General features: G+C 40.4%; 38 protein-coding genes, 2 pseudogenes and 2 CRISPR repeat arrays. Of the genes and pseudogenes, 36 read left to right on the top strand and 4 right to left on the bottom strand.

What is annotated here, in order from left to right; all coding sequences use genetic code 11:
- Window positions 1–454 precede the first annotated feature (454 nt).
- The 24 genes from yfmF to FB379_RS15230 all read left to right on the top strand — a co-directional run bounded on the left by yfmF (window position 455) and on the right by FB379_RS15230 (window position 28,858).
- Window positions 455–1,732 (top strand): EF-P 5-aminopentanol modification-associated protein YfmF, encoded by a 1,278-nt coding sequence (yfmF, locus tag FB379_RS15345; RefSeq protein WP_063386723.1) that lies wholly within the window; start codon window positions 455–457, stop codon window positions 1,730–1,732.
- Window positions 1,729–3,018: an EF-P 5-aminopentanol modification-associated protein YfmH gene (yfmH, locus tag FB379_RS15340; RefSeq protein ID WP_144598321.1), complete on the top strand. Its 1,290-nt coding sequence runs from the start codon at window positions 1,729–1,731 to the stop codon at window positions 3,016–3,018. The genes yfmF and yfmH overlap by 4 nt, the downstream gene beginning before the upstream one ends.
- A 15-nt stretch (window positions 3,019–3,033) precedes the next feature.
- Window positions 3,034–3,747, top strand: coding sequence for an elongation factor P 5-aminopentanone reductase (ymfI, locus tag FB379_RS15335; protein WP_232515766.1), 714 nt, complete (start codon window positions 3,034–3,036; stop codon window positions 3,745–3,747).
- Between the two features lie 73 nt (window positions 3,748–3,820).
- Window positions 3,821–4,078: a DUF3243 domain-containing protein gene (locus tag FB379_RS15330; protein ID WP_063386726.1), complete on the top strand. Its 258-nt coding sequence runs from the start codon at window positions 3,821–3,823 to the stop codon at window positions 4,076–4,078.
- A gap of 146 nt (window positions 4,079–4,224) precedes the next feature.
- Complete coding sequence (locus FB379_RS15325; protein ID WP_066246441.1) at window positions 4,225–5,019, top strand: YmfK family protein; 795 nt, start codon at window positions 4,225–4,227, stop codon at window positions 5,017–5,019.
- A 15-nt stretch (window positions 5,020–5,034) separates the two neighbouring features.
- Window positions 5,035–5,922 carry a helix-turn-helix domain-containing protein gene (locus tag FB379_RS15320; protein WP_094246010.1) on the top strand — a complete coding sequence of 296 codons (888 nt, stop codon included), beginning with the start codon at window positions 5,035–5,037 and terminating at the stop codon, window positions 5,920–5,922.
- A 54-nt stretch (window positions 5,923–5,976) separates the two neighbouring features.
- Entirely contained in the window at window positions 5,977–6,555 is a 579-nt protein-coding gene (gene pgsA / locus FB379_RS15315) for a CDP-diacylglycerol--glycerol-3-phosphate 3-phosphatidyltransferase (RefSeq protein ID WP_094246009.1), read from the top strand.
- A gap of 24 nt (window positions 6,556–6,579) precedes the next feature.
- Window positions 6,580–7,833, top strand: coding sequence for a competence/damage-inducible protein A (locus tag FB379_RS15310; RefSeq protein WP_063386750.1), 1,254 nt, complete (start codon window positions 6,580–6,582; stop codon window positions 7,831–7,833).
- 136 nt (window positions 7,834–7,969) lie between these two features.
- The gene (gene recA / locus FB379_RS15305) at window positions 7,970–9,010 is read left to right on the top strand and encodes a recombinase RecA (protein ID WP_082829319.1); all 1,041 of its coding nucleotides are present in this window, start codon (window positions 7,970–7,972) and stop codon (window positions 9,008–9,010) included.
- 248 nt (window positions 9,011–9,258) lie between these two features.
- The gene (rny, locus tag FB379_RS15300; protein WP_063386730.1) at window positions 9,259–10,818 is read left to right on the top strand and encodes a ribonuclease Y; all 1,560 of its coding nucleotides are present in this window, start codon (window positions 9,259–9,261) and stop codon (window positions 10,816–10,818) included.
- 82 nt (window positions 10,819–10,900) lie between these two features.
- Window positions 10,901–11,695 (top strand): TIGR00282 family metallophosphoesterase, encoded by a 795-nt coding sequence (locus FB379_RS15295; protein WP_063386731.1) that lies wholly within the window; start codon window positions 10,901–10,903, stop codon window positions 11,693–11,695.
- Window positions 11,696–11,873: 178 nt separating this feature from the next.
- A complete protein-coding gene (gene spoVS / locus FB379_RS15290) occupies window positions 11,874–12,134 on the top strand; it encodes a stage V sporulation protein SpoVS (RefSeq protein ID WP_003181955.1) in 261 nt (86 codons plus the stop codon).
- 369 nt (window positions 12,135–12,503) lie between these two features.
- On the top strand, window positions 12,504–14,261 hold the full coding sequence (locus tag FB379_RS15285; RefSeq protein WP_063386732.1) for a 2-oxoacid:acceptor oxidoreductase subunit alpha: 1,758 nt from the start codon (window positions 12,504–12,506) through the stop codon (window positions 14,259–14,261).
- Window positions 14,262–15,128 carry a 2-oxoacid:ferredoxin oxidoreductase subunit beta gene (locus tag FB379_RS15280; RefSeq protein ID WP_063386733.1) on the top strand — a complete coding sequence of 289 codons (867 nt, stop codon included), beginning with the start codon at window positions 14,262–14,264 and terminating at the stop codon, window positions 15,126–15,128.
- A gap of 204 nt (window positions 15,129–15,332) precedes the next feature.
- The gene (miaB, locus tag FB379_RS15275) at window positions 15,333–16,865 is read left to right on the top strand and encodes a tRNA (N6-isopentenyl adenosine(37)-C2)-methylthiotransferase MiaB (protein ID WP_144598320.1); all 1,533 of its coding nucleotides are present in this window, start codon (window positions 15,333–15,335) and stop codon (window positions 16,863–16,865) included.
- Window positions 16,865–17,290, top strand: coding sequence for a YlbF/YmcA family competence regulator (locus tag FB379_RS15270; RefSeq protein ID WP_063386735.1), 426 nt, complete (start codon window positions 16,865–16,867; stop codon window positions 17,288–17,290). The genes miaB and FB379_RS15270 overlap by 1 nt, the downstream gene beginning before the upstream one ends.
- 242 nt (window positions 17,291–17,532) lie before the next feature.
- Window positions 17,533–18,087: an outer spore coat protein CotE gene (cotE, locus tag FB379_RS15265; protein ID WP_063386736.1), complete on the top strand. Its 555-nt coding sequence runs from the start codon at window positions 17,533–17,535 to the stop codon at window positions 18,085–18,087.
- Window positions 18,088–18,462: 375 nt separating this feature from the next.
- Window positions 18,463–21,081 carry a DNA mismatch repair protein MutS gene (gene mutS / locus FB379_RS15260; protein ID WP_144598319.1) on the top strand — a complete coding sequence of 873 codons (2,619 nt, stop codon included), beginning with the start codon at window positions 18,463–18,465 and terminating at the stop codon, window positions 21,079–21,081.
- A gap of 9 nt (window positions 21,082–21,090) precedes the next feature.
- Window positions 21,091–22,989 (top strand): DNA mismatch repair endonuclease MutL, encoded by a 1,899-nt coding sequence (mutL, locus tag FB379_RS15255; RefSeq protein ID WP_144598318.1) that lies wholly within the window; start codon window positions 21,091–21,093, stop codon window positions 22,987–22,989.
- 226 nt (window positions 22,990–23,215) lie between these two features.
- Window positions 23,216–24,172 carry a tRNA (adenosine(37)-N6)-dimethylallyltransferase MiaA gene (miaA, locus tag FB379_RS15250; protein ID WP_066246429.1) on the top strand — a complete coding sequence of 319 codons (957 nt, stop codon included), beginning with the start codon at window positions 23,216–23,218 and terminating at the stop codon, window positions 24,170–24,172.
- Between the two features lie 30 nt (window positions 24,173–24,202).
- Window positions 24,203–24,430, top strand: coding sequence for an RNA chaperone Hfq (hfq, locus tag FB379_RS15245; RefSeq protein ID WP_066246428.1), 228 nt, complete (start codon window positions 24,203–24,205; stop codon window positions 24,428–24,430).
- A gap of 417 nt (window positions 24,431–24,847) precedes the next feature.
- Window positions 24,848–25,762: a stage V sporulation protein K gene (gene spoVK / locus FB379_RS15240; RefSeq protein WP_232515765.1), complete on the top strand. Its 915-nt coding sequence runs from the start codon at window positions 24,848–24,850 to the stop codon at window positions 25,760–25,762.
- 565 nt (window positions 25,763–26,327) lie between these two features.
- Entirely contained in the window at window positions 26,328–27,575 is a 1,248-nt protein-coding gene (hflX, locus tag FB379_RS15235) for a GTPase HflX (protein WP_144598317.1), read from the top strand.
- Between the two features lie 14 nt (window positions 27,576–27,589).
- Window positions 27,590–28,858 (top strand): methionine gamma-lyase family protein, encoded by a 1,269-nt coding sequence (locus tag FB379_RS15230; protein WP_063386742.1) that lies wholly within the window; start codon window positions 27,590–27,592, stop codon window positions 28,856–28,858.
- 7 nt (window positions 28,859–28,865) lie between these two features.
- Here the strand turns inward: FB379_RS15230 and FB379_RS15225 are convergent.
- Window positions 28,866–28,973 (bottom strand): annotated as a pseudogene (locus tag FB379_RS15225) (helix-turn-helix domain-containing protein); the annotation flags it as partial.
- Window positions 28,974–29,068: 95 nt separating this feature from the next.
- Between FB379_RS15225 and FB379_RS15220 the strand changes: the two are divergent.
- From FB379_RS15220 to FB379_RS15185, 8 genes and pseudogenes are all read left to right on the top strand, one after another.
- A complete protein-coding gene (locus tag FB379_RS15220; RefSeq protein ID WP_063386743.1) occupies window positions 29,069–29,476 on the top strand; it encodes a MerR family transcriptional regulator in 408 nt (135 codons plus the stop codon).
- Window positions 29,477–29,524: 48 nt separating this feature from the next.
- A complete protein-coding gene (gene glnA, locus FB379_RS15215) occupies window positions 29,525–30,859 on the top strand; it encodes a type I glutamate--ammonia ligase (RefSeq protein WP_063386744.1) in 1,335 nt (444 codons plus the stop codon).
- 174 nt (window positions 30,860–31,033) lie between these two features.
- Window positions 31,034–31,353, top strand: a pseudogene (locus FB379_RS18820) (IS3 family transposase); the annotation flags it as partial.
- A 415-nt stretch (window positions 31,354–31,768) separates the two neighbouring features.
- A CRISPR array of direct repeats spans window positions 31,769–32,455; the repeat unit is 30 nt; unit sequence GTTTTTATCTTAACTATGAGGAATTGAAAC.
- 944 nt (window positions 32,456–33,399) lie between these two features.
- Window positions 33,400–34,368 carry a tripartite tricarboxylate transporter substrate binding protein gene (locus FB379_RS15205; RefSeq protein WP_412674464.1) on the top strand — a complete coding sequence of 323 codons (969 nt, stop codon included), beginning with the start codon at window positions 33,400–33,402 and terminating at the stop codon, window positions 34,366–34,368.
- 55 nt (window positions 34,369–34,423) lie between these two features.
- Window positions 34,424–34,879, top strand: coding sequence for a tripartite tricarboxylate transporter TctB family protein (locus FB379_RS15200; RefSeq protein WP_144598315.1), 456 nt, complete (start codon window positions 34,424–34,426; stop codon window positions 34,877–34,879).
- 15 nt (window positions 34,880–34,894) lie between these two features.
- On the top strand, window positions 34,895–36,421 hold the full coding sequence (locus FB379_RS15195; protein WP_063388192.1) for a tripartite tricarboxylate transporter permease: 1,527 nt from the start codon (window positions 34,895–34,897) through the stop codon (window positions 36,419–36,421).
- A 65-nt stretch (window positions 36,422–36,486) separates the two neighbouring features.
- The gene (locus tag FB379_RS15190; protein ID WP_144598314.1) at window positions 36,487–38,076 is read left to right on the top strand and encodes an ATP-binding protein; all 1,590 of its coding nucleotides are present in this window, start codon (window positions 36,487–36,489) and stop codon (window positions 38,074–38,076) included.
- Window positions 38,076–38,774: a response regulator gene (locus tag FB379_RS15185; protein ID WP_144598313.1), complete on the top strand. Its 699-nt coding sequence runs from the start codon at window positions 38,076–38,078 to the stop codon at window positions 38,772–38,774. Before FB379_RS15190 ends, FB379_RS15185 begins: the two co-directional genes overlap by 1 nt.
- Before the next feature lie 1,276 nt (window positions 38,775–40,050).
- On the opposite strand, the gene FB379_RS15180 is transcribed toward FB379_RS15185, so the two are convergent.
- The 3 genes from FB379_RS15180 to FB379_RS15170 all read right to left on the bottom strand — a co-directional run bounded on the left by FB379_RS15180 (window position 40,051) and on the right by FB379_RS15170 (window position 42,801).
- On the bottom strand, window positions 40,051–40,881 hold the full coding sequence (locus tag FB379_RS15180; protein ID WP_242009346.1) for an energy-coupling factor ABC transporter ATP-binding protein: 831 nt from the start codon (window positions 40,879–40,881) through the stop codon (window positions 40,051–40,053).
- A 4-nt stretch (window positions 40,882–40,885) separates the two neighbouring features.
- The gene (cbiQ, locus tag FB379_RS15175) at window positions 40,886–41,692 is read right to left on the bottom strand and encodes a cobalt ECF transporter T component CbiQ (protein ID WP_144598312.1); all 807 of its coding nucleotides are present in this window, start codon (window positions 41,690–41,692) and stop codon (window positions 40,886–40,888) included.
- Between the two features lie 62 nt (window positions 41,693–41,754).
- Window positions 41,755–42,801 (bottom strand): energy-coupling factor ABC transporter permease, encoded by a 1,047-nt coding sequence (locus FB379_RS15170; RefSeq protein ID WP_144598311.1) that lies wholly within the window; start codon window positions 42,799–42,801, stop codon window positions 41,755–41,757.
- A gap of 641 nt (window positions 42,802–43,442) precedes the next feature.
- Here FB379_RS15170 and FB379_RS15165 point away from each other — a divergent pair.
- The 4 genes from FB379_RS15165 to FB379_RS15145 all read left to right on the top strand — a co-directional run bounded on the left by FB379_RS15165 (window position 43,443) and on the right by FB379_RS15145 (window position 49,240).
- Complete coding sequence (locus FB379_RS15165) at window positions 43,443–44,459, top strand: LacI family DNA-binding transcriptional regulator (protein WP_063388183.1); 1,017 nt, start codon at window positions 43,443–43,445, stop codon at window positions 44,457–44,459.
- Window positions 44,460–44,474: 15 nt separating this feature from the next.
- Window positions 44,475–46,019 carry a gluconokinase gene (gene gntK / locus FB379_RS15160; protein ID WP_144598310.1) on the top strand — a complete coding sequence of 515 codons (1,545 nt, stop codon included), beginning with the start codon at window positions 44,475–44,477 and terminating at the stop codon, window positions 46,017–46,019.
- A 49-nt stretch (window positions 46,020–46,068) separates the two neighbouring features.
- The gene (locus tag FB379_RS15155) at window positions 46,069–47,418 is read left to right on the top strand and encodes a GntP family permease (RefSeq protein ID WP_130157838.1); all 1,350 of its coding nucleotides are present in this window, start codon (window positions 46,069–46,071) and stop codon (window positions 47,416–47,418) included.
- Between the two features lie 1,567 nt (window positions 47,419–48,985).
- The gene (locus tag FB379_RS15145) at window positions 48,986–49,240 is read left to right on the top strand and encodes a hypothetical protein (protein WP_063388730.1); all 255 of its coding nucleotides are present in this window, start codon (window positions 48,986–48,988) and stop codon (window positions 49,238–49,240) included.
- Between the two features lie 799 nt (window positions 49,241–50,039).
- Window positions 50,040–50,597: a CRISPR direct-repeat array (repeat unit 30 nt; unit sequence GTTTTTATCTTAACTATGAGGAATTGAAAC).
- Window positions 50,598–50,702 lie beyond the last annotated feature (105 nt).

The raw sequence follows: 50,702 nt of genomic DNA, 5'->3' as shown, positions 1-50,702 counted from the left end.
CAGATAAAAATCGAAAAAATATAAAAGCAAGTGGAGAGAAACGAATTGTTTTTCTCCACTTGCTTCATTTTAGGGACTTATCGGACAGCCCCTTTTTAAGTATATGGTATTTTTTTACTTAAAATTGAACAATAAACTGAAACACACAAAAAAGTATTGGGCAACGATCAATAGTGTGTTTTCTCCGAGAATCTGCTAAAGACTTTTTAATTCCTGCATCTTATCGTATAGTATACCCCTATTTTTAGATGTCATAAGTTAGCTGATCTGGCTAGAGACATCCTTGCTTTTTGTTAAATAATTAACAGTAATTTAATTATGTAAACTTTAAATAATAATTCATTTCGTTATGATTTCCTTCAATATCCTATGATTGATATAATTACTAATAACGTGTTTTTTCATGATTGGAAACAATAACATATAGAAAGCTTTCAGGCTTAGGAGGGATAGAATGGGTTTTTTACAAGAGCAAGTAAGCGAAATAAACGGGATTCAGCTGCATACCGTTTCATCAAATGCTTTTAAAACAAATTCACTCATTTTAAGGTTAAAGGCGCCGCTATCGGAAAAGGATGTAACCATTCGAGCTTTGCTTCCCCATGTTTTGCAAAGAGGTACAGCATCCTACCCATCCACAACTGAATTAAGGAAATATTTGGATGATTTGTACGGTGCAACACTGCAAGTCGATTTAGCCAAAAAGGGAGAAAACCATATCATTACGTTCCGGATGGAAATCCCGAATGAAAAATTTTTAAAAGATAAGACACCTTTATTGGAAAAAGGGATCGAATTGTTGTCCGAAGTACTTCTTTCGCCTCCTCTGCAAGAAGGGGTGTTCAATCAAAGCATTATCGAACAAGAAAAGCGGACATTAAAACAGCGCATTCAAGCGGTTTATGACGATAAAATGCGTTATGCGAATTTACGTTTAATTCAAGAAATGTGCAAAACTGAGCCGTACCGTCTGCATGTCAACGGAGAGAAAGAGCATATCGATCAAATTTCTCCTCAACAGCTGACGGATTATTATACAAATATGCTGCAGCATGATGAAGTCGATTTATTTGTGATCGGGGATATTGAAAACGAACAAGTGGCTGATATTGTCAGGAAATATTTCCGTTTAACAAAATCCAATCAACAAGCTAGGGCTGAAAGTGTTGAAAAAAAAATTGAGAAGGTTAACGAAGTTATCGAAGAACAAGACATTACCCAAGGGAAATTGAACATCGGGTACCGCACGCACACAACATATAGTGATCATGATTATTACGCATTGCAAGTGTTTAACGGCATTTTTGGGGGATTTCCGCATTCGAAGCTGTTTCTAAACGTTCGCGAAAAGAACAGTCTTGCTTATTATGCTTCCTCGAGAGTGGAAAGCCATAAAGGCTTGTTAATGGTGATGTCAGGAATTGAAATGAAGAACTACGAACGCGCTCTCACGATTATTCATGAACAAATGGAAGCGATGAAAAAAGGAGATTTTACAGATAAAGAATTGGAACAAACGAAAGCGGTGATCAAAAATCAGTTGCTGGAAACAATCGATACCCCTTACGGAATGACGGAAGTGCTGTACCACAATGTTGTTGCGAAAACAAACCGAACTATTGAAGAATGGATCGAAGGGGTAGAAAAGGTCCAAAAAGACGAAATCGTACAGCTTGCTGAAAAAATTCAACTGGATACGGTTTATTTTTTGAAAGGGGGCGGATCTTTATGATAAAAGAAATTACATTCGATCAACTGAAAGAAACGTATTATTATAAGAAAATGGAAAATGGATTAGATGTTTATGTCCTTCCAAAACAAGGGATTCATAAAACGTATGCGACATTCACCACTAAATACGGTTCTATTGACAATAAATTCGTTCCAATTGGCAAAGAGGAAATCGTTCACGTCCCGGATGGCATTGCTCACTTTTTGGAACATAAGCTTTTTGAAAAAAAGGATGGGGACGTATTTCAACAGTTTAGTGAACAAGGGGCATCGGCCAATGCATTTACATCCTTCACGAGAACGGCATATCTTTTTTCCAGCACGGCAAATGTTGAAAAAAATTTAGAAACGTTAGTAGATTTTGTCCAAAGTCCTTATTTTACTGACCAATCCGTTGAAAAAGAAAAAGGCATTATAGGTCAAGAAATCAACATGTACCAAGACAATCCTGATTGGCGGCTTTATTTTGGACTCATCCAAAACATGTATGAAAGCCATCCAGTACGGATTGACATTGCCGGCACAATTGATTCGATAAATCAAATTACAAAAGAGCAGCTTTATGAATGCTACGAAACGTTTTACCATCCCAGCAACATGCTCCTGTTTGTGATCGGGCCTGTTCAACCGGAAAAAATTATCAAGCAAGTGGAAGAGAATCAGGCAAAAAAAGATTTTAAAAAGCCAACGAATATTGTTCGTGAACAAGTACATGAAAGAGATGAAGTGTTTAAAACGAGTGAAAAAATTTATATGAATGTCAAGTCGTCGAAATGCTTAGTTGGCTTAAAGGCAAAACATCCTTTCCGAAAAGGGGAAGAGCTGCTTACGCATGAACTTTCCATGAATTTAATTTTAGAAATGCTTTTTGGCAAAAGCTCAAAGCTTTATTTGGAATTGTATGAAAAAGGGCTCATTGATGATACGTTCAGCTTCGATTATACAGAGGAGTACAGCTTCGGTTTTGCTATGGTCGGCGGCGATACCGACCGGCCGGATGAGCTGAGTGAATATATAAAAGAAGCTCTTATGAAAAGCAAGCAATCGTTATTTACCGATGAGCAGCTGAAAGCCGCCAAAAAGAAAAAAATCGGCTCTTTTTTAAGGGCTTTTAATTCTCCTGAATTTATCGCCAATCAATTTACCCGGTATCAATTTAACGAAATGAATCTGTTCGATGTTGTGCAAGCTTTAGAAAATGTAAACATGGACACGATTAAAGCAGTTTTAAAAGAAGCGATTGATGAAGATTATTTAACAGTTTTCCAAGTTTTGCCGAAATCATAATATTGCGGAGGGGAAATCTTGAAAACAGCGTTAGTAACTGGAGCCAGCGGAGGAATCGGAAAAGCGGTTGTAGAAAAATTGGCTCAGGAAGGATATCAAATTTATGCTCAATACTTTCGAAACATTGAACCGTTAAAAGAAGCAATGAAGTTATATGATCAGATCATTCCAGTTTATGCGGATTTGTCATCGGAAAGCGGGACGGAACAATTACTTGAAAACATTCCAACTTCTATAGATGCTCTTATTTTTGCTAACGGTATTTCCCACTACGGACTGATTCAAGATGTTTTGATGGAAGATTATCAAAAAATTATACAGCTTCATCTTACGTCGCCCTTTTTTATTACTCAAAAAGTAGTCAGTGGAATGATAAGAAAACAAAAAGGAAGCATTCTTTTCATCTCCTCTATATGGGGGCAGACAGGAGCCAGCTGTGAAGCTTTATATTCCATGGCAAAAGGGGGGCAAATTTCCTTTGTGAAAGCACTAGCGAAGGAATTAGCGCCTTCCAATATTCGCGTCAACGCCGTTGCGCCAGGCATGATCGATACAAGTATGAATGATCGATTCTCTCCTGAAGAATTGGAAGATATTAAAAACAGCATCCCCCTTGAAAGAAATGGAAAGCCTGAAGAAGTCGCGAATGTTGTTTTATTCCTTATTAGCGAGCAAGCTTCCTACATTACAGGTCAGGTGATTGCTGTCAATGGAGGATGGTACTGCTGATTCCCTCTCCCGTATAAAAACTGCATGATCAAGGGAAAATAAAAATTGATTAAACGATAAAGGAGGGGAACATATGTCAGTATTGGAAAATTGGAATCAATGGAAAGATTTTTTGGCGGATCGCCTCCAGCAAGCAGAAAGCGGCGGATTGTCCCAAGAGGTTATTTCCAATTTAGCGTATGAAATCGGTGATTATTTAGCAAAGCAAGTGGAGCCGAAAAACCCTGAAGAAAAAATTCTTCACGATCTGTGGAGTGTCGCTTCAAAAGAGGAGCAACATGCAATCGCCAACATGATGGTGAAACTTGTTCAAAATGACAGCGTCCATTAGGATGTTTTTCATTTATTACTGTCAAGTTAGGGCACTTGGTGAAATGACCAAGATGCCCTTTATTTTTTCCTTGCAATTATCCTTTCTTCTTTATCTAAAATGATTTATTATAAATTTATAGGTGTGTTATTTGGGGGTCTTTGAAGGTGGAAAAAACTGAATGGTATTTAGAATATAAAATTCAAAAAAACCGGCCGGGGCTGCTGGGAGATGTTTCGTCTTTGCTCGGTATGCTGAACATTAATATCGTTACGATTAACGGCGTTGATGATATGCGCCGCGGGATGCTTCTGCGCTGCGAAACGATTGAACAAATTAAAAGGCTTGAATCTATTCTGAATACGATGGACAACATAACAGTGACAAAATTGCGGCAGCCTAAGCTGAGAGATCGTCTTGCTGTCCGTCATGGCTTTTATATTCAACGGGATGCAGATGATAAAAAGACGTTCCGTTTTGTTCGCGATGAGCTTGGTATTCTTGTTGATTTTATGGCCGAGCTCTTTAAACAAGACGGTCATAAATTAATCGGCATACGCGGAATGCCGCGTGTCGGAAAAACAGAATCGATCGTAGCGGCGAGCGTCTGTGCGAATAAAAGATGGCTTTTTCTCTCTTCAACCATGCTGAAGCAAACTGTCCGGGAAAGGCTGATTGCTGATGAATACCGGACAGATAACGTGTTTATTTTAGATGGAATCGTCACGATGAAAAGAGGCTCTGAACAGCATTTGCAATTAGTTCGGGAAGTGATGCAGCTTCCGGCAACGAAAGTCGTGGAGCATCCAGATATTTTCGTTCAGAGCTCCGAATATACTTTGGATGATTTCGACTACATTATTGAACTTAGACATCACCCTGATGAAGAAATTACGTATGACGTTGTAGAAAATAATCATCAGCCGTTTGGCCACTCAATTTATAATGGATTTGATTTTTAGAAAGGTGGGTACGTTTTGAGCGAGTTAGGTAACCATCTGAGACAAGCTAGGCTGGAAAAAAACATTTCACTCGATGACTTGCAGGAAATAACTAAAATTCAAAAGCGCTATTTAATCGGCATTGAGGAAGGAAACTACTCGATCATGCCGGGGAATTTTTATGTGCGTGCGTTTATTAAACAATACGCGGAAGCGGTTGACCTTGATCCGGATGTTTTATTTGAACAGTATAAAAATGAAATACCAAGTACATATGATGAGATACCTGAGAAATTGTCCCGCGTTCAAACTCATAAAGAGCTTCCAAAGCCGGCTTCCAAATTTTTAGAGCTGTTGCCGAAGCTTGCCGTCATCGCTGTTATTATTTTGGTGGCGATTATCGTTTGGGTGCTTTCCCAGCGTGGAAGCACAGATGAAGGCGTTCAGACGGAGGACGATACAAAATCCGTCAAAATAGAAACCTCTGGCGTGGAGCCTGAGAAAAAAGAGCAAAATAATATTGTCGATGAAAAAGACCGTTCGGTTGAAGAAACAGAACAAGAGGAGAAAAAAGATGAGAACGCCGAAAATGAAACGAAGCAAACATTGACGGTAAAAGAAGTAAGAGGGAAAGAAACCGTATATGAATTGTCCAATGCGGACAAATTGGTGATCGATATTTCAACCAATGGGAATTCGTGGATAGAAGTGAAGAACGGAAAAGGAAAATCGTTTTTTGCAGGAATGATGCGACAAAATGAGCAGAAAACGGTTGATGTAACAGCGGAAGAAGAAGCAAAAATCGTTGTAGGCGATGCTCGATTTACGACCATTCAAGTGAATGGAGAAGCCGTTTCTTATGAAACGGACCCGAATAAAATGGTTCGGCAGGATATTATCATTTTAAATAACAAGAATGAATAAGTCATCGTATGAGATGGCTTATTCTTTCTTACTTTATGCTAGTGGAGGTACAAAATGAATTTGCCAAATCGAATTACTGTATCAAGAATTATGCTAATTCCAATATTTATGATTGTGATGCTTGGCGATTTTAACTGGGGAAATTGGTCGGTCGGTGAAGAAGTTATTCCTGTCAAACATGTCGTTGGCGCCCTCATTTTTATTTTAGCTTCGACGACCGATTGGATTGATGGATATTATGCACGCAAGCTTGGACTTGTGACAAATTTAGGAAAGTTTTTAGATCCTCTTGCCGATAAATTGCTCGTTTCTTCAGCTCTCATCATATTGGTGGAAATAGGTGCTGCTCCGTCTTGGATTGTCATTCTGATCATCAGCCGTGAATTTGCCGTAACTGGATTGCGTTTAGTTCTGGCTGGTGAAGGAGAAGTCGTAGCAGCTAACATGCTCGGCAAAATAAAAACATGGACGCAGATCGTGGCTATTTCCGCTTTGCTTTTACATAATATACCTTTTGAATGGATTTCGTTTCCATTTGCAGACATTGCTTTGTGGGTTGCGCTCTTTTTTACCATTTTATCTGGATGGGACTATTTCATGAAAAATAAACACGCGTTTGTCAATTCGAAATAACCATGTGGAGGATATTGTATGAATGTGAATGCTGAAATTATTGCTGTCGGTTCAGAACTGTTGCTTGGACAGATCGCCAACACAAACGCCCAATTTATATCAAAAAAGCTTGCCGAAATAGGTGTTAATGTTTTTTATCATACGGTCGTTGGAGACAATGCTGAAAGGCTCAAGCATACGATCGAAACGGCAAAAAAACGGTCGAATTGCATCATTTTTACCGGCGGGCTCGGCCCGACAAAAGATGATTTGACGAAAGAAACGATTGCACGTATTTTGAATAAACGTCTCGTGATCGACGAGGCGGCGATGAAAAACATTGAGGATTTTTTTAAACGGACGAAACGGACAATGTCGGAAAACAATCGGAAACAAGCATTAGTTTTGGAAGGTTCTACTGTTTTGCCAAATCATTACGGAATGGCGCCAGGAATGGCGTTAGAGGCGAACGGAATTACATATTTGCTAATGCCGGGCGTTCCGAAAGAAATGAAGCCGATGTTTATCAACTACGGTGTGCCGTTTTTGCAATATCATTACGGGTTAAAAGAAAAAATCATCTCGCGTGTGCTTCGTTTCTTTGGCATCGGCGAATCTCAGCTTGAAACAGATATAGAGGATCTGATTGATCAGCAAACAAATCCGACCATCGCGCCGCTGGCAAAAGACGGCGAAGTAACATTGCGCCTGACAGCAAAACATGAAGATGAGTCGACTGCGCTGAAGCTGATTGACGAAACAGAAAAAAAGATTTTAAGCCGTGTCGGCCGATATTTTTATGGACACGGTGAAACTTCGATCCAAGAGCAGCTTATGAAGCTTCTAAAAGAAAAGCAATATACTATTTCGGCTGCAGAAAGTTTGACGGGCGGTCTTTTTTCCGAACAGCTGACCCATTTTCCAGGCGCTTCGAATATTGTCCTTGGAGGAATTGTCTGCTATACAAACGAAGTGAAGCAGCATGTTCTTGGCGTGTCGGAAGAAACGTTGAAAACAAAAGGAGCCGTTAGCTCTGAATGTGCGAAAGAAATGGCGGAAAATATAAAAAAATTGACCGGCAGCAATATCGGCATCAGCTTTACGGGAGTGGCAGGACCTGATCCTTCTGAAGGAAAAGAAGTTGGAACTGTCTATATCGGCATTCAATTCGACGATCGGCCGACAGCAGTCTTTGAGCTTCATCTTTCCGGTACTCGGGAAGGGATCAGGCACAGAACGGCAAATTATGGCTGCTACTATGTAATGAATGTAATAAAGGAAATGGAAAACCGGTTATGAGCGTCTTCATCCGGTTTTTTAATTTTTATATAATGAAAATTAAAAAACGAATAAATGTTCCCTTTTTTCTTGGCAAACAGGAAAAAACACGGTATATTTATTTTGAAGCTATCAATTTTTTAAGGAGGAAATTGTATTGAATCATGATCGTCAAGCTGCCTTGGAAATGGCGTTAAAACAGATTGAAAAACAATTCGGAAAAGGTTCGATAATGAAGCTTGGAGAACAGGCTGAGCGAAAAGTTTCAACAGTTCCAAGCGGATCGCTGGCATTGGATGCAGCTCTTGGCGTCGGCGGATATCCTCGAGGTCGGATTATTGAAATATATGGACCGGAAAGCTCCGGTAAAACGACAGTGGCCCTTCATGCCATTGCTGAAGTTCAAGCTCTAGGCGGGCAAGCAGCGTTCATCGATGCGGAACATGCGCTCGACCCTGTCTATGCGCAAAATTTAGGTGTTAATATTGATGAACTGCTTTTGTCGCAGCCCGATACCGGCGAGCAGGCTCTTGAGATTGCAGAAGCTCTCGTTCGCAGCGGTGCAGTCGACATCATTGTCATTGACTCGGTCGCAGCACTCGTCCCAAAAGCGGAAATTGAAGGCGAAATGGGCGATGCGCATGTCGGATTGCAGGCGCGTCTTATGTCGCAAGCGCTTCGGAAGCTTTCAGGAGCCATCAGCAAGTCGAAAACCATTGCGATTTTTATTAATCAAATAAGGGAAAAAGTGGGCGTCATGTTCGGAAATCCCGAGACAACTCCAGGGGGACGCGCGCTGAAATTTTACTCATCTGTCCGCCTTGAAGTGCGCAGAGCTGAACAGCTGAAACAAGGAAATGATATGGTAGGAAACAAAACGAAAATTAAAGTTGTCAAAAACAAAGTAGCGCCTCCTTTTAGAACGGCAGAAGTTGATATCATGTACGGGGAAGGGATTTCAAAAGAAGGAGAAATCATCGACCTGGGAACGGAATTGGATATTATACAAAAAAGCGGTTCGTGGTATTCTTACCAAGAGGAGCGTTTAGGACAGGGAAGAGAAAATGCAAAGCAATTTTTGCGCGAAAATCCGGATATTCGCGATGCCATTCAGCAAGAAATTCGCAAGGCATATGGCCTTGAAACGAATGAACCTGTGCAAGAGGGGCAGGAAACGTTCGAGCTTTTGGATGAATAATGTACGCACATCTTAGCGTAAGGCTGGCGGAGTAGCCGGTCTTATTTTTTTGATCAAAAAAAGCCCCATCCTTTGTTCGACAAGATGAAAACTTGACAAGGGTTATTCCCACATTTAAAATGGATATGTATATTTTTTCATTTTTGCAATATATTTAACATATTTTTTTGGAAAATGTTATCGGGAGAGTAAATGTGTAATGCCGACACTTTCTTTGTGACAAGTTCATAGCAAGAGGAGGTGAAAGAATGGAACTCATTGAAATCATCTCCATTTTGCTTGGCCTAATCGTCGGTGCAGTTGTTGGTTATTTTGTTCGAAAATCCATTGCTGAAGCGAAAATAGCGGGTGCAAAAAACGCCGCGGAACAAATTCTTGAAGATGCTAAGCGTGAAGCTGAAGCAACGAAAAAAGAAGCGCTTCTGGAAGCAAAGGATGAAATTCATAAGCTTCGTTTGGAAGTAGAAAAAGAAATTCGCGAAAGAAGAAATGAACTTCAAAAACAAGAAAACCGTTTAATGCAAAAAGAGGAGAATCTCGATCGAAAAGATGAATCATTAGATAAGCGTGAGGCGATGCTAGATAAAAAAGAAGATTCTCTAAATGAAAGACAACAGCATATTGAAGAGATGGAAAGCAAAGTGGAAAAGATGGTGCAAGAAGGACAAATAGAGCTTGAACGCATTTCGGGTTTATCGCGTGAAGAGGCGAAACAAATCATCCTTGAACGAGTGGAAAAGGAACTTTCTCATGATATTGCTGTAATGGTGAAAGAAGCAGAAACAAAGGCGAAAGAAGAAGCAGATAAAAAAGCAAAGGCAATTCTTTCCCTTGCTATACAGCGCTGTGCAGCAGATCATGTGGCTGAAACGACCGTTTCTGTTGTGAATTTGCCAAATGACGAAATGAAAGGCAGAATTATCGGCAGAGAAGGAAGAAATATCCGCACTCTTGAAACGTTGACAGGGATCGACCTCATCATCGACGATACACCGGAAGCGGTTATTTTATCAGGATTTGATCCGATTCGCCGTGAAACAGCAAGAATTGCGCTTGACAAGCTTGTTCAAGACGGGCGCATTCATCCAGCGCGAATTGAAGAAATGGTGGAAAAATCGCGGCGGGAAGTGGACGAGCATATTAGGGAAATCGGAGAACAAACGACATTTGAAGTTGGCGTTCACGGTCTTCATCCGGATTTGATCAAAATTTTAGGCAGATTGAAATTTCGAACGAGCTATGGCCAGAACGTGCTGAAGCATTCAATAGAGGTTGCCTTTTTAACCGGATTGATGGCTGCCGAATTAGGTGAGGATCAAATCCTTGCAAGACGTGCAGGGCTTCTGCACGACATCGGAAAAGCCATTGACCACGAAGTAGAAGGAAGCCATGTTGAAATCGGCGTGGAGCTGGCAACGAAGTATAAAGAACACCCGGTTGTCATCAACAGCATTGCTTCCCATCATGGGGATGAAGAACCGACATCGGTAATTGCGGTTTTAGTTGCGGCGGCTGATGCTTTATCGGCAGCACGGCCGGGTGCCCGCAGTGAAACGCTTGAAAATTATATTCGCAGGCTTGAAAAATTGGAGGAAATTTCCGAGTCGTTTGAAGGTGTGGAAAAATCGTACGCCATTCAAGCAGGCCGCGAAGTTCGCATCATGGTAAAACCGGATGCAATAGATGATTTAGAAGCTCATCGATTAGCAAGAGATATTCGCAAGCGGATCGAAGAAGAGCTTGACTACCCTGGACATATTAAAGTGACCGTCATTAGGGAAACTCGTGCGGTTGAATATGCCAAATAAAGTGGTACATGAAAATGTGCCGCTTTATTTTTTTTTCAATTTATGCAAAACTATATAATAAACATTTAGAAAGGAATTCATCATGAAAGTTTTATTTGTAGGCGATGTGGTAGGAGCAAAAGGGAGAGAAATGGTTGAACAATATTTGCCGAAGCTGAAGAAAAAATATAATCCTGAAGTAACAATTGTCAATGGTGAAAATTCTGCACATGGCAAAGGAATAACTATGAAAATTTACCAGAAGCTTCTTTCATTGGGAGTTCAGGCAGTGACAATGGGCAACCATACTTGGGATAAAAAAGAAATTTTTGAATTTATCGATGAAGCAAAAGCGTTGGTTCGACCGGCTAACTTTCCTGAAGGCACACCAGGAAAAGGAATCGTGTACGTGGAAGCGGATGGAAAAGAGCTTGCGGTCATAAACCTCCAGGGAAGAACATTTTTGCCGGCAATCGATTGCCCTTTTCGGAAAGCGGATGAATTGATTCAAGAAGCGAAGAAAAGAACTCCATATATTTTTGTTGATTTTCATGCGGAAGCAACGAGCGAAAAACAAGCGATGGGCTGGTATTTGGATGGGAAAGTTTCCGCAGTGGTTGGCACTCATACACACGTTCAAACTGCCGATGAAAGAATTTTAGATAAAGGAACGGCATTTATTACCGATGTCGGGATGACAGGACCATATGACGGTATTTTAGGAGTTGACAGGGAAGCAGTATTAAAAAAATTTTTAACGAATCTCCCTGTTCGGTTTGAAATCAATGAAGGCAGAGGACAATTGAATGCCGTATTAGTGGAAATTGAGGAAGGAACCGGCAAAGCGAAATCGATCAAACGAATATTAATCAATGATGATCACGTTTATTTTGAATAAATTAAATAAAAAAAAATTAAAAATAAGCAGGAATACTGCCAAACTTTAGGGAATATAGTAACTATGGGATGGAACCAATTGTTCAAGAGGTGATGGGTCTTTTGAACAATGCATCTAACAGCATTTGTTCCAATAAATTTTCACGAACCATTGTAAAAAATGAAGGGGGAACTAGGAAATGGAAATATTAAAAGTTTCAGCAAAATCTAATCCGAATTCTGTCGCCGGAGCGCTAGCAGGGGTGCTGAGGGAGCGTGGAGCCGCCGAAATTCAAGCGATTGGAGCTGGAGCATTGAATCAAGCTGTAAAAGCGGTAGCGATAGCAAGAGGATTTGTAGCTCCGAGCGGTGTTGACTTAATTTGTATTCCGGCATTTACAGATATTCAAATAGACGGTGAAGAACGAACAGCCATTAAATTGATTGTTGAGCCGAGATAACATGTTTAAATAAATTAGCTAAACAGTCTGCACTCCTTTTCGGTTGCAGACTGTTTTTTGCTTAAAATGTTGATAATATTTATCGGTTTTATTATAATTTCATTATACAGAAATAAAGAATGGTGAATATTTAAAATTTTTTGTCATTACAAGCATTTAAACTTGTAATTTTGATTATTTAGGGATAAAATTGAAATCGTTTAGGATTATCCCAAAAATTTTAAGGTATGGTGGTTTTGCTGCCAGAACAAGGTTATTATGGCTAAAAATAGCATAATTCATCATCATAGACTTTTCGGCAGGGCAGTGGGCCTCTAAAATACCGGAAATGATAAAGATATTTTAGATCCAAAGGAGTGTAACATAGAAATGGTAAACCAACTCTCATGGAAAGTCGGTGGGCAGCAAGGAGAAGGAATCGAAAGTACAGGAGAAGTCTTTGCAATTACGCTCAACCGGCTTGGTTATTACCTATATGGATACCGCCACTTTTCTTCACGAATTAAAGGGGGACATACAAACAATAAAATTCGTGTCAGCACGAAGAAAGTTCGAACGATAAGCGATGATTTAGATATTCTTGTTGCTTTTGACCAAGAAACGATCGATTTTAATTTTCACGAATTGCGGGACGGCGGAGTTATACTTGCCGATGCAAAGTTTGGACCGAAAATCCCTGAAGGAAGCAATGTTTCCTTATATTCAGTACCTTTTACGGAAATCGCTTCAGAGCTGGGAACATCTTTAATGAAGAACATGGTTGCAATCGGTGCAACAAGCGCAATTTTGAATCTTGACCCGTCATTATTTCAGGAAGTTGTACAAGACACTTACGGAAGAAAAGGCGAACAAGTCGTCTTAAACAACATGGAGGCGATTAGAAAAGGCGCCCAATATTTAAAAGAAGAATTAGGGTTTGACCGTTCAGATCTTTATTTGGAAAAAGCGGATGGTCAAAAGCGGATGTTCATGATTGGAAACGACGCCATCGCTCTAGGTGCGATTGCCGCTGGTGCACGCTTTATGGCTGCCTATCCGATTACTCCCGCTTCGGAAATTATGGAATATTTGATTAAAAAGCTTCCAGATTTAGGAGGAGCTGTCATTCAGACGGAAGACGAAATCGCTGCAGCCACAATGGCGATTGGAGCCAACTATGCCGGCGCTAGGGCATTTACTTCCTCTGCTGGTCCAGGTTTATCATTAATGATGGAATCGATCGGTCTGTCAGGCATGACGGAAACTCCGCTAGTCATAGTTGATACACAGCGCGGTGGTCCGAGCACTGGACTTCCAACTAAGCAGGAGCAATCGGATTTAATGGCTATGATTTACGGAACACATGGAGAGATACCAAAAATTGTTATTGCACCGAGCACGGTGGAAGAAGCATTTTATGATACGGTTGAGGCGTTTAACTTAGCGGAAGAGTACCAATGCCCTGTGATTGTACTTTCTGATTTGCAGCTTTCTCTTGGTAAGCAAACGGTTGAACCTCTTTCCTATGAATCTATCCAAATTCGGCGCGGAAAACTATTAAATGAAGAATTAGTTCCGGAAGCAGGCAATCAAGGGTATTTCAAACGCTATGAAATAACAGAAGACGGTATATCGCCGCGAGTGATTCCTGGAATGAAAAACGGCATCCACCATGTGACAGGTGTTGAGCACGATGAAACCGGAAAACCTTCGGAAGCTGCCGCAAACAGAAAGGCGCAAATGGAAAAACGGCTTCGCAAATTAGAACAAATAGAGTTCAACAATAAAGTTCATAAAAATGACAAGCATGAAGAGCCGGATATTTTGTTCATTGGCTACATTTCGACAAGAGGGGCCATTGAGGAAGCGATGGAACGTCTAGAAGAAGACGGAGTGAAAGTGAACCATGCGCACATCCGTCTCATTCATCCATTCCCGAAAGAGGAAATTCGCCCGCTCATTGAAAAGGCTAAACAAGTCATCGTTGTGGAGCATAATGCAACAGGACAATTAGCAAATCTTATAAAAATGAATGTCGGATTTGCTGACAAAATTCAATCTCTATTAAAATATGACGGAAACCCGTTCCTGCCGAATGAAATTTATACGCAAAGCAAGGAGTTCACAAAACAAGGAGTGTTGTTCTAAATGGCCACTTTTAAAGATTTTCGCAACAATGTCAAACCGAATTGGTGTCCGGGTTGCGGCGATTTCTCGGTTCAAGCAGCTATACAGAGGGCAGCTGCTAATGTCGGTTTGGAACCGCATCAGCTTGCAGTCATTTCCGGAATTGGATGCTCAGGAAGGATTTCAGGTTATATATATTCTTACGGCTTCCATGGAATTCACGGTCGTGCGCTGCCGATCGCACAAGGCGTAAAAATGGCGAACCAAGATTTAACGGTCATAGCAGCTGGCGGTGACGGCGATGGGTTTGCTATTGGTACGGCGCATACCATTCATTCGATGAGAAGAAATATCGACATTACGTATATTGTGATGGACAACCAAATTTACGGGTTAACAAAAGGACAAACGTCCCCAAGAAGTGATGTCGGTTTTAAAACAAAAAGCACCCCGCAAGGTTCAATTGAATCTCCGCTGTCCGTAATGGAATTGGCGTTAACAGCAGGTGCTACGTTTGTTGCGCAAAGCTTTTCGACAGATTTAAAAGATTTAACTTCCTTGATCGAACAAGCAATTCAGCATAAAGGCTTTTCCTTTATCAACGTGTTCAGTCCTTGCGTTACTTATAACAAAGTGAACACATACGACTGGTTTAAAGAGAATTTAACAAAGCTGAAAGATATTGAAGGATATGATCCTTCTGACAAAAAACTTGCCATGCAAACGTTAATGGAATATAACGGTCTTGTAACAGGTCTTATTTATCAAAATAAAGAACAAAAACCATATGAAGAGCTTGTTCCAGGATTCGGCGAAGTGCCGCTTGCAAAAGCTGAACTGAAACTTAGCAAAGAAAAATTTGACGAATTAGTAGCAGAGTTTATGTAGGAGAGGGGTTCCCCTCTCTCTTTTTTTGATTTTAATTGTTAAAGGAAGAAATCTACTTTTAGCTTATTTCTAGAAATCTTGTATAGAAAATTTTTAAAAAAAAGTGTCTTTATTATAAAATAATGGTGCAATATTGTGTTCTGCTACTTAACACGATATACTATAAAACAGTGTACACTTTTAAACATGAAGGAGTAATGCGCCATGAATGAAAAACAACGATTAGCAACCACGATGGTTAATCCTTCGGACAAAAAATCCGAGAAGGATTACAGTAAGTATTTCGAGCGTGTTTACATTCCGCCTTCTTTAAAAGATGCGAAAAAGCGCGGAAAAGAAGAAGTGAAATACCATAAAGATTTTGTCATTCCTGAACATTTAAAAGGAATGGGAGAAGGCAGAAAGTTTTATATTCGCACATACGGATGTCAAATGAATGAACATGATACGGAAGTGATGGCCGGTATTTTTATGCAGCTCGGATATAAGCCGACTGACAGCACAGAAGATGCTGATGTTATTTTGTTAAACACATGTGCGATCAGGGAAAACGCTGAAAACAAAGTATTTGGGGAAATTGGGCATTTGAAGCCGCTCAAAATGGAAAAGCCGGATCTTATCTTAGGTGTTTGCGGCTGCATGTCCCAGGAAGAATCTGTTGTCAACAAAATTTTAAAGCAGTACCAATATGTTGATTTAATTTTTGGAACACACAACATTCACCGCCTTCCGCATTTGTTGAATGAAGCGTATATGTCGAAGGAAATGGTCGTGGAGGTTTGGTCAAAAGAAGGCGATGTGATTGAAAACCTTCCGAAAGTCCGGAAAGGAAATATTAAAGCTTGGGTCAATATTATGTACGGCTGCGACAAATTTTGCACGTATTGCATTGTTCCGTACACTCGAGGCAAAGAACGGAGCCGCAGACCGGAGGATATTATTCAAGAAGTTCGCCACCTGGCAGCGCAAGGGTATAAAGAAATCACGTTACTTGGTCAAAACGTAAATGCCTACGGGAAAGATTTTGACGATATCAAATACGGCCTAGGCGATTTAATGGACGAGCTTCGAAAAATCGATATCGCCAGAATTCGTTTTACCACAAGTCACCCGAAAGATTTTGACGACCGTTTAATTGAAGTTTTGGCCAAAGGCGGCAACCTTGTCGATCATATCCATCTTCCGGTGCAGTCAGGCAGCTCGGAAATATTGAAATTGATGGCACGCAAATATACGCGCGAACAGTATTTAGAATTAGTGCAAAAAATTAAAAAGGCGATTCCAAACGTTTCGTTAACGACTGATATCATTGTCGGCTTTCCAAATGAGACGGATGAGCAGTTTGAAGAAACACTCTCCCTCTATCGCGAAGTCGGCTTTGACAGTGCCTATACGTTCATTTATTCGCCTCGGGAAGGAACGCCTGCTGCTAAAATGAAAGATAATGTCCCGATGGAAGTGAAAAAAGAACGGCTGCAGCGATTAAATGCATTAGTCAACGAAATTTCCGCCCAAAAAATGAAAGAATATGAAGGCAAAGTCGTTGAGGTATTAGTTGAAGGCGAGAGCAAAAACAATCCTGACATTTTGGCAGGGTATACGAGAAAAAATAAACTAGTTAACTTTAAAGGTCCGAAATCGGCGATTGGTCAGCTTGTAAAAGTAAAAATTACAAAAGCCAAAACCTGGACTCTTGATGGAGAAATGGTGGAAGAGCAAATTGGGGTGACATTGTAATGGCGTATACGAAAGACGATATTTTAGAAAAGGCAAAAGAACTGGCGCAAATGATAGCCGAAACAGAGCAAGTTGACTTCTTTAAAAAAGCGGAAGAACAAATTAACGAAAATCAAAAAGTTCGGGAAATGATTGCCAGCATTAAAAGCCTGCAAAAACAAGCCGTCAATTTTCAGCATTTCGGAAAGCATGAAGCTCTCAAACAAGTGGAGGAGAAAATTGACAGCCTGTATGAAGAATTAGATCAAATTCCGATCGTCCAGCAATTTAAAGAATCGCAAATTGAAGTTAACGATCTTCTTCAATTAGTAGCGAATACAATTTCAAACCATGTGACAAATGAAATTATTCGCTCAACTGGAGGCAATCTGTTAACGGGTGAAACAGGCGCCCAAATTCGGAATAAACATGGATCTTGCCATTAATCGTATTAAGGTTTTCAGGCTATTTTTGAAAAAATAAAAACCGTTTGAGCTTATGAACAATCGGTATTTCTATGATTTCGGCCAACCCTCCCTCATTTTGTTTAAAGACGCGTCAGCGTCTTTTTTAATTTTTGGTACATATTTTCTGGCTCATGCATAGAATGAACTAGAAGGATTTATGAAAATATCGAGCTTGTCCTAGCGAAAATCTTTTTACGATCGTTTTGAGGAGGGTTTGGCAAATGGCAGAATATAGGGAAATCATAACGAAAGCGGTAGTAGCAAAAGGTCGAAAGTTTACTCAAGCAACACATACGATTAGTCCTGAGAAGAAACCAGCAAGTATTTTGGGTGGTTGGATTATTAACCATAAATATGATGCGCAAAAACGGGGGAAAACAGTTGAAATTGAGGGAACATATGATATTAACGTTTGGTATTCATTTGATGAAAATACGAAAACAGAAGTAGTTACAGAGCGTGTCAAGTATACAGATGTGTTAAAATTACGATATAAAGATGACAACTATTTAGATGACGAGAACGAAGTGGTTGCCCGTGTTTTGCAGCAGCCGAATTGTCTGGAAGTCACCATTTCTCCAAACGGCGAAAACATTGTGGTTCAAGTAGAAAGAGAATTTTTAGCAGAGGTCATCGGAGAAACGAAAGTGGTCGTCTCCGTCCATCCTAACAACTTGTCTGAATCCGATGAGGAATGGGATGATTGGGAAGAGGATTTAGAGGATGAAATAGAAGATTTGACGCCAGAGCTTTTAGAAGGTGAACCAGAAGAATAATGAAAAACTAGGAGGGCTGCTTCCTAGTTTTTTTATGTCAAAAGTTTGGCGGAATAAACAAATCTGTGAATAATCGTGTACTTGCTTCCTGTTTTTTATGTCAAAGGTTTGGCGGAATAAACTAATTTGCGATAATCACGCACCTGTTTCTTAATTTTTTATGTCAAAAGTTTAAAGGAATAAACAAATCCGCCATTAATCATGAACATTTATGTCAAAGGTTGACGCAATAAACAAATTTGCGAATAATCATGTACGTGCTTTTTAGTTTTATTGTTTTGTCATAGGTTATTTGAGCGAATAAGTTTTTTTCGGAATAAAGAGTTTGTGCTATAATAAAAGATGTTAACTTTTACATACAGTCGGGGGATGAACATGGCACAATACACGCCAATGATACAGCAATATTTAAACATCAAGGCAGACTATCAGGATGCCTTTTTATTTTTTCGTTTAGGCGATTTTTATGAAATGTTTTTTGAGGATGCCATCAAGGCTTCTCAAGAATTGGAAATTACGTTAACAAGCCGTGATGGCGGGGGCGAGGAAAGAATCCCGATGTGCGGGGTGCCGTATCACTCAGCCTCAAGCTACATCGAACAGCTCATTGAAAAGGGCTATAAGGTGGCGATTTGTGAACAAACAGAAGATCCGAAACAAGCAAAAGGTGTTGTGAAACGGGAAGTCGTTCAGCTCATTACACCAGGGACATTAATGGAAGGAAAAGGGCTAGGCGAGAAAGACAACCAATATATTGCTTCCGTTACGGTCTTTGAAGCGCTTTTCGGCTTAGCTTTGACGGATATTACGACAGGGGAATCATATGTCACCCTTCTCTCCACAATGGAGGACTGCTTGGGCGAGCTTTATTCCCGCCAAGTGAAAGAGATTGTAGTGGCAGATGATTTTCCTGAGAAACTGAAAAAAATGATATTAGAAAGACAGCCTGTGACATTTTCGATTGAAAAAGACGCAGCTTATCTTGAAAAATTAGACAGCATTGCAGGACATTTGCAAGATCAGCGGCTGAAAATAACGTTTGCAAGGCTATACAACTATTTAGAACGGACGCAAAAACGGACGCTTGAGCATTTGCAAAAGGTGGAGTTTTATCAATTAAATCAATATTTGAAAATTGATATGTACTCGAAAAGAAATTTGGAGCTGACCGAGACGATTCGATCGAAAGGAAAAAAAGGCTCCCTTCTTTGGCTGCTAGATGAGACGAAAACAGCTATGGGCGCGCGTCTGCTGAAGCAATGGATTGACCGTCCGCTTATTGACAAAAAAGAAATTGAAAAGCGGCAAAATATTGTTGGAATGTTGATCGACCGCTATATCGAAAGAGAAGAACTAAGGGAATTGCTGAAGGAAGTATACGACTTAGAAAGACTGTCGGGAAAAATTGCGTTCGGAAATGCAAACGCAAGAGATCTGATTCAATTGAAAAAGTCGCTTGAAAAAATTCCTGAGATCCGCTCAATCGTTGCTTCGTTAGGAATTGCTGATTCGGAGCAAATAAAAAAAGAAATTGATCCTTGTGAAAGCTTGAAGGAGTTGCTTCAAAAAGCGATCATCGAAAACCCGCCGATTTCAGTCAAAGAGGGGAACATCATTAAGGACGGATTTAACGAAGAATTGGATCGCTACAGAGATGCAGCGAGAAACGGAAAAACGTGGATAGCAGAGCTGGAAAAAAGAGAAAGAGAGCTGACAGGAATTAAATCGCTTAAAATCGGCTACAACAAAGTGTTTGGATATTATATTGAAGTAACGAAAGCGAATCTTCATCTTTTGGATGAAGGAAGATATGAACGGAAACAGACGCTGGCCAATGCCGAACGTTATGTGACACCAGAGCTGAAAGAGAAAGAAGCGTTGATTTTAGAAGCGGAAGAAAAAATCGTTGATCTTGAGTATGAATTGTTCGTGCAAATTCGCGACGAAGTAAAGCAATATATTCCTAGATTGCAGCTCTTGGCTAAAAAGATTGCCGAGCTTGACTGCCTGCAATGCTTTGCTGTAATCAGCGAAGAACGACATTATACGAAACCGTCCTTTTCCGACTCCGAGCTTTACATAAAAGACGGTCGTCATCCAGTCGTAGAAAAAGTGATGGAATCCGAAAACTATGTTCCGAATGATTGCTGGATGAAAGAAGGAAGGAACATTCTTTTAATCACCGGTCCAAACATGTCAGGAAAAAGTACGTACATGCGGCAAATTGCTTTAACGGCTGTTTTGGCGCAAATCGGCTGCTTTGTCCCTGCCAGCGAAGCGGTTCTGCCGATCTTTGACCAAATTTTTACTAGAATTGGAGCGGCTGACGATTTAGTATCAGGGCAAAGTACGTTTATGGTGGAAATGCTGGAAGCCAAAAATGCGATTGTACATGCCACGAATCAAAGTTTGATTTTATTTGACGAAATCGGGCGCGGGACATCGACATATGACGGCATGGCGCTTGCTCAAGCGATAATCGAATACATTCACGATCACATCGGAGCCAAAACATTGTTCTCGACCCATTATCATGAATTAACTGTGCTCGGAGATGAATTGCAAAATGTGCAGAACGTCCATGTTAAGGCAATAGAGGAAAACGGAAAGGTTGTTTTTCTCCATAAAGTGGATGAAGGGGCGGCTGATCAAAGCTACGGAATTCATGTTGCTGAGCTTGCGGAACTTCCTGAAATTCTTATCCAAAGGGCAAAAGAAATATTGAGCAAACTGGAAGGAGACAATCAGAAAGAGAAACATACACCATCCGTCATCGAGCATTCGGTGGAACCGAGCATCGAGTATTCTGCGGAGCCAAGCCAGCTTTCTTTATTCGGCGATGAAATAGCAGAGAAGAAAAAAGAGCCGGTAGGGAAAAAGCTTTCATCAAAGGAAAAAGAGGTGCTCTCCATCATTTCTTCCTTAGATCTATTGGATATGACGCCTCTTGAAGCATTAAACACACTGTATGACATCCAAAAGAAATTGAAATAGGTGATGATGATGGGAAAAATCATCCTTATGGATGCTAGTTTATCCAACAAAATTGCCGCTGGGGAAGTCGTGGAGCGGCCGGCTTCTGTTGTGAAAGAACTAGTCGAAAATGCGATTGATGCAAACAGCACAGTGATAGAAATTGAGGCGGAAGAAGGCGGTTTGAGCAAAATTCGCGTCGTGGACAATGGGGACGGAATGGAGCCAGATGATTGCGAAAAGGCGTTTAAGCGGCATGCAACAAGCAAAATTAAAGATGAAGCGGATTTATTCCGCATCCGAACTCTCGGCTTCCGGGGCGAAGCGCTGCCTTCGATTGCCGCCGTTTCTCATCTGGAAATGAAAACTAGCACAGGGGATAAACCCGGGACGAAAATTACTTTAATCGGCGGGAAGGTAACAGCAAAAGAGACAGCATCAAGTCGAAAAGGAACGGACATTACGGTCACGAACCTGTTTTTCAATACGCCGGCGCGATTGAAGTATATGAAAAGCTTGAATACGGAGCTTGGGAGAATAACCGACATAGTCAATCGTCTTGCGCTGAGCTATCCAAACATATCGTTTAAATTTACGCATAACGGCCGACGGCTTCTATATACGAACGGCAAAGGAGATGTACGGCAAGTTCTTGCAGCGATTTACGGGGTTCCCATTGCGAAAAAAATGTTTCCAGTCCATTTCCGTTCGCTTGATTTTGACATACGCGGCTATTTATCGTTGCCGGAAGTGACAAGAGCATCCAAAAACTATATTTCTACGATGATCAACGGGAGATTTATTAAAAATCATTCCATTACGAAGGCGGTGGAAGAAGGGTACCATACGCTCCTGCCTATAGGGCGTTTTCCGGTCGTCTATCTTCATATTGAAATGGATCCGATCTTAGTGGACGTAAATGTTCATCCTGCCAAACTGGAGGTCAGAATCAGCAAAGAAGCGGAATTATTTGAAGTCATCGCAAAAGGCATCCAGAATGCATTTAAGAAAAAAGAGCTTATCCCAACCTCTGATACAGTCAAAAAGAAAAAAGAGCACCCGGTAAACGTGCAGCAAGAGATCCAATTTGAACATCTGATCAATAAGGAAAAACAGGATCCAGAATGGACGTTTCAACCAAAAACGGCTGATAATCAATGGAAAGAAGATGATTTGTATTCGATTGATCATAGAGGAGCGGATGAAGAGCAGCAACAATCCTTTTCCTCTGAAAAAATAGCTGAACCTCCAGTTGTCGATGGAGAAACTGAAGTACAAGAGTATTTGCCAAATAACAACGAAGAACATGAAGAGAAGGTTTCGGACAATAATAGGTTGGATGAAAGCCGAGTTCCTCCAATGTATCCAATTGGACAGATGCACGGCACTTACATTTTGGCGCAAAATGAAAAAGGATTATATATAATCGATCAGCATGCTGCCCAAGAAAGAATCAAATATGAATATTTTCGCGAAAAAGTTGGGGAAGTGGCGAGCGAAGTGCAGGAAATGCTTGTTCCCCTAACACTGAGCTTTTCCTCTGATGAAGTCATGGTGATCGAAGAGCATAAAGAAGAGCTGGCTGAGGTCGGAGTGTTTTTGGAGAATTTTGGACCGAACACCTATATCATTCGATCTCATCCAACATGGTTCCCGCAAGGTGAAGAAAAAGAAATTATTGAAGAGCTGATCCAGCAGGTGCTTAATGAAAAAAAGACGGATATCCACAAGCTTAGAGAAGATGCAGCCATCATGATGAGCTGCAAAGGATCAATTAAAGCGAATCAATATTTAAACAATGAAGAAATATTCGCGTTGCTAGAATCGCTAAGAAAAGCGTCAGATCCATTTACTTGCCCTCATGGCCGGCCGATCATCATTCATTTTTCCACCTATGAGCTCGAAAAAATGTTTAAGAGGGTTATGTAATAGTTTTCTGCTGCATGTAAAAGATCGTTGTCAAGTTATGAGGTAAATGGAGATGGGAGCAATGATTGGACAAAAGTTGTTTTTTTCGGATTAGAGCAGTATAAAGAGAATATGAAATCAATTGAAAAGAGTATACTCTATGATGAAAAAGGGTATAATACATTGGTGTTTTCTTAAAAATCATGATACGATGAAACAGTGAGTATTTTTTGAAAGTGTGGTCAATATGGAAGAAGAAAAGGATAGACTTGTTGTTTTAATTGGCCCAACTGCTGTCGGAAAGACGAAACTAAGCATTGAATTAGCCAAAAAATTAAACGGCGAAATTATCAGCGGCGATTCCATGCAGATTTATAAAGGAATGGATATCGGAACAGCAAAGATAAAAGAGCATGAAATGGAAGGAATCCCCCATCATTTAATTGATTTAAAGAATCCTTCGGAAGAATTCTCCGTTGCCGAGTTTCAAGAGCTTGCGAGAAAAGCAATTGCCTCGATAACAAAGCGCGGAAAAATGCCGATGATTGTTGGGGGAACAGGCTTGTACATTCAAGCGGTTCTATATGATGATTACCAATTTTCCGATATTCAATCTGACCCTGAAATAAGAAAAGAACTGGAAAATTTTTTGCATGAGCATGGGAATTTAGCATTATACGAGCGTTTACAGGAAATCGACCCTGACAGTGCGGAACGAATTCATCCAAACAATGCTAGGAGAGTCATCCGTGCTTTAGAAATTTTCTATAAAACAGGAAAAAAAATGAGCGAGCATATAAAGGCGCATGAAGCAAATGAGCGCTATCATACCGCCATTATCGGCCTTACGATGGACCGCGATGTATTGTATCAACGCATTGATAAAAGAGTTGACGAAATGATTGAGGAAGGTTTGATTGAAGAAGCAAAATCGCTGTATGATTCTGGAGTTCGCGGTGTACAATCTGCGCAGGCGATTGGATATAAAGAATTATACGATTTTTTTGATGGTAAGGCTTCTCTTGCAGAAGCAATTGAAACGTTGAAAAAAAACACAAGAAGATATGCGAAAAGGCAACTAACATGGTTTCGAAACAAAATGAATGTCAAATGGTTTGATATGACTCCGCCTGTCGCGATGGAAGAAAAAGTTAGTGAAATTTTTCATTATATAGCAGGAAAGCTTCTTTCTGAGAAGAAATAATAAATATAGAGGATATGAGGAGGACGAATGATGAAGCAACCGATAAACATTCAAGATCAAGTGTTAAATCAGTTACGAAAAGATGGCACTTACGTGACCGTGTTTTTATTAAACGGTTTCCAAATTAGAGGACAAGTAAAAGCATTTGATAATTTTACGGTCCTCATCGAATCAGAGGGCAAACAGCAGCTCATTTACAAGCATGCGATCTCAACATTTGCACCGCAAAGAAATGTACAAATTGACATTGAAGCATGACGAAAAAACCGGAGATGATCTCCGGTTTTTTCATGAGAAGGAAAGGTTTCGTGGCAGCGGTTCCGATATGTCAGGTATTTTTCTATCTTCAATCCATGTTTTCCTAATTATCGGCTAAACGCAGATAATTTGAATGGTCGTTATTTTTGCCCTTCGCTAATATTTAACTGACCTGTCCTAGAATCTGTACTTGTCCAGGCCGCAAGCCACCCAGGCTTCAGAAAATACTGCTTAGTTTTTATTAAGACATAGATGAAAAGAAGGTTTGTACTACTTGGCTTTCAGCATAAATATTAATAATAACAACCTTTTTCCATGACATGTTCCTTTAAACAAAGTAGATGTAATTTAGAAGATAAATATAAAAATGAGGTGAAGCCTGTGGAGCGAGCGGTCACCTTCAAAAATAACGGCCAAATGAATATTGTCTTAGGACAAAGCAAAACTGAACTTGAAGGTAAAAAGGAAAAAATCGCGACATATGATCTTTCCATTTCCAAAGCGGCTGTCGAACACAGTGTATTAAAAGAGATTGAACAGGAGATGGGCGCATTAGTTGGAATGGAAGAAGTGAAAAGATTATTAAAGGAAATATATGCATGGATTTTTGTGAATAAAAAAAGAGAAGAACAGGGGTTAAAAACCGGAAGGCAAGCGCTTCATATGCTGTTTAAAGGGAATCCCGGAACGGGAAAAACAACGATCGCGCGATTGATTGGAAAGCTTTTTTTCCAAATGAATGTTTTATCGAAAGGGCACTTAATTGAAGCGGAGCGGGCTGATTTAGTAGGTGAATATATCGGCCATACAGCACAAAAAACGCGCGATTTGATCAAAAAATCACTTGGCGGAATTCTTTTTATTGATGAGGCATACAGTTTAGCCCGCGGAGGAGAAAAAGATTTCGGAAAAGAAGCAATTGACACCCTTGTCAAACATATGGAAGACAGACAGCATGATTTTGTGTTAATTTTAGCCGGATATCCAAGGGAAATGGATCGTTTTTTATCTTTAAATCCCGGACTCGAATCCCGTTTTCCGATTGTAGTTGATTTCCCAGACTATTCAGTCGATGAGCTGATGGAAATAGCAAAATTAATGATGAAGGACAAAGAGTATCGATTTAGCCATGGAGCTGAATGCAAATTGAAAGAGCATTTGCTAAAAGTGAAATATGCGACTCACCCAACGAACTTTTCAAATGGAAGATATGTTCGCAACATTATCGAAAAATCTATACGGGCACAGGCAATGAGGCTCCTGCTTTCTGATAAGTTTGGCAAGGAAGATTTGCTTCTTGTAAAAGAAGAAGATTTAATATTAAACGTATAAGCAGCCCCTAGGCTGCTTTGCTTGATTATTGAAAAGAATCTTTATTTAAATGGGCTTTGAAGAAAGCTCCTGTTTCATTGCTGCACATAATTTACACAAATTCGTTTATTTTTCTCACATAGTTTAGAAAAGAATGACGGCAGCCATTTAATTGGCTGAAACGATTAGAATTTGATACTCTTAACGTTGACTCAATAAATTTTTCTAGCGTTGAAGTGCATTGATGATTTAAGTTTGATAATCTTTATTTTGACTCAATACGTTTCTGTTTTTAAAGCATACTGAAGATGATTTAGTTGAGTCCTAACATTGAACTTAGCAACGTTTCTAGTCTTGAAGTGTGCTGAAGATGGTTTGAATTTGAACTCTGTACGTTTTGTTTTGAAATGTGCTGAAGATGAATTGAGTTTGATCATCTTACTTTTGAATTCAATACGTTTCTTTTGTCTTGAAGTGCGCTAAAGATGATTTAAATTTGATAACCTTACCATTGATCCGTTTATCGAAGGTTTAATTCATAACGCATAGCTTATAAATTTGCAGCATAATTGGAGGAAGAAGACGAGTGGAAGAGAAAGAACAGGTGATTCTCGTTGGCGTCAAGTTCATGGAAACCGATGAAGAACAGTTTTTTTATTTAATGGAAGAGCTGAAATCGCTCACGGCTGCTGCGGGCGGCCAAGTCGCAGCTGTTTGCACACAAAATCGACTGAGGGCAGAACCATCTACATATATTGGAAAAGGAAAAGTTGATGAGATTAAACAGCTTATCGAAACGACAGAGGCAAATACCGTTATTTTCAATAATGAGCTGTCGCCCAGCCAGCTGCGAAATTTAGCTCGTCTGTTAGAGGTAAAAGTGATCGATCGGACTCAGCTAATTTTGGATATTTTTTCAAAAAGGGCGAAGTCAAGAGAAGGGAAACTTCAAGTTGAGCTGGCACAGCTTGAATATTTGCTTCCGAGACTTTCGGGACATGGATTGAATCTATCTCGGCAAGGAGGAGGAATCGGGACAAGAGGTCCGGGAGAAACGAAGCTTGAAACGGATCAAAGGCACATCCGAAATCGCATTCACGATATAAAACAACAGCTGTCCCATATTGTTTCCCATCGCGAGCGTTATCGTTCGCAAAGAAAGAGAAATCATCAAACTCAAATCGCTCTTGTTGGCTATACCAACGCAGGAAAGTCAACGCTGTTCAATAAGCTGACAGCTGCTGATTCATTTCAGGAGGATATGGTGTTTGCCACATTGGATCCTATGACAAGGAAAATGTTTCTCCCATCCGGCATGAAGGTGCTCATGACTGATACTGTCGGCTTTATCCAGCAGCTGCCAACAAGCCTTATCGCTGCTTTTCGTTCTACGTTAGAAGAAATAAAGGAAGCAGATTTGCTTTTACATATCGTCGACAGCTCTCATCCTGACTATATTCAGCATGAAAACACTGTGAATGAATTATTAAAAGAATTAGGAACGGACGGATTGCCTGTTTTAACAGTGTACAATAAAAAAGATCAACAACTAGAGCATTTCTTTCCTTCTTTAAAGGAAGACTATATTGTCATTTCTGCTTTTTGTGACGAAGATATAGAACGGTTAAAAACAGCTATTGAAGAAAAATTAAAGAAAAAAATGCATCCTTACGTTGTCTCCGTTCCAACAGGTGATGGGAAACGTCTATCGTTGTTAAAAGCAAATACGCTCGTTTCAACCTTGCAATTTGACGAACAAAATCAGCACTATATCGTTTCTGGTCTAGTGTTTCGCGACCATCCAGTATATGATCAAATTATGAAGAATAACTAGAAAGGGTTTTACAGATGTTTCAATATTTTACACATGGAAAAAAAATTATGGACATAGCTCAAAAAGTAGAAAAAAAAATAAAACCATTTCACGAAGAAATTGACAAAGTAGTGGAAGTAAATCAGCTTCGCGTGCTCAGAAGCTTTCAAAAGCATCGGGTGAGCGATTCCCACTTTATTCCCTCAACAGGATACGGATATGATGATATCGGCAGGGATACATTGGAAGATGTTTATGCTGATATTTTTGGATGTGAAAAAGGACTTGTCCGGCCGCAAATCATTTCTGGTACACACGCCATTTCAACGGCTCTCTTCGGCGTATTAAGGCCCGGCGATGAACTCATCTATATTACCGGAAAGCCGTATGATACGCTTGAAGAAATTGTCGGTATCCGCGGAAAGGGGACAGGCTCTTTAAAAGAATTTGGCATTTCTTATCAAACAATTGATCTGACTCCTGAAGGACGAGTTGATTTTGACCGAGTAAAAGCGGCAATCAGTGATAAAACAAAAATGATCGGAATTCAGCGTTCTAGAGGATATGATGTCAGACCGTCATTTTCCATTCAGGAAATTAAGGAAATGGTTTCTTTCATAAAATCAATCAATGAAAAAATTGTTGTTTTTGTCGATAATTGCTACGGTGAGTTTACCGAAGATCAGGAGCCGGGACATGCAGGTGCTGATCTTATTGCAGGCTCTCTTATAAAAAATCCTGGAGGAGGGCTTGTGAAAACGGGAGGATACATCGTTGGAAAAGAAGAGCTCGTGGAAGCTTGCGCGTACCGGCTCACTTCGCCAGGTATCGGAAGGGAAGCCGGTGCAATGCTTTACAGTCTTCATGAGATGTTTCAAGGTATTTTTCTCGCTCCGCATGTTGTTGGACAAGCGCTAAAAGGAGCGATTTTTACCGCTGCAATGCTGGAAGAAATCGGGTTGCGAGTCAATCCTAGCTGGAATGAGAAAAGATCAGATCTAGTTCAGTCCGTTCAGTTTGATAATGCAGATATGATGATTGCGTTTTGCCAAGCGATTCAATCTGCATCGCCCATAAACTCGCATGTAACACCGGTTCCAAATGAAATGCCGGGTTATAGCGATCAAGTCATCATGGCGGCCGGGACTTTTGTCCAAGGCTCCAGCATCGAGCTTTCAGCGGATGGACCGATTCGTCCTCCATATGTGGCATATGTGCAGGGAGGCTTGACGTTTGAACATGTCAAAATCGCTATTTTCCATGCCGTCAATGAATTAATAGAAAAACGATTAGTCGAACTATAAAAAAACATTTCATCTGGTTCAGCGTTCTGCTTACGGTTTCTAGGGTAGTTCCGATCATATTTGCCAATTCTCGATTCGTTAAATGGGCTGTCAAACGATAAAGTTTTCCTTGTAAAAAAACCATGTTAAATTTTGTGACATTATATTGACATGATATCTTACATTCATCTATAATGTAGATAAGCAAAAGGAAGGAGGGGCTAAAAGAGCATGAATGATCAAGACCGCCGTTCCATGCCGTTGTTTCCAATCAGCATCGTAAAACAGCTGACGGAACTATCTGCCAGACAAATAAGATATTATGAAGAACATGGTCTTATTTCCCCTGCGAGAACGGAAGGCAATCGCCGGTTATTTTCCTTCAATGATGTCGATAGATTGCTTGAAATTAAATCGTTGATTGAGCAGGGTGTCAATATGGCAGGTATTAAGCAAATATTTGCGTATAAAGAAAACGAACAAGAAAGACAAACTTTCGAAAGATCCTCATTGGCAAAAGAAAAATCAGATTTATCTGATGCCGAACTTCGCAAACTATTAAAGGAAGAACTTCTCCATGCTGGAAGAATGAACCGTGCAACATTAAGACAAGGAGACCTTTCACGGTTCTTTCATTGATAATATCGCTATATAAATTTATTTTTTATATATGAGAGGAGAAATAATATGCCAAAGTACACAAAAGAAGATATTATTCGTTTAGTCCAAGAAGAAAACGTAAAATTTATCCGCCTGCAGTTCACTGACATTTTGGGAACGATTAAAAACGTTGAAATCCCTGTTTCCCAATTAGAAAAAGCGTTGGATAACAAAATGATGTTTGACGGATCATCTATTGAAGGATTTGTCCGCATTGAGGAATCTGATATGTATCTGTATCCTGATTTAGATACGTTTGTCATTTTCCCATGGACAGCGGAAAAAGGGAAAGTTGCCCGCTTAATTTGCGATATTTACAATCCTGATGGAACGCCTTTTGAAGGAGATCCGCGCAACAACTTAAAACGAGTGCTGAAGGAAATGGAAGAGCTCGGATTTACAGCATTTAATTTAGGGGCTGAGCCGGAATTTTTCTTATTCAAACTGGATGAAAAGGGTGAACCAACATTAGAATTGAATGATAATGGCGGATATTTTGACCTTGCGCCGACTGATTTAGGCGAGAACTGCCGCCGCGACATTGTGTTGGAACTTGAGGAAATGGGATTCGAAATCGAAGCTTCCCACCACGAAGTAGCACCTGGTCAGCATGAAATTGACTTTAAATATGCAGATGCCATCAAAGCTTGTGATGACATTCAAACATTTAAGCTTGTTGTGAAAACCATTGCCCGTAAACACGGCTTGCACGCAACATTCATGCCAAAACCATTGTTCGGCGTCAACGGTTCAGGTATGCACTGCAACCTTTCTTTATTCCGAAATGGTGAAAATGCATTCTACGATCCAAATACAGAAGATGGATTAAGCGAAACAGCTTTACAATTCATTGCAGGTGTCATCAAACATGCAACAAGCTTTACAGCTGTGACAAACCCAACTGTCAACTCTTACAAACGTTTAGTGCCTGGCTACGAAGCTCCTTGCTATGTTGCATGGTCCGGCCGCAACAGAAGCCCGTTAATCCGGATTCCTGCATCTCGCGGCATGAGCACTCGTATTGAAGTGCGCAGCGTTGACCCATCTGCAAACCCATACCTTGCCATGGCTGTACTCTTGAAAGCTGGTCTCGATGGCATTAAAAACAAATTAACTCCGCCAAAACCAGTAGATCGCAACATTTATGTGATGACAAAAGAAGAACGCATCGAAAACGGCATTGTCGACCTTCCAGCAACATTATATGAGGCACTTGAAAACTTAAAACAAAACGAAGTCATTGTCAGTGCTTTAGGATCCCATTTATTCGAACATTTCGTCGAAGCAAAAGAGATCGAATGGGATATGTTCCGCACTCAAGTGCACCCATGGGAGCGCGAACAATACATCACTCAATATTAATCCCGAAACCCCTTGACGCTCAAGCGTTGGAGGGGTTTTATATTTGTGGGTGAAAACAATAAATCTAACTTTCAATAAAAAGCACCCACAAAACACCCACAAAAATTGAAAAAAAATTACTCCATAATTGATGAGGTGTATTCTTCATATTTACGCATCGAATCTTGATTAAAAGTGAAAGCAGATTTACGGCAAATTCAATTATTCCACATAGACAGAGGCAATGAATTCAAGAAAAAGACAATTGATGAAGCTCTAGATACTTTTTAGATTAATCGGTCGTTAAGCATGAAGGGTTGTCCCTATGACAACGCAGTAGCTGAAGCAACCTTTAAAATTATCAAAACAGAATTTGTTAAAAAATATTTCGGAAATTTAGACCGATTGAAACTGAAATTAGATGATTATGTTCATTGGTTTAATATATTAGAATCCATGGAACACTTGGGTATTTAAGCCCGATGGAGTACAAAGAGAAACACCTCAAACAGTAAAAATCACCAATCATTTTTCAGATCATGTTCTTATTTTAGGTCATAGGAACCGATCGAATAGACCTAAACCAATTTTCCTGAATGAAATGTTAAATATGGTCTCACTCTTCCTTCAATTGAATGAGAAGGGAATGAGCCGGATGTTTACTTTATTAAAACAGATGGGTCAGGTAAAATGGTTGATACAACATGGATTTCATTGTCGGCAGGCAAACTTTGAAATCTGTTTTAAACGGAAATAAAAAAGAGTCGTCGACCCCCAATCGTGCAAAAATCCCGGGGGATCGACGACTCTTTCAAATCATCATTGAGCCCATGCAAATCAAAGGATTGATAAAATGTACCTCCTTCGCTAAAATGAAAATAACCAATCAACCACTTTAAACCAAATACATATCTAACAACTATTTTTGGGGTTTTTATCTTAACTATGAGGAATTGAAACAATCAAATGGTAAGCAACGCCCAAGCGTTTGGAATTGCGTTTTTATCTTAACTATGAGGAATTGAAACTAAAAACCATTTAAATTTGAATCAGCAAGATCATGTTTTTATCTTAACTATGAGGAATTGAAACTTGATAATGGGCTCAACAGGAACTGGGAAAACACAGTTTTTATCTTAACTATGAGGAATTGAAACAACAAACTTTATAAATCGCCCCATCATCTATACGCATCGTTTTTATCTTAACTATGAGGAATTGAAACGACAAACACTATGAATCTCTTCAAAAAGAAAAGGAGTTTTTATCTTAACTATGAGGAATTGAAACCCAGTATCGCTCAGGTAATGGCCGATCTGCAAAACAGTTTTTATCTTAACTATGAGGAATTGAAACTATTCGTCAACAAACGTTTCGTGAAACCATTCTTCGTTTTTATCTTAACTATGAGGAATTGGAACATAAGAAGTGCAGTAAAAATGACAACATTCAAAGCGTTTTTATCTTAACTACGAGGAATTGAAACATGTCCAATCGTTCAACTAAGACTTCGCTAGTCATTGTTTTTATCTTAACTACGAGGAATTGAAACTACTTTCCTTTGTATACATCGAAGGCAAAACGTCCGTTTTTATCTTAACTACGAGGAATTGAAGCCCTGTTGTGGATGGCGTAATTTCCGCCAAAAATATGTTTTTATTTTAAACTATGAAGAAAAACTTTAAACAAAAAAGCACGGCCAATGTGAAGTGACCCATGTCAAGTAGACAGGAACATTTTTATCCATCTTTCAGTATTGAAGTATTTTCATGATATACAAGCCATACTTTTTCAAGAAAAAGAAATCACATATCTATTTTTATAGCGATCATCTCTACAATCCAGCAGGAAATTATGCACAGACTTGTGAAAGATAACGGCCAATCTTATAAAAAATGTATTTAAAAGTGATAGCTTCAAAACTATGAAATTCGTAAGTACAAAGTAAAAGAAAGAGAAAGAATGGAACACCATCAAAGACGAGGAAGCTCGTCCGGATCGTACCAATCGGGAAGAAAGAAGTTAAACTGCAGCCAATCGAATGCTAGACGAAAAAAACTGTAGAGCGCATATGAATCCATATTCAAAAATCCTTCAACGCTTAATTGATGTTTCATTTCCGACGAAGTCGTCCGGGTTGCGTTCTCCAATCCGCAAACTTGGGACGAATAATCATCTGATCGGACCAGCCGTGTAATATTATGCGGTTTAACCAAAGGAATTGCTGCGTTATTTCTGTTAATTATAAAACGACAAGTAAACCGTCACCTTACAACAAACTATTCAAAAATCCAGAGTAGACGAGGCTCTATTCCAATATTCACAATGAGAAGAAGGTCATCCTTTTGTAATTTAACCTGTTCTTTGTCACATCAGTCGGGGACAGGTTTTTTTCTATTTTCATGAACAAAATGCACATAATTATTTTTATTTGCAAAAAAACATTATTCAGAAAATTGCTGCTATAATACCTTTGAAAATGTAAACGCTGTCAAAAACAAGGGGGTACTGTTGAAATGAAAAAGTGGTGGTTCTTTCTAGTGATGGGGATTGTCGCGGTGATGCTGGCGGCTTGCGGAAGTACTGCGACGACAAAATCATCTAACAAACAAGAAAATTATCCAGCAAAACCGATTATGTTTGTCGCTCCTTCAGGTGCTGGGGGCGGCTGGGACTTAACAGCAAGAGCGATTACGAAAATATTGGATGAAACAAATCTGGTGAAGCAAACGATGACGGTAGAGAATAAACCGGGCGGTGGAGGAACCGTGTTTATGGCGGAATATGCGACGCAAGATAAAAACAATGATTATAAGCTGTTTGTCAACTCCCCGCCGATCATCATTAACAACTTAAAAGCGGAAGGAAACAGTCCATATGGTTATAAAGATACAACACCGCTTGCCCAACTAACCAAAGATTTTGGAGCGATCGTGGTCAGAGCGGATTCGAAATTTCAGTCGATGTCTCAATTATTGGATGCGATTAAGCAAAATCCGAAATCGGTGACGGTTGCCGGCGGATCTGCACCAGGATCAATGGATCATTTGGTTGCGATTCTTCCTATTTATAAAACCGGTATCGATCCGAAAATAGTGAAATACGTGTCGTACGATGGCGGAGGGGAAGCAATTGCGGCGCTGCTTGGCGGAAATACCGATGTCATTGCAACCGATGCTTCTTCTGTCGGGGAATATGTAAAAGCAGGAAAAGTGCGGGTGCTTGCTGTCACAGCGCCGGAACGTCTTGGCGGTGTTTTGAAAGATGTACCGACGTTAAAAGAGCTTGGCATTGATGCGGAATTTACAATTTGGCGCGGCGTCTTTGGTCCAAAACAAATGTCTGACGATGCGAAAAAGTTTTGGGAAAATACATTCAAAAAATTGTCTGAGCATGAAAAATGGAAAGAGGAGTTAACAAAACAAGGCTGGGAGCCTGAATACAAAGGTTCCAAAGAATTTACACAATTTTTACAAGAACAAGAACAGCTTATTAGCGACATGTTAAAATCGCTCGGAATGCATAAGTAAGTGAACGGGGGAGAGAATTCTTCCCCATCGTTATAACAAGAATGGAGGGATGTGAGTGAGTAAAACGTTTGATCGCATTGCTGCCATCACCTTTTTGGCCGTTGGAGCTTTGTTTATGGTGGAAAGTCTGCGAATCTCGAAAAGTGCGTATGGGAGTGCCGTCGGACCAAACGTGTTTCCATTTTTGCTAGGACTTATTCTTGTGTTATTAAGCATTAAACTGCTCTTCGAAACGGCAAGATATGCGCACTCAGAAAGCGAAAAGCAGCCGCTGCAATATAAAAAGTTTTTCATCATTTTACTTGCCGCCGTTTTCTATGCTGCTTTATTAGAAACAGTCGGCTATGTGATTACCACTTTTGTCTTTCTTGTTATTGGATTTCAGGCAATGGAAAAAGGTGGGCTGTGGAAATCGGTGTTGTTTGCCGCTTGTTTTTCTCTGGGGGTATACGGGCTATACGTCAAGCTGTTGCAAGGAACGTTGCCTAGCTGGCCAATTTGGTTGCAGTAAAGGAGGTAGAAAAGTATGGATGCATTGACATTTTTAATTGATGGCTTTCAGACCGCATTGCAGCCGCACAATCTGTTTTTCGCCTTTCTTGGAGTGCTGATCGGAACGGCGGTAGGAGTGCTGCCAGGAATTGGGCCGATGAGCGGGGTAGCGCTGCTCATCCCGGTAACCGCTTCAATGACGTCCGGTCTTGACCCAGCTCAAGCGGCGACAAGCTCAATTATTTTGCTTGCTGGTGTTTATTACGGAGCGATGTACGGCGGTTCGACAACATCGATTTTATTAAATACGCCTGGAGAATCTTCCTCTGTTGTAACGACATTGGACGGTTATCAAATGGCAAAGCAGGGAAGGGCGGGGGCAGCTTTAGCGATTGCGGCGATCGGTTCATTTGTCGCCGGGCTCGTTTCCTTAATTGCCCTTGTGCTGTTGGCAGAGCCGCTTTCCAATGTAGCGTTGAAATTCGGCCCAGCGGAATATTTTTCCTTAATGCTTCTTGGATTGGCTGCTGTCAGTGGACTGGCGGGAAACTCGATGACAAAAGCGTGGATGATGACCGTTTTCGGCTTATTGCTTTCGACCATTGGTCTTGATAATGTATCAGGTGTGGCACGGTTTACGTATAACATTTCGTTTCTATACGGGGGCTTGGAATTTTTAACGGTAGCGGTCGGTTTGTTTGCCTTAGGAGAAGTATTCAAAGCCATTCTTCATAAGGAGAAAAATGACGGCGAAATCGCAAAAATCGGCCGCATCCTTCCGTCGAAAGCAGAAGCAAAAGAAAGCGTGGGTCCGATTGCGCGCGGATCGCTGCTAGGCTTTTTCGTCGGCGTATTGCCGGGAGCAGGGGCGACGCTCGCCTCGTTTTTCTCTTATATCATGGAAAAGAAATTAAGCAAAACGCCTGAAAAATTCGGAAAGGGAACGATTGCCGGCGTGGCGGCGCCGGAATCAGCGAACAATGCCGCTTCAGGAGGGGCGATGATTCCGCTGTTGACGCTCGGAATCCCTGGCTCTGGGACGACGGCGATTTTAATGGGTGCGTTAATTATGTATAACGTCCAGCCGGGTCCTCTTCTTTTCGACGAACATCCAGATGTTGCATGGGGGCTTATTGCCAGCATGTTTATCGGCAATGTGATGCTGCTTATTTTAAACATGCCTCTTGTCAAAATATTTGCTAAAATTATTGAAACGCCGACTAAGTATTTGCTGCCGCTTATTGTTGCGATTTCGGTTTTCGGTGTTTATGCGGTGCAAGTCACAATATTTGATGTGTTTCTACTCATTGGGTTTGGCCTTTTAGGCTATTTGCTGGCACAACATGACTTTCCCCTTGCTCCGCTTGTATTAGGGCTGGTACTTGGTCCGATGATCGAAAATAACATGCGAAGAGCACTTACAGCGTCGAATGGCGATTTTATGGTGTTTTTTGAAAAACCAATCTCACTTGTACTGCTGATCATAGCGTTTTTATGGATTGTTGTGCCATTTATCATGAAATTAAAAGGGAAGTCGATTATTGTAAATGAAGATATGTAATAAGGGAAAGACTATTGCCTTTTGGCGGATAGTCTTTCTCTATTTTTAGTCAAGGAGAGAGAAAAATGAAGCTGCAAACGCGACTGGTGATCATTATTTGTTCATTGCTTTTATTTGTTATTATTTTTCTTTCCTTTTTGTTTCAGTACATGCTTGCGGCAACACTGAAAGAACAAATCGGAATGCGGGCGCTGAATGTAGCAGAAACGGTGGCCGCTACGCCGCACATTCGGGACGCTTTTAAACAGCCGAACCCTCATCAACAAATTCAGCCGTTTGCAGAAATGATTCGTCGAAAAACAGGCGCAGAGTACGTTGTCGTGGGAAACAGACAAGGAATTCGTTACGCCCATCCGCTCCCAGACCGAATTGGGAAGAAGATGGTCGGGGGAGATAATCACGAGGTGCTTAAAGGAAAAGCGATTATTTCTGAAGCGGTTGGTTCGCTCGGTCCGGCGATACGCGGAAAAGCACCGATTTTCAATGAGCGGGGAAATGTGGTGGGCATTGTATCGGTAGGCTTTTTGCTGGAAGATATTGAGGATATCGTTTGGTCATATACCTCAAACATTTTTTTATTTTCTATCCTTGCACTATTGCTAGGGATTATTGGAGCGGTTGTTATTGCCAAAACGGTAAAAAAATCGATTCATGGATTGGAACCGAAAGAAATCGGGCTATTATACCAAGAAAAGCAGGCGATTTTAGAAGCGATTCGTGAAGGAATTGTTGCTGTGAATCAGAATGGAATCATTACAATGGTCAATAAAACGGCGATGACGCTGTTAGGGTATGAGAGAGAACAAGATGTGCTAGGAAAATATATTTTACATATTATTCCTCATTCTAGGCTGTTAGAAGTAATTCGAACAGGTGAAGCAGAATATGATGACGAAATGATATTAGGTGAAGAAACGATCATTACTAATCGCATTCCGATTGTTGATAAAAAAGAAAACGTCATTGGGGCGGTATCGACATTTCGCAATAAGTCGGAACTGTACCGATTGACAAAAGAGCTTTCCCAGCTAAAAAGCTATGCCGATGCACTGCGGGCGCAGACACATGAATTTTCCAATAAATTATATCTTATTTCTGGATTGATTCAGCTGGAATCTTATGAAGAAGCGTTGGAACTCATTACAAAAGAAACAAACATGCAGCAGGATATCGTTCGTTTTGTGATGAAAGAAGTACCTGACCCGATTGTTGGAGGGCTGTTAATCGGAAAATTTAACCGAGCTAATGAGCTGAAAATTCAATTTGATATTGATCGGCAAAGCAGCTTTAAAGATATTCCGAAACAATTGGACCGCGATCATCTTGTTACGATTATCGGCAATATTATTGATAATGCCATGGAGGCGGCATTGCATAATGGGCGTGACCAAAAGCGGGTCAACGTCTTTTTAACCGATCTTGGCGACGATCTAATCATTGAAGTGGAAGATAACGGAACGGGTATTCAGGAAGAGATTGCTGAACAAATATTTGAACGGGGATTTTCCACCAAGGGGAAAGCACAGAGAGGATACGGTCTGGATTTAGTAAAAAATTCGTTAAAGGTGCTTGGAGGGCACATTACTTATCAATCAGAGCGAGAAAAAGGAACCGTTTTTACCGTTATCATTCCGAAGCAACGGGAGGAATTATGATGGAATACACTATTCAAGTGCTCATTGTCGAAGATGATAAACGTATTGCCGAAATTAACCGCCGCTTTGTTGAAAAAGTAGAAGAATATAAAGTGGTCGGGATTGCCACAAATGAACAGGAAGGGAAAGAACTGATAGAAGTGCTGCAACCCGATTTAGTGCTGCTGGACATTTATTTTCCTGATATGAATGGGATTCAATTTTTAAAATGGATTCGCGAGCATTTTGCGAATATCGATATTATTATGATTACAGCTGCCAGAGAAATTGATACATTAAAGCAAGCGATGCATGGCGGAGTGTTTGACTATATTATCAAGCCGATTATGCTCGACCGTTTTACCGAAACATTGGTGAAATACAAAGAATATTTTTATAAAATGCATGAACTGATGAAGGAAAAAGAATTGATTGGACAGGAGGAAATCGATCAATTAATTCGACGGGAACGTACCTTTGGAGACGCAGATGGGGAACTGCCAAAAGGAATTCACCGATTGACATTGGAGAAAGTGCTGGCGGTAGTGAAGCAATATCGAGACGGCATTACAGCGGAAGAAGTAGGGAAACTTATTGGCGCGAGCCGAACGACATCAAGAAGATATTTAGAATATCTTGTTTCCATTTCTCAAGTGACAGCTGACATTTTGTACGGCTCTGTTGGAAGGCCGGAGAGAATTTACAAGCTAAAACGATAGGGAGGAAGACAGCTTAGATGTTTTTATTCTGATTTTGCTTCATGTCATTTTACCGATATTTTGCTTGCAGGTATTGGCGGTTCCCATCGTTGCTGTTTTTTACGGTTTTCAGACGCCTTCTTCTTTCGCCGGCGCGGCGATTGCCGCTATGATTATGTTTGTATTGCATCTTGGTGGAGTGGAGTGATTACTTAATCATTATTCATCGGTAGGCCGTATCCTTGCTCCAGAAACACGGCGTTTTATGCGTTGAAGATGGTCTCACTCTCACCGCAAATGAGTGAGAAGGATAAACCCAGAACACAGCGTTTTATCCGTGGAATATGGACACTACCGGATGATGCCGCTTAAGCGTATTGATTTCAATACTGTTTAGTTCAGAGACCGTGACGATGATGGTCTATCTCTCTAACCATTCAATGGAAATAACAAACGGCATGAACTTCTAGTTCGGCCGTTTGCTCTATTAAAACAGATGGATCAGGTAAAATATTTCAGATAAAACACGGATTTGATTGTTGGCCTGCAAACGTGGAAAGCCTGTTTTAAATGAAAATTGTCGTCGACCCCCAATCATGCAAAAATCCTGGGGGATCGACGACTCTTTCTAATCTCCAATGAGCCCACGCAAATCAAAGGATTGATAAAATGTAACTCTTTCGCTAAAATATAAATAACTCATAAATCATTTTAAACTAAATACTTATATAACAGCGATTTTTGGGGTTTTTATCTTAACTATAAGGAATTGAAACTTTGCTTGTCCACTGCCTTAGTGCCAACAAACGTAGGTTTTTATCTTAACTATAAGGAATTGAAACTCCGATAATGGGGAATAGTCAATACGAGAGAAAAACGTTTTTATCTTACTATAAGGAATTGAAACGTGCCTTCTTTATTTCTTTTATTTTCATAGTTTCTGTTTTTATCTTAACTATAAGGAATTGAAACACGAATGTACACCGGTTTTTTCGGCGTACCGTCGGCGTTTTTATCTTAACTATGAGGAAAAATTTTAACCAAAAAAGCACGGCCTATGCGGTCGTGCTTCATCATTTTTATAATCGGGGAAACGGATATAAGTTAAGTTCGGAACATCAATGAGCCAGCCGATGTTTTTTGTGAAAGTGATGTCGGAGCGGGGGGGCATGGAACATCAAAATAAACGAGAGAATATTTTATGGTTCTCGTCAGATTAGGCAGTGCTTATTTCATAAGGTCAACTGCTTCGAAATAGTTGAATTTATTTGAGCTTCTTCAAATTTCAAAAGCAATCTCATTCTCTGGTCAATCTCAATTCTTTTTTGGCTTCTTTGTCGACTACAATTTTCTCATGGATATATCCGAATTTGCCTTTTGAAGTTCCGCAAACAGGACATTTTTGAAGTGAAAGAGGTAATTCCAAGCCACAGCTATTCAGCAGATCTTCATTGGATAAAATGTCCACTGCGGTTCCATCTGCAGCTATTTCTCCTTTTTTTATCACAATAATCCTTTTACAGGTTTCAAGTACCATGTCCAAATCGTGGCTGGTAATTATTTTTGTATGTTCAAAGCTTTTTAACAAATCAATTACTCTCCGTCTTGATTTTGGATCCAGGCCAGAAGTTGGCTCATCCATGATCAATACATCAGGTTGCATGGATAAAACGGATGCAATTGCGGCAGAGCGCTTTTCTCCTCCTGATAGTTTATAGGGGGCCCTGTCTTTCAAATGAGGTATTCCAACCTTCTCCAGCGCCTGCATCACCCGTCTCTCCACGTCTTCCTCTTCCAGCTTATAATTTCGTGGTCCAAAGGCAACGTCTTCATAAACAGTAGTCATGAACAATTGGTCGTCAGGGTCCTGAAAAACCATTCCCAATCTTTGGCGAATCATCGGTAATGTCTTTTTGGTTACACGCACATCTCCTACCAGCACTTCTCCGCCATCCGGAAAATAAACTCCCATCAACAGCATTAGCAGCGTAGACTTCCCAGCACCATTTGCACCAATGATTCCGATTGATTCACCATGATAAATGGAAAAAGACATATTTTTAATTGCTTTATGTCCATCCGGATACGAAAAATACAGATTCCTCACTTCAATTTTATGATGACTCATTCTATCAAATCACTCCTGTAAACAATGACCCTATCAATACAGGTATGTTGTAAATTCTTGCAATAATAAAAAATAGACTCCATGCGGCAAAATAGGCAAGGTCTTTAAAGCTTAGTTTTGCAATATCTCCTGTATAATACTCTCCTGTAAAGCCTCTTAAATTCATTGCTTGATATACCCGCTCTGCTCTTTCAAAAGTCCTGAGCAATATTTGTCCGGCAAAAGAGCCCCAAGCGCTCCATTTTAATCCCTTTTGTCCTGGCGCCCTAAGTGAATACGCCCTTATCATCCTAGAAACCTCTTCGATCAGCACCGATATATATCGATATGTTAATAGAATCTGTAAGACAAAAATCTTAGGGATTTTGAGCATCCGCAAAGCTACGGCAAACCGATCCATCCCTGTGGTTGCAATGAGTAAAATGCTGGCTGTCACTGTTAAACTGCATTTTATTAAAATAGATAAAAAAGTAACCCAACCTTTTGAAATGGCAATTCCACCAAACAGCACTTTAGAATGATCAAACAATGGATTTAATATTCCAATTCCGATAATGAAAGGTTCAATAAGCAATATCATTTTTAAAATTGGTGCAACTGGTAGCTCTGCAAAAGCAAAAATTAGTATAGGATAAAAAATAAAAGGCAAAAGACCAATTATTTCATACCTTTCAAATGATACAACCACAGTCAAATAGACGACTGTGGTTAACAGCTTTATTAGTGGATGAATTCTGTGTATAAAGGTCTCTTTTCGCGCCAGATCATCCAGAAGCCTCATATTAGACAGCGAATTTATCATGTTCGACATTTACATCCATTCCTATTATATATTTTTAATAAACTAAAGGGAGGACCCCACCATAAAAATGATCAAGCGGTCGTTTTTATTTTTCTCCTTTTAATCAACATGATGACCCACCCTGTAAATACGGCTAATGCAAGAGTCAATGCTCCTCCTACTATACCCGAAACGCTTGTCCCAGCATTAACAGCAGGCCACGCATTTTCAGCTTGTCCAGCTGTTTTTTCATTTTCACTTGCTTTAAAATCATAATCAGGCAATAATGCTGTTTTGCTTTGAATTTCAGAGAGTGTTTCATGAATGCCGTCAGGAGCTTCCAATTCTGCCGTACCTGCTGTTTTTTCGATAGACCATTCCAGTCCGTCAGGATTAGCGGATGCAAACCAAGAAAACAAACCGCCAACCACAACTACAGCGATTGAAAGGGCTGTCAATACTTTCTTCATAGATATATTGCCAAAGGCTTCCTCGTTTGCTGCTTTTTCCAAAATATCAGGTCTAGCTCTCCATACGAAGGTAATGATTGCTGCGGTTACCAGCCCTTCAACTATTCCGATCGCAAGGTGTATCGGCTGCATTAACAATACGAATTTCTCAAAGGGCAATTCAGTTTTTCCTGATAAAAGAGTCTCAAGGACAACGCTAAAAGCACCCAATTGGAGAGCAACCAGTGCTGAAGCCATCGAACCAGCAAAAATCCTTTTGGAAGTAATCCCTTTACGTGTAAACCATTTATATATGAATGGATATGCTATAAAGCACGTATAAAAACCAAGGTTAAATACGTTGCAGCCAAAAGCAAGCAATCCGCCGTCACCAAAGAACAATGCCTGTATCAACAAAATCGAAGCCATCGTTAAAAATCCCGCATAAGGACCTAATAATATTGCCAGTAGCATTCCTCCTCCGAGGTGTCCGCTTGAACCAGTGCCTGGTATTGAAAAATTAATCATTTGTGCTGCAAAAACAAATGCTCCCATCACTCCCATTAAAGGAATTTTCTTTTCATCCAGCTCATTCTGGAGTTTTTTGATTGAATAAGCTGCAACTCCAGCAGTAGTTGCCAGCATGGTTCCACCAACAGCTGGTGAAATCAAGGCATCTGCCATGTGCATCATATTCACCCCTTTGTAACATTATTTTTAGAATTTTTAAAATAATTTGTAAGTCGAGCGTATCACGGTTTGACAAGAATGGTCAAGAGAATGTTAAGTTACACGACTTTCAATGGTCAGAAATGTTCAGCTTTGTTGAACGCGATTTGTTTTTGTTCAGCAATTACCCAATCTTTTGCTATCCAGCCTTTTCTCACTATCCGGTTTCTGGATTTGAAACGGGGGAGGAGATGGATTTTTACTGGTAATCATGTTGTTTTCGGCTCATCGTTAAGGATCAACTAGTATCGCAGATTTTTTTTGCCGGGTCATAGATGTCGAAAATTACATCTTTATGATCGCTGTTGCGTACAGCCGGTAATTCCGTCAATGTTTTGCGAAGTTTTTTTCTTATCGGCGATTAATGAATCTATCCATATAAACGGGCAGTTTTTTTAAAATTGGATTTGTCCGCATTTAACTGGTTCACAAAAATATCAATTTATTTACAACTTTTGGAAGCTAGATATGTTGATTTTTAAAGAAAAAATTTTAACAAAATAATTGTAAAACGATTTCATTTTGTTTTATAATTTTACTAAACCGGTTTATGAAAACGCTTATAAATACTAAATCGATTTAGTAATGAAAGAGGGATCCCTTTGAAGAAAGTTACGATGGCTGACGTCGCAAAGTTGGCGGATGTCTCGAAAAGCACGGTGTCGCAATATTTAAATAAACGCTATGAATATATGAGCGAGGAAACGAGAAAACGAATTGCCATGGCGATTAAGGAATTGGGATATCAACCGAATATTATCGCCCGCAGCTTAAAACAGAAAACAACGATGACAATCGGAGTGGTCGTCTTCAACATTATGCATATGCTTACGACGCAAGTGCTTCATGCGATTGAGGAAGAGTGCCAAGAGCGGGGTTTCCATGTTATCGTCTCTAATTCCGATGATGATCCGGAGAAAGAAAAGAAATATATTGAGATGCTGCGGGCAAAACAAGTCGATGGTTTGATTATTTTTCCAACAGGAAAAAACGCTGATATATATCAAAAATTGCTTGAAGAACGGTTTCCGCTTGTGTTTGTCGATCGGATGGTTCCGGAGGTCAAAGCGGACGCAGTTCTGCTTGATAATCAAAAGGCTGCTGAATTGGCGGTCGAATATTTTGCTGAGCGTGGTTACGAACACATCGGAATTGTCACTCCGCCGCTTGTTTCCCATATCGTTCCGAGGATGGAGCGCATTGAAGGATTTCGGCAAGCGTTAGTAAAAAAGGGACTTCCAGTTGTTGACGATTATTTTATCACAACGGAGATCCCGCGTATTCAAAAAGAATTGACAAGGTTGTATGAATCCGGCCGCTTGCCGGAAGCATTGTTTGCGATCAATGATTTAACATTGATGGAAGTTTTGTATTTTATTAAAGGAAATCATATTAATACTCCTGACGAATTGGCGATCATCAGCATTGACGATGTGCCGTTTGCCCATGTTTATACGCCGACGTTGACGACGATCTCGCAGCCGACGTTTGCCATGGGGAAAAAAGCGGCAGAACGGCTTTTTTTGCAAATCGCCAAAAAAAGCGAGCATCAACCGCAAGTTTTTCGTTTTTCGCCTACGTTTATCGAACGAGGATCGGTAAAAGAAAAAACATCATAGAAAGAGGGAGCAAACATGGAAGCAAAACAGCCAGTTGTAATTGGTGTCGATATCGGAACGACGAGCACAAAAGCGGTGGCGTTTGGCGAACAGGGGCGGACGCTAGCCTCCCACGCAATTGATTATCCAATAATACAGCAGCATCCAGGCTGGGCGGAGCAGGATCCGGAGGAGATTTTCGCAGCTGTTGTGAAAACTGTAAACGCTGTTATTTCTAAGTTAAAAATTCCTTCTAGCCAAGTGAAGGCGATCGGATTCAGCGCGGCGATGCATTCATTAATGGCGCTTGATGTATCAGGACGCCCGCTTACCCGCTGCATAATTTGGGCCGATAACCGCAGTGTCGGACAAGCGGAGCGGCTTTTGGATGAATTAAGCGGCATAAGCATTTACAAACGGACTGGAACCCCGATTCATCCGATGTCCCCGCTTCCGAAATTGCTTTGGCTGAAAGAGGAACAGCCTGATTTATTCCGTCAGACGCACAAATTTGTATCGATGAAAGAATATGTGCTGTATCAATTATATGGCCAATATGTTGTCGACTATTCGATCGCTTCAGCAACGGGTCTGTTCCGCTTAGATACGCTTGATTGGGATGAGGATGTTCTTAAACTTCTCGGAATGACAAGAGCGCAGTTATCGAGTTTGGTGCCAACGACGCACATATTGCGGGGGATGAGGAAAGAATGGGCTGAGCAAATGGGCTTGGATCCGAACGTCCCTGTCGTTGTCGGAGCTAGTGACGGGGTGCTCGCTAATGTCGGCGTCGGAGCGATTTTGCCCGGGGAGGCGGCGATTACGATTGGAACAAGCGGCGCGGTGCGGACGATTTCCCCAATTCAAAAAACAGATGAAAAAGGGCGGACGTTTTGTTATGCGCTTACACCAAATCATTGGGTCGTTGGCGGGCCGACGAACAATGGCGGTATTTTGCTGCGTTGGCTGCGTGACGAATTTGGCAGCCCAGAGCGCGAAGTGGCGAAAAGGCTCGGCATTGATCCATATGAACTGCTGACAAAGTACGCTGAAAGAGTTCCAGCAGGTTCAGAAGGATTGCTGTTTCTTCCGTTTTTGTCTGGCGAACGTGCACCGTACTGGAATGCGAACGCAAGAGGGACTTTTTTCGGCATCAGCCTCCGTCATAAGCGGGAGCATTTTATTCGCTCGGTGATGGAAGGGGTATGTATGAGCGTCTTTTCTGTCGCTCTGGCGATTCGCGATGTCACAGGGCCGCTGTCGGAAATCCGCGTATCTGGCGGTTTTGCGAAATCTCCGTTTTGGCGGCAAATGCTTGCCGATATGATGGGAAAAGAGCTGTTAGTACCGGAAACGCACGAGGCGTCTGCGCTAGGCGCTGCAGTATTGGCATTGTATGCGCTTGGCGATATTCCATCGCTTGATACGGTGAAAACGTGGATTCATATTTTATCACGCCATGTGCCAAATGAAGAAAATACGCTTATTTATTCCGAACTATTTGATATATATACACGATTATATGATCGCTTAAAGGATGAGTTTGATGTGATTGCTTCTTTCCAGCGTAGAAATGGATAGCTACTAAATCGGTTTAGTTTGCATCAAACAGAAAAGAGGAGGAATGGAAATGGGAATCGCGATTGTTATTGCTGCGATTGTTGTGTTATTGCTGCTCATCACAGTTGCGAAAATGCATCCGTTTGTCGCTTTGATTTTGACATCCGTTGGCGTAGGGCTGGCAATGGGGATGCCGCTGATCGCACCGTCGCCGGAAACGCCGGGAATTATTGATTCGATTAAAGCAGGTCTTGGCAATACGCTTGGCTTTTTGGCGATCGTATTGGCGCTTGGAACGATGCTTGGAAAAATGATGGCGGAGTCCGGAGGCGCTGAACGCATTGCGAAAACATTGATTGACCGTTTTGGCCAAAAACGCGTCCATTGGGCAATGATGGTCGTCGCATTTTTAGTGGGGATCCCAGTATTTTTCCAAGTAGGATTCGTGCTATTAATTCCGCTTGTGTTTACCATTGCAATGGAAACAGGAATTTCGCTTGTGACAATTGGTATTCCGCTAGTTGCCGGATTATCTGTCGTGCATGGACTTGTTCCGCCGCATCCTGCTGCGATGGCTGCCGTCGGCATTTTTAAAGCCGATGTCGGGACAACAATTCTTTATTCGCTTATTGTCGGGCTGCCGACAGCCATTATCGCCGGCCCGTTGTTTGGAAAATGGATCGGGTCGCGTATGTATAAACAAGTGCCTGGTGAAATCGCCGAGCAGCTTGTACAGCATAAAGAAAAGAAAGACCTCCCTGGCTTTGGCAACACGTTATTTACGATTCTGCTTCCGGTTATTTTAATGCTGGTTGCTTCCATAGCTAATGTTACGCTGGATCAAGCGTCGGAAGCATCGAAAGTGCTGCGCTTTATCGGGGATCCGATCATCGCGCTTTTGATCGCGACGATTTATTCGTTCTTTAGCCTTGGCTACGCTCGAGGATTCAATCGCGATAAAGTATTAAAATTTGCCAATGACTGCCTTGGTCCTGTCGCCAATATTTTGCTTGTCATCGGCGCTGGCGGGGCGTTCAATAAGGTGTTGCTTGATTCTGGCATTGGCGACCAAATCGCAGACTGGGCTACACATTCGCAAATGTCTCCGCTGCTGTTAGGTTGGGGAATTGCCGCGCTCATTCGGATTGCGACAGGTTCTGCGACGGTATCGATGATGACAGCGGCAGGCATTGTTGCCCCAATTGCCGCCAGCATTCCTGGCACGAACGCTGAATTGCTTGTATTAGCGACAGGAGCGGGATCACTCATTTTATCGCACGTCAACGACTCCGGCTTCTGGATGATCAAAGAGTATTTCGGCATGACCGTCAAAGAAACGTTGATGACATGGACCGCAATGGAGACAATTATTTCTGTCGTCGCTTTTGCGCTGATTGCGTTGCTGGATTTATTAGTGTAAGATATAAAAAATGTCAGGCGCTTTCACAAAACCCTGTCAAGTGGGCATTTCCGACTTAGATCGAACAACAATGCTGTAATAGTCACTTGCACATAACTCTGTCAAGCAGATATTAAAAAAAGAGTATATGAAGCTGCGGCCTTTTCTCGATACTCAACCGGGGAAAGGCCGTTATTTTTCTTGGAAACGACTGTGATGGTAAAAAATGAATATATTCTTCAATCGCAATTACAAGCCTTAAAGAATCACACATTTATTTTTTTTGATCATCAAACTAACCCAGCAGGAAATTGCGTAAGGACTTCTAAAAGCGTGAGACTAATCGCTCGCTGAATCGTATAAAAAAGGAGATGCCGTCAAAACTATGTGTTTTTTGTTCATCTAAATGTAAAAAGCAGGTGAATATGCGAAATTAGAAGAACGGAACATTCGTTAAAAGTTCGCCCAACGACATAAAATTTAGAAGTTGTATTGATAGAGCATTTTTATTTAGGTTCAAAAGAAAAATCCTTGGGCTATTGTTTATTGCTATTATATTTTTCGAATAAATTCGTCCACAGAATAATAGAACACTGCACGAATAACTGCATAAATCAGTAATTCAGGAGGAGACTGTAATGCAAATATAGATTTAGAAAGACAGTATACAATTGCTTTGACTAATAGTTGATTTTCTTTTTTCATAATACTTTTTTACTTAAAATTTCAGAGAGGATTGATGCGGATACCCCATATAACAAAACAATGAAAGATACATAGAAGCCAGCAGATAAAAATATAGGAAATATTTACATCCTGAATCAAGGGATTAGACAGATCGTTATCAGTACTGATACCAACAAATATGTTGTGAGATTTCTAAATAAAAATGCTTTCATTCATACTACACGACCTTTTTCATGTTTATCCATCGATTTTAATACAATGTAAATTAGCAGTAAATGGCAGTTTCATAGAGATTTTATGTTAAGCAGCGATGGATAAATGAATGCGGAGTTGAAAAATATTAAAATATATAGTCCTGTTTGTTTGGACAACTCTTTTTGTATGTATACGATATGATTATGCCGAAAAATTTTTTATACATCTTGATAGGAATACCTGTTTTATTAGTAAGTTCATTTTTTCTTTTGAAAATTTTTAATGAGAATCGAGCAAACGATTGAGTTTTAAATATCGACATTTGAAATTCAAAGGATAAGAATGTAATTTAATTACGGTTCTATGTCAATTGTTTTGGCGATCATTATTGGACGAAAAGAAGCCGGACGTAAAACTCCTGCCTTCTTGACCACAAGGCGACTACAAAAATTTAATGACATTCGATCTATTAAGGACGATACAAAGTGGCTACGGCTAACGATCACAAGCGCAATTATTGTGTCAGTGATCGGAGGAGTCGTAGCTATTATTTTTGCTGCATTGAAGTAAGTGTTCAGTGACGGAAAAAATCGTGCGGTAGACAAGTAACTCATTTGTTGAATTGCTATGCTTCTGCTGTTTCTCTTGCCCTAGGTCTTGAATACACTAATGTTGGAGCAATGACAATTAGAAAGGAGATGTTCAAATGGAAGCTATTCTATCAATTGAGTTCACTGCATATGTGGCATTAGCCGTTTTGCTGTACGCAATCCGTCAAGCAACCAATCTTTCGAATCGCTACATTCCGATTGTCGCAGTTGTACTTGGCGTTGCTTTCTCTATTTTTGAAGCCAGCGCTTTCTCATTTGAGGTTTTAGTAAACGGATTAAAATATGCCTTGTATGGGATCGGATCCGTCGCTGCAATCAAATATGCTCTTGAAAAGACAACGGAGAAATAATGGCAGACAAATCCGGGGCGATAGCTGGTTGGAAAAGTATAAAGTGTTTCCTTTCTTGACAGCAGCATAAGCGTACTTGAATCAGCTCGAGGAACAAGCGGTTTGGCCGGAAATGGTAACAACCAGATGGTTCGTTTTTCGGGCAACACCATCACAATGCATGAAGGGTTGTTGTCAATGCGAAGTTAAAAAGTACGAAATCTGGGCAGGAAGCGTCGAACATCTAGACGCTTTTTTGTTGATAATAAACGTTGCAAAGCTGAACTTGGTGAAAAAGATTATGTTTAAACCGTAAAGAAGTTAACGCTGCCGGCTATGTATGCGCCGGAGCGGACGAGTTGACCCAAAAATGCTTGAGAAATATTGTTCATATAATTTTTGGATTTCACAATCAATTCTTGTATAAATTTACATCTGGTGTATAATCAATTTGAGATTCAAAGGCAATCACCATATTACAAAATCAATAGATGAAAATGTTCCAAAGAAAGAAGAGATCGAGAAAAAGCTGGTGGAATATTGTCTATGATACAGAAGCAGCAGTAAAAAGCGTTCTGGAAAAAACACGGATTCAAACAAAATTGAATTGTCGATCTGCAAACAAACGTTATGTTTTAAAAATAATGAAATTTGTCGTCGACCTCCAATCGTGCAAAAAACCTGGGGGATCGACGACTCTTTCAAATCTCCATTGAGCCCGCATAAATTAAAGGATTGATAAAATATAACTCCTTCGTTAAAATGAAAATAACCAATCAACCATTTAAAACGAAATGCTTATTTAACAACATTTTCTGGGGTTTTTATCTTAACTATGAGGAATTGAAACAAAGAGAACCAAAACAGTGCAAGTAAAAATCCATTGTTTTTATCTTAACTATGAGGAATTGAAACTGTATCTGTCGACGTAGAAAACTACTTGGTAACCGTGTTTTTATCTTAACTATGAGGAATTGAAACTCGTTTAATAAGCGGTTAATCTCTTTCAACAAAATTCGTTTTTATCTTAACTATGAGGAATTGAAACCCAGATGTTATCTTAACAATGCGATCTTCAATGACGTTTTTATCTTAACTATGAGGAATTGAAACCTTTTCGGTCAGTAACAATTTGAATAGGTGGCAATCGTTTTTATCTTAACTAAGAGGAATTGAAACTCGGTCTTGGCCCGGAACGTGAAGATGGTACTCGCCGTTTTTATCTTAACTAAGAGGAATTGAAACACGCTTGATCGTGCCGTCAGTATCCGCAAAATCCGCGTTTTTATCTTAACTAAGAGGAATTGAAACCCGATAAGGACGAGCGCAAAACGAAAGAGGAAATCGCGTTTTTATCTTAACTAAGAGGAATTGAAACTAGAAGGGGCTGTCCGATAAGTCCCTAAAATGAAGCAAGTGGAGAAAAACAATGCGTTTCTCTCCACTTGCTTTTATATTTTTTCGATTTTTATCTGAAAGTAGC

It is taken from the genome of Aeribacillus composti, assembly GCF_007827555.1.
Lineage (GTDB): Bacteria > Bacillota > Bacilli > Bacillales > Aeribacillaceae > Aeribacillus > Aeribacillus composti.
Note: the sequence above shows the minus strand (reverse complement) of the source record. Positions and strands in the feature narration are given on the sequence as shown.

Bases quoted from the DNA above. Each gene is read 5' to 3' on its own strand.
- yfmF (WP_063386723.1), top strand. From the start codon at position 455: ATGGGTTTTTTACAAGAGCAAGTAAGCGAAATAAACGGGATTCAGCTG.
- yfmH (WP_144598321.1), top strand. From the start codon at position 1,729: ATGATAAAAGAAATTACATTCGATCAACTGAAAGAAACGTATTATTAT.
- FB379_RS15330 (WP_063386726.1), top strand. From the start codon at position 3,821: ATGTCAGTATTGGAAAATTGGAATCAATGGAAAGATTTTTTGGCGGAT.
- pgsA (WP_094246009.1), top strand. From the start codon at position 5,977: ATGAATTTGCCAAATCGAATTACTGTATCAAGAATTATGCTAATTCCA.
- rny (WP_063386730.1), top strand. From the start codon at position 9,259: ATGGAACTCATTGAAATCATCTCCATTTTGCTTGGCCTAATCGTCGGT.
- FB379_RS15295 (WP_063386731.1), top strand. From the start codon at position 10,901: ATGAAAGTTTTATTTGTAGGCGATGTGGTAGGAGCAAAAGGGAGAGAA.
- spoVS (WP_003181955.1), top strand. From the start codon at position 11,874: ATGGAAATATTAAAAGTTTCAGCAAAATCTAATCCGAATTCTGTCGCC.
- FB379_RS15285 (WP_063386732.1), top strand. From the start codon at position 12,504: ATGGTAAACCAACTCTCATGGAAAGTCGGTGGGCAGCAAGGAGAAGGA.
- FB379_RS15280 (WP_063386733.1), top strand. From the start codon at position 14,262: ATGGCCACTTTTAAAGATTTTCGCAACAATGTCAAACCGAATTGGTGT.
- miaB (WP_144598320.1), top strand. From the start codon at position 15,333: ATGAATGAAAAACAACGATTAGCAACCACGATGGTTAATCCTTCGGAC.
- FB379_RS15270 (WP_063386735.1), top strand. From the start codon at position 16,865: ATGGCGTATACGAAAGACGATATTTTAGAAAAGGCAAAAGAACTGGCG.
- cotE (WP_063386736.1), top strand. From the start codon at position 17,533: ATGGCAGAATATAGGGAAATCATAACGAAAGCGGTAGTAGCAAAAGGT.
- mutS (WP_144598319.1), top strand. From the start codon at position 18,463: ATGGCACAATACACGCCAATGATACAGCAATATTTAAACATCAAGGCA.
- mutL (WP_144598318.1), top strand. From the start codon at position 21,091: ATGGGAAAAATCATCCTTATGGATGCTAGTTTATCCAACAAAATTGCC.
- miaA (WP_066246429.1), top strand. From the start codon at position 23,216: ATGGAAGAAGAAAAGGATAGACTTGTTGTTTTAATTGGCCCAACTGCT.
- hfq (WP_066246428.1), top strand. From the start codon at position 24,203: ATGAAGCAACCGATAAACATTCAAGATCAAGTGTTAAATCAGTTACGA.
- spoVK (WP_232515765.1), top strand. From the start codon at position 24,848: ATGAATATTGTCTTAGGACAAAGCAAAACTGAACTTGAAGGTAAAAAG.
- FB379_RS15230 (WP_063386742.1), top strand. From the start codon at position 27,590: ATGTTTCAATATTTTACACATGGAAAAAAAATTATGGACATAGCTCAA.
- FB379_RS15220 (WP_063386743.1), top strand. From the start codon at position 29,069: ATGAATGATCAAGACCGCCGTTCCATGCCGTTGTTTCCAATCAGCATC.
- glnA (WP_063386744.1), top strand. From the start codon at position 29,525: ATGCCAAAGTACACAAAAGAAGATATTATTCGTTTAGTCCAAGAAGAA.
- FB379_RS15205 (WP_412674464.1), top strand. From the start codon at position 33,400: ATGCTGGCGGCTTGCGGAAGTACTGCGACGACAAAATCATCTAACAAA.
- FB379_RS15195 (WP_063388192.1), top strand. From the start codon at position 34,895: ATGGATGCATTGACATTTTTAATTGATGGCTTTCAGACCGCATTGCAG.
- FB379_RS15190 (WP_144598314.1), top strand. From the start codon at position 36,487: ATGAAGCTGCAAACGCGACTGGTGATCATTATTTGTTCATTGCTTTTA.
- FB379_RS15185 (WP_144598313.1), top strand. From the start codon at position 38,076: ATGGAATACACTATTCAAGTGCTCATTGTCGAAGATGATAAACGTATT.
- FB379_RS15180 (WP_242009346.1), bottom strand. From the start codon at position 40,881: ATGAGTCATCATAAAATTGAAGTGAGGAATCTGTATTTTTCGTATCCG.
- cbiQ (WP_144598312.1), bottom strand. From the start codon at position 41,692: ATGTCGAACATGATAAATTCGCTGTCTAATATGAGGCTTCTGGATGAT.
- FB379_RS15170 (WP_144598311.1), bottom strand. From the start codon at position 42,801: ATGCACATGGCAGATGCCTTGATTTCACCAGCTGTTGGTGGAACCATG.
- gntK (WP_144598310.1), top strand. From the start codon at position 44,475: ATGGAAGCAAAACAGCCAGTTGTAATTGGTGTCGATATCGGAACGACG.
- FB379_RS15155 (WP_130157838.1), top strand. From the start codon at position 46,069: ATGGGAATCGCGATTGTTATTGCTGCGATTGTTGTGTTATTGCTGCTC.
- FB379_RS15145 (WP_063388730.1), top strand. From the start codon at position 48,986: ATGGAAGCTATTCTATCAATTGAGTTCACTGCATATGTGGCATTAGCC.